Raw genomic sequence first — 57,671 nt, forward strand, 5'->3', positions numbered from 1 at the left:
TAAATTTAAATCTTTAGCAATACGACGTGAAAATTGGACTAAATCTGATAACAATATCCAAAATATCATGTCACTAATTCTATCAGCACCATACTTTTGTTCAAAAACTCCTGCTAGTTCAAAAATAATAGGATCTTTTATTCCTTTTTTCACTATATCTATAACAGTTGTTGATAAGTTTGTTGCTAGTTTAGGGCCAATCCCTTTACCTGAATTATGATTGATTGAATATCCTAATCCTGTAAGGGGTATTTCAGGAAATTTTAAATTTTCAATAATCTCAGCTTTTTTTAACGTTTTTTCTTCACAATCATCTTGATATTCTAAAAATTTCAAGATGTTTTTTAAGACATTATCAAAATAATTTAAAACTGTTTGATCTGTACCTTGTAATTCTTTAACAGATGTGTGTGGTAATAACCTTGGATCTACATACAACTCAGAGTCGATGTCAACGAATCCATTATAAACATTATACTCTCTTAATAATGTTGGAGAAATTTGAAATATATCACTAATTCTTTGAGGCATATTTTTAATAATAACTGTTTAAAAATTTTATGATTTTCCGATTAAAAACCTATAATAATTTATCTGTAATACACATCAACTATTTACTTAATAATTCTAAACTTTATCAGACGGGTCTAGTGTCAGATTTTCACTCACACCTGTGACGCAAAAAAGCTAGAGCGCTCCGACCTCTCCGACCGACACTGCCTGCCACCGCTCCGACCGTGCCACCTAGCCACCGCTCCGACTGTTGCGACCGTGCCACCGTGCCAGCCGTGCAGCCGTGCCATCGGTGCGAGTGCAAGTGCGAATGCAGCCGTGCCTATGCCAGCGCTGCGAGTGAAGCCGTGAGAGTCGATCGCCGTGCAGCCGTGAGAGTCGATCGCCGCGTTGCCTCGGAGTCATCCGATCGCACTGTTGAATCTGGCAATTTGAAGGGGTAACGACAGACTAAAAAAATTACCCCCTCAAAAAAACACCTATCCACTTCCGCAAATTTTATCCTTCAACCCGATTCAAATTCCAGTCATAGGGCAAAAAAACGATCGCCCATCCATCACCCACAGCCGCCTCCGGCCCCAAATAACCGCCCACATACTCAGCCACCGAACCCGCCGCCTTTACAAAATCCTCGCCGTACCACTTAAAAATCTTGCTCAAATAAAGCGTCTTTTTCTGGGCATCATATCGCACCTTATCAGGATTGTGAATAAAACGGCTCGCATCTGCTTCTAGTTGAGTCCGTACCGACTCCGGGAAATAAGCCCCGCGACGCAGCAGCGGGCACCCGACAGAAGCGCAAACTAATGCAAAATGGATGCGCGGTTCCGCAAATTCCGGCCGCAAAATTGCGTGTTCGATTTGATTGAGACTGTACTTTTTGCCGCCAACAATCACATTTGAACGGGTGAAAAAATCCAAAAAACTCAGCCAGTTGGGAATTCCCAAAACTTTGGGACGGATCGACGCGATCGGATATACTTCCAGAACTTGAGAAATTGCGATCGCATTGTACGCATTCAGCCACAACGCCAGCCGCGCATCCGCATCAGTACATTCCGCCAAATCCACATCCGCCAAACTTTCCAGCCACGCCCTCAAAACATCGGCCCCCTCAGCTTTCCAGCCCCGATAATTGACGCGGCCGAAATCGTCAACGTAGCGTTGCAGCAACTCCTCCCAAATCCTAAAGTCGATCGTAGCGATCATTTATTACTATCCATAATATAAGGCGGGCATTGCTTTAACTTCTGCTTCTATTTAATACTACCGTCAACCCAAATAACACCTGCAACGGTAGTATTTTTTAGATTAACCCCCTCAAACGGGCTCTGGATTAAATTAACTAGAGTCAAATTAGCGCCTTGTAAATTAGCTTGCCACAAACAAGCCCCGCTCAAATTTGCCCCCGATAAATTAGCTTCTCTAAAATTTGCTTCTCTCAAATCTGCCCCTTGCAAATCCGCATTTGCTAAACTCGCGTGCCCCAGGGGAATGTGGATCAAATCGCCGCCCGGACACTGGTTAGTTTAGCACAACTAATTGACTTGCTGAGGGTTAGGTGCAATCACTGGTTTAGCCAACCAGAAAATCATTCCCCATTAAACTGCTCCCAAAGTTACAGATTTCCTGCTCTTTACATTCTACAATCTTAAAAGATTCTTAATTTCAATTTCAACGGGGATCGGTTTCTTCCGGCACAACACCAATCCCACTTTGACCTGCAATTTTTTTAATTCCCCTTACCTTCTTAACACACTATGAGCGATCGAACCGACTTTTTCGATAAACTGTTAGCGGCTGTTGAAACTAATCAAAGTTTGCTGTATTTAGCCCTCGATCCAGACCCGGAAACCTTGCCCCCGCTGGTTTCGATGACTGGGGAGGAAACTCAAAGTTTTGTAACTGATTTGTTGGCAAAGCTAAAAAGTGCGATCGACCAAACAGCCGATTTAATCTGTGCCTGCAAAATCACCCTCGGTTTTTACCAATCTCTCGGTATTCCCGGTTGGGCATTGCTGCAAGAAATTTTAACAATTATTCCCCCTCACCTGCCAGTAATTTTAGATGCCAAACACTGCGATTTAAACAGCAGCACAGTGTTTGCCAAAATTGTATTTCAAGACTGGCGAGTTGACGCTATTACTTTAAGTCCCTATCCCGGATTCGACCAAGTAGCGCCTTTTTTGTTATACGCTGGAAAAACTGTTTTTGTCCTCTGTGCCACCGCCAACCCGTCAGCGGCGGATTTGCAAGAATACCCGACGCCAAACAACCCTTTTTATTTGCAATTAGTCCGACTCTCTCAAACTTGGGGAACTCCCGAAAAACTAGGTTTAGAAGTAGGAGTAATGCCGGATATGTTAGCTCGCATCCGCAAAGAGGCTCCTGAACGCCTAATTTTAGTCGAAGGAGACATCCCCGTAGAAAATGACCTCACAGAAGAAAACGACCTCGCACAACTGCTGGCGGCTGGTTTAAGCAAGAATGGTGAAGATTTATTGCTGCCAGTCCCCCCGAGTTTATTAGCGGGAAAAGAGCCGCGCCGAGAAATTGAGAAATTGCGGGATAGTATTAATCAACAGAGGCTAAAGGCGATCGAAGGTAGCCCCACTTGCGAATTGTGGCTGCCGGATGTTTGCTTTTTGCAACCGGAACCTCACCGCGATTTAATCTTGCAACTTTATGACATCGGCTGCGTAGTTTTTGGCGACCACGTACAAGCATCGGGCGCCGTATTTCCATATTACATCGACTTGCGGAAAATAATTTCTATTCCGCAGATTTTCCATCAAATTGTCAGCGCTTATGCAGACATTCTCAAGGATTTAAAATTCGATCGCATTGCCGGAATTCCCTACGGTTCTTTACCCACAGCAACGGGTTTAGCATTGCGGATGGAACGCCCGATGATTTTCCCGCGTAAGGAGGTGAAAACTTACGGGGCGGGCAAATTGATTGAGGGGCATTTTCAGGCAGGAGAAACGATTGTGGTAGTCGATGATATTTTGATTAGTGGCAAAAGCGTGATGGAAGGCGCGGGCAAGTTAAAATCGGCGGGGTTGAATGTGGAAGATATTGTAGTATTGATCGACCACGAACAGGGAGTTAAAGATAAATTGCAGGCTAATGGTTATCGCGCACATTCTGTGCTAGCGCTTTCGGAAATTGCTCAAACTTTGTATCAAGCAAATCGCATCGATACCGAGCAATTCAATCTTTTGACAGCGGAACATTAAACCCCAATTCCTGTAGGGGCGGGTTTTACCAACCATCAGGGCCAAAAATTAATAATTTTATAAACCCGCCCCCACTAAATGTACATTTTTTCCCTTGTCTCATTGGGCTTGTTTTAATGGAGGCAGAGCCTCCTGAAATGCGTTACCAGGCTCTGCCTGGGAACGAGTAAAGGTAAATAGATCAACCTTGCAAAACTTCAATTAAAGCATCGCCCATTGCCCGACAGCCGACGAGTTTCATGCCTTCCGACATGATATCGCCAGTGCGATAACCTCGATCCAAAACTTCGACAACGGCTTGCTCGAGTTTATTAGCAGCTTCCGGTTGATTTAAGGCGTAGCGCAGCATCATTGCCGCGCTTAAAACTTGGGCGATGGGATTAGCTTTATCTTGTCCGGCGATGTCTGGTGCGGAACCGTGCACGGGTTCAAAAACTCCCGGCCCACTGGCTCCCAAACTAGCAGAAGGCAGCATCCCAATGCTACCAGTTAGCATCGCCGCCGCATCGGAAAGAATGTCGCCGAATAAATTGCCGGTGACAATTGTATCGAACTGTTTCGGCCAGCGAATTAACTGCATGGCTGCATTGTCAACATAGAGGTGAGAAAGTTCGACATCAGGGTATTCTGAAGAAAGGGCAATAATACGATCGCGCCACAGTTGCGAAACATCCAAAACATTCGCTTTATCAACGGAACACAGCCTTTTCCCGCGCTTCCTGGCCGTCTCAAAAGCAACTCGCCCGATTCTGTCAATTTCCGACTCGGTGTAAGCCATCGTATTAACACCGCGTTTTTCGCCTGTTTCCGTCTCAAAAATACCTTTCGGTTTGCCAAAATAAATGCCGCCTGTGAGTTCGCGGATGACCATAATATCCACGCCTTCGACAACTTCCCGTTTCAAACTAGAAGCATCAACCAATTGCGGTAAAATAGTCGCAGGACGCAAATTTGCAAATAATCCCAATCCGGCGCGAAGTCCTAATAATCCCGTTTCCGGCCGCTGTTCGCGGGGCAAATTATCCCACTTGTAACCGCCAATTGCTGCCAACAATACTGCATCGCAGTTGCGGCATTTTTCCAGTGTTTCTTCTGGCAGCGGATTGCCTGTTGCATCAATAGCAGCGCCGCCCATTAAAGCTTCTTGAAATTCAAAGCCGATGTCCAATTGTTGACCGACAAGTTTCAGGACATCTACCGCCACAGCGATAATTTCAGGGCCGATGCCGTCTCCTGGTAAAAGAGTGATGCGGTAGTTTTGAGTCATATCTACTAAGTTGAGAAATTTTGGCGAGCTTATCATTGTATCAGGACAAGTCAGCTAAAAATTCATTCTCGATCTCTTAGTCTGCAGAGGCAGACTTCGTTTGACTCTAAAGCGGTTTCAACCGCCGATTGATCAAGACGATAAGTTAATCTATAACTAAGAATAGTTCGATCGCACGCACGTACAAAAAAATCGGCAAGGAGTCGCGCAGTGGCAGAGGGCGAAGGCATACCAACATCAGCACAGATTGATTCTCGGGACTATTCTTGGGCCTTTTGGCCGGTCGTCCCCCTCTATCCCTACAGCAAGCGGCGCACCATCCGCAAGGAAATAGTTAAAGATACAATCTGGACTTTTGACCAGCTACAAGGCATTTTCTACGTAGTCGTCCCGATTCGGATGACAGTAATTAAACTAGAACCCGAAGGCCTTCTCGTCTACGCCCCCGTTGCACCGACTCCTGAGTGCATCCGCTTGGTAAAGGAGTTAGTAGCAGAGCACGGCGAGGTGAAGTACATCCTGCTGACAACGGTTTCGGGGATCGAGCACAAAGTTTTTGTCGGCCCCTTTGCGAGGTGTTTTCCCGAAGCGCAGGTGTTGGTCGCCCCGCAGCAGTGGAGTTTCCCCATGAATTTGCCGCTGAGTTGGCTGGGTGTACCCGCCAAACGCACCTCTGTACTGCCCTTTGACAGCAGCAACACGCCCTTAGCCGATCAATTTGACTGGGCAATTCTCGGCCCCCTCGACCTCGGTTTGGGCAAATTTGCTGAAGTTGCCTTATTTCACAGGCGATCGCGCACGCTGATGCTAACAGATTCCATAGTTTCGATTCCCGAAAATCCGCCCGCGATCGTCCAACTCGACTCGTACCCGCTGCTATTTCACGCCAAAGACAGCGCCTTGGACACGGTGGCAGACACCCACGAAAATCGGCGCAAAGGGTGGCAGAGAATCGCCTTATTTGCCATGTATTTTACGCCTAGCGTGCTGGAAGTGCCGCGGTGGTCGGAGGTATTTGCCAGGGCGCGCCAAGCGCCAGAACGCTCTAGAAAAGCTTATTTCGGGTTGTATCCGTTCAAGTGGAAAACACATTGGGAGCGATCGTTTGAGGCTTTGCGGGGAGGAGGGCGGTTGTTTGTCGCGCCGATTTTGCAGACATTGATTCTCAACCGCGCGCCGAGGGAAACTCTCGATTGGGTGGATAAAGTGGCGAGTTGGGACTTTGAAAAAATTGTACCTTGTCACTTCGATGGTGCGATCGACTCCCGGCCGCGTGAATTTCGGCAAGCATTCTCGTTTCTCGAAAAACACTCGCCTGTTAATTCTTTACCAGAAGACGATTTTAAATTGCTCAGGCAGATTGATGCGGGTTTGAATAAAATTGGTGTTGTGCCACCGGCTAAAGACAAGGTTTAATCTTACATCTTGCACCATTTTCAAGAACAGGCAAGATGCCTGTTCCACAATAAAATTGAGTTTTGTGGAACGGGCATCTTGCCCGTTGCGAAACAGGTAATTGAGAATAGTGCAACATCTCAGTTTAATCTTACATCTTGCACCATTTTCAAGAACAGGCAAGATGCCTGTTCCACAAAGAATTAATTTCTTTCTTGTGGAACGGGCATCTTGCCCGTTGCGAAACAGGTAATTGAGAATAGTGCAACATCTCAGTTTAATCTTACATCTTGCACCATTTTCAAGAACAGGCAAGATGCCTGTTCCACAAAGAATGAATTTCTTTCTTGTGGAACGGGCATCTTGCCCGTTGCTAAACAGCTAATTGAGAATAGTGCAACATCTCAGTTGACTCAGATATCTGTAGGGACACGGAAAGGCCGTTTCCTTACCCGTCGCACTTAAACTCATCAAACTTCACCACTTCCGACTCCGGTTTCCGCGTATCAAAATAATAGCTACTCACAACACCACTACCCGTATCAAAAATAGTAAAAGCCGTAATATCGTTGCTATCAATATACGGCAGCGGCTGCCCGTCTTCTGCCAACAAAGGCGCAACAGTCGGCACCACAGCTTCCAATCCGTTCGGGTCTCCAATTGCGCTGTAATCTTCCCGATATGCCGGCGGCACAAATCGGCGCTTTTCCCCCGCAAAAGCACCGTAACTGTTGCCAACATTAGAAGTCTCCAAAAAGTGCATTCCGCTGGAACTTACAAACCGATTCCACAAGTGCGAATGTCCGTAAAATACCAACTGCACTCCCGCTGTTTCTAGCAGTGGCACTACATCCCGAATCAGATAATCTTGCTGTTTTGGATACTCGTAACGCACCATTTTAATCTCGCCATTCTCAGCGCGATCGACTATTTGCACTGGATCAGTATAAGCAGGTACAATATTGTCGCCCAGAGAATGCGGCGGGTGGTGAAACATCACAATTTTATATTTTGCCTGCTGGAATTCCGCACTCTTTAACTCTTGTTGCAGCCAATTATATTGAGCGCTGCCCTTGACAATCGGCTCAAAAATATGCTGTCCGTATCCCCATTTTTCGGGATTATTAAAATCTTCGTCCCGTTCGCGATACCTGCCTCTCGCACCCGGATCTAAATTCGGAGTTCGCCAGATATTCGTGGCATACAAAGTAACTAACCGCACGTCGCCAAAAGTCACAGCATAGTAATTTTTTCCGCCCGGTAAATTGAAAATTTCGTCATAGGTATCGCTATTAAAAGTATGGTTTTTCAGCCATATTTCCCGCACTGAAGAGTCATTATTGGGATTCAAAGATGCAGCACGTTGAGCGTATATTTTCTCGGCAGCAGCGCGGGGAAAAGAATCACTAAATTGGTCAGCGAGTGTGCTGTTGGTTGCAAACCTGCCCATGATTTCGTGATTGCCAATGGCGGGGAATAAAGGCGCGTGTTGGATCAGTTCGCCACCGCTGTAAACTGTTTTGATGCCGTTTTTGTCGAGTTCGGAAAATGCGCGACCTTGCAGCGCGGGAAAGAAGGCGCGGCCTCGGTAGTCGTCAAACCATTCAGAAGCGCGATCGGGTATATTAATTAAATCCCCAGCCATAAAAACCGCGTCAACTCTCCCAATTGTTTCGGCTACTTTCTGGAGATTTGCTGCTGTCATAGGCATCAATTGATGGTCGGAAGTGAGGAGAATTTTGAGCGCAATTCCTGCTGCTGGTGTCGGAGAAAGAGTGAAAAGTTTGCTGCTGACAGATGCGCCGTCTTTCCTTTGGCTGGTGACTCGATAAGGAATGCGAACACCGGGCATTAAATTGGGGACTTCTGCTTCGTGACGCCAGATGTCGCGGACAATTGGATTGCTGTCAATTATCCTTTGTTTGATTTCATCGGAAATGTGAGAGTCTTTGTCTTCGCGAGTGCGGCTTAGCTTGGTAGTATTTGCCGTCACAGTTTGATTCAAATTTTCGCCGTAAGCAACAGTGTTGCGAGTACCGGGAAACTCAGTGAACCAGACAACTCGCACCGAGTTTACTGTTGGGAGTTGCAAAAACGGATCGGTTAAAAGCTGAGGTTGATTAAGGTAAGATTGCATCATGAAACCTAGCAGTAGGACAATCAAAATCAAAACAGCAAAAAACCAGGGATTGCGGGGCAAATCTCTAGAATTTTTTAATTGATCGGGCAATGGTGTCAACATTAGTCATTAGTTATTAGTCATTAGTCTGAAGAAAAAACAGCCATCGATTTTAGATTCTCGACTGGGAATTTTAAACTACCAAGGTTATCAAAAAGTTAAGAAATTAGTAAAATATCTCACATCTAACAAACTTCAACCATTTTTTCACATCTTCTGATCTCTCTATTCTCTTTCTCTTTCTCTGCGCCCTCTGCGCCCTCTGCGGTTCATTAAAAAAAATCTTTCTCAAAAATGCTTGAGACTTGCGATATAACATTCTTAACACCCTTCCTTCAATCTAAAATCTAAAATCTAAAATCTAAAATCCCATGACTCGCCACCTTCTCAAGGCTAACTGCAACACCGTACACTTGGGCGGTTTTTCTCCGAATATCGAACCTGCTTTAAGGGTGGATTCGGGCGATCGCATCGACATCGAAACCTATTCAGGATATTATGTTGCTGACAAAGCCCCGCCGGAATTTCTCACCCCCGAATTTTTAGATATTTGTCAGAATTTGCCTCCCCACCGCAAAGTTGGCCTCGGGCCCCACTTGTTGACAGGCCCGATTTATGTTAACAATGCCGAACCGGGAGACGTTTTAGAAATTCACATTGAGGATGTTTACCCGACTTTACCAGTCGGATTTAATGCAATTCGCGCCGGGTGGGGAGCTTTACCGGAGTATTTCTCCGAACCTAAATTGCGGTTTATTCCGCTAGATTTACAGCAAAAAACTGCTGAATTTCCCCCAGGTAGCGGCATTCGGATTCCCCTGCATCCTTTTTTTGGAATTATCGGCGTCGCCAATGCCGAAATCAACCGTTCTTCTATTCCTCCAGAGCGCTACGGCGGCAATATGGACAATCAGGAACTCCAAGCAGGAACGCGGTTATTTTTACCTGTTTTTCTGCGAGGCGGTTTACTGTCCATCGGCGACGGACATTCGGCACAAGGAGACGGTGAAGTTGACGGTACTGCCATTGAAACTTCGATGAAGGGAACTATTCAAATCATCTTACGCAAGGATTTTATTCGGATATTTCCGTTTGCAGAAACGCCCACTCATATTGTGATTATGGGATTCGGTAGAACATTAGATGAAGCGTTTGAGATGGCGGTAAAACAGACGATTTATTGGCTCCAAACTTTTGCGGGTTTCAAAGAAGAAGATGCTTATGTTTTGTGTTCCATTGCCGTAAATTTTCGGATTACGCAGGCTGTCAACAATCCTCAGAAAGGAGTTCACGGAATGATGCCCAAGTGTATTTTGCCGGAGATAAAAATTATTGGTCACCGAGTTTGATGTGAAATGATAACACGCGATCGACAAAAAACTTAAGATCGCGATCGCACAAACGACACAAATTTGTCACTGCTGTGGTCGATCGGGATCGCGTTCCTGTTGACAATTAAGCTTAAAATGGGATAATAAGTTACCAGTTCTACCTAAATCGAACTCAACATGAAAAACCAGACTGACGATGTTGCCAAAAAAGATTTAGTCGATCGAGCTTTTGGGAGTGCAGAAATACCAGATCCGACAGCGTGGGTGCACGAACATTATTTTCTGGCTAATTTCGCTCATACTCTGGCCCATATCCAAGAACATATGTCTGAAGACAGTTGCGAAATCGGCGAGAATGGTGATTCGGGCGAGGAAATATTATCGATCGATGCCAAAATTAGAGATATGTTGAGAGCTACTTTTAGCGACGACGGCTGGCAGTATGTCGAAAGTTTATTGTGAGTTTGGTACAATCCCTAAGTATTTGTACCTTCATAATTTGAGCTCGTAAATGATACCAGTTTCACAAAAGAATGCAACTGTAGACGGGTGATCTAAACCCTTAGATCATTCGTTATCCCCAATTTTTTAATCTCAAATATTAAATCTCAAATAATCTCACTTCTCCCCCAAGACAGACTCGCAAATCAGAGTGGCTGCGTGCATTTCCACTACAATTTGACGTAAATTTGACGTATTGTGATGTAGGAGACTTTAGATGGGGGGGAAATTACTGTCGCTAGGAATTTCGATCGATCGCAAAAAGGCGGCACTTTCTTCGGGCAAAGCAGTATTGATAAACATCCCGCTGCCCAACTCAAACCCAGCTTGCTTCGTGACTCTGGGAATAATTGCGATATACCAGTGAAAGTATTTTGTTGACCGTTGGGCGATCGGCACCGATCGAATATTATAGTTGTAATCGGGATTGTTCAATCCGTAATAAAACTTAGCCAGTACAGTTTTTAAAGTATCAGCAAGATCCGTAATTTCCGCATCAGTAATTTCATCAAACGACGAGGAATGGCGGCGCGGAAAAATCCAAGTGTGAAACGGTGAAAGTGCAGCGTAAGGGATAAAAGCCACAAAATGTTCACTCTCACAAATCACTCTTTCCTTCGCCGCTAATTCGTCTTCCAAAGTCCGGCAAAACAGACATTCTCCCGTGTCATCAAAATATCTAATAGCTTCGTCGATGCGGCTGCGAAATTGGCTGGGTACAACGGGCGTCGCTGCTATCTGCGAGTGGGGGTGTTCGAGAGAAGTTCCGGCAGTTTCGCCGTGATTTTTGAAGATAATAATTGTTTCAATGTGGGGATTTTTTCTAATTTCTACATAGCGCTGGCGGTATACTAAAAGTATGTTTGCAACTTCTTCAACACTCAACAAAGCTGTCGTCAAATCGTGTCGCGGGTGTTCGACAATTACTTCGTGCACGCCGATTCCCGCCATCGTGCGGTGAATTCCTGATGATATCCTCATCCATTCTGCTGTCGGGGAGAGGGCGGGATATTTGTTGTGAATTGCCCTGACTTTCCAGCCAGCGCGATCGCCCAAACGGCAAGTTTCTAAGGTTCCGTCTTCCTCATTTCCCACGCAAAACGGGCAATCTGCACGGTGCGGTGGCACTACGGCAGCCCACTTTTTTTTGTTAGCGAATTGATCCGGTCTTGTCGCCCGTTCGGTGGCGATGATTACCCAATCTCTGGTAATTAGATTTTGTCTAAGTTCAGACATTTTCTTACCTTCAGTTTCCGGGTCAATTTGTCTCTTATTTTAGATACATGATTTATGATTTGTCATCGCTTTTTTGTAAAATCTTAATAAATCTTGACTTTTAAATATCCGGCTTGTAGTCTGCTAGATACCAGAATTATTCAATAATTCTGGTGTCTAAAGTGGGTAAAGCTAATAGCAGTTTGAACAAGTGAAAAAGAATCGTAAAATCGTTGCTAAATTCAAATCATCCGCGTGGATCAGCGGTTAAATTTTCTCACCAAGCCATTCCCTCCCCCTCGCCAACAACTCGTCCAAACTTTCGATCGGCCAAAACCGCACCTTTCCATCCAGCGAACCAGTTATCAAAAACTTCCCGTCCCGACTAAAACAAATACTATAAATCGGACTTGTTAACTCCACAAAATCTGCCTCACCTTTGAGTAAATTGCCCTTATAGCCGCTAAAGTTTGCCAGTAAACTCCCCTGCAAGTCCCACAATTTCGCGGTGCCGTCATATGAGGCAGTGGCGATCGCATCTCCTGTGGGGCTAAAACTGACACTCCATACCGAGTCATTATGTCCGGTGAATGTTACCTTGCAGTTGCCCTGCAAGTCCCACAATTTCGCGGTGTTGTCATGTGACGCAGTGGCGATCGTATCTCCTGTGGGACTAAAACAGACACTTCTTACCCAGTCATTATGTCCGCTGAATGTTACCTTGCAGTTGCCCTGCAAGTCCCACAATTTGGCAGTTTTGTCAGATGAGGCAGTAGCGATCGCCTCTCCATTCGGGCTAAAACTGACACTCCATACCGAGTTTTTATGTTCGGTGAATGTTACCTTGCAGTTGCCCTGCAAGTCCCACAATTTGGCAGTTTTGTCAGATGAGGCAGTAGCGATCGCCTCTCCATTCGGGCTAAAACTGACACTCCATACCGAGTTTTTATGTTCGGTGAATGTTACCTTGCAGTTACCTTGCAAGTCCCACAATTTGGCAGTTTTGTCAGATGAGGCAGTAGCGATCGCCTCTCCATTCGGGCTAAAACTGACACTTCTTACCCAGTCATTATGTCCGGTGAATGTTACCTTGCAGTTGCCCTGCAAGTCCCACAATTTGGCAGTTTTGTCAGATGAGGCAGTAGCGATCGCCTCTCCTGTGGGGCTAAAACTGACACTTGTTATCCATTTATTATGTCCGGTGAATGTTACCAAGCTGTTGCCTTGCAAGTCCCACAATTTGGCAGTTTTGTCTCTGGAGGCAGTAGCGATCGCATCTCCTGTGGGGCTAAAACTGACACTTGTTACCGAGTTATTATGTTCGGTGAATGTTACCAAGCAGTTGCCCTGCAAGTCCCACACTTTGGCGGTGCCGTCATATGAGGCAGTAGCGATCGCCTCTCCATTCGGGCTAAAACTGACACTTATTACCAAGTTATTATGTCCGGTGAATGTTACCAAGCAGTTACCCTGCAAGTCCCACAATTTGGCGGTGCCGTCATATGAGGCAGTAGCGATCGCATCCCCTGTGGGGCTAAAACTCACACTCCATACCCAGTCATCATGTCCGGTGAAAGTTACCAAGCAGTTGCCCTGCAAGTCCCATAATTTGGCGGTGCCGTCATATGAGGCAGTAGCGAGCGCATCTCCTGTGGGGCTAAAACTCACACTTTTTACCAAGTTATTATGTCCGGTGAAAGTTACCAAGCAGTTGGTCTGCAAGTCCCACAATTTGGCGGTGCCGTCATATGAGGCAGTAGCGATCGCATCTCCTGTCGGGCTAAAACTGACACTATTTACCCACTGATGATGTCCGGTGAATGTTACCAAGCAGTTACCCTGCAAGTCCCACAATTTCGCAGTTTTGTCTCTGGAGGCAGTAGCGATCGCATCCCCTGTGGGGCTAAAACTGACACTTGTTACCCAGTCATCATGTCCGGTGAAAGTTACCAAGCTGTTGCCCTGCAAGTCCCACAATTTGGCGGTGCCGTCATATGAGGCAGTAGCGATCGCCTCTCCATTCGGGCTAAAACTGACACTCCATACCGAGCCATTATGTCCGACAAACTGGCACCGTTGGCGGATTTTAGCAAGAATCTTCTGCAAAACTAACAGAGGATTGGTAACGGGATATTCCGAAAGCGGGGGATTATCTGGTATCCACTTCTTTAAATCTTCTCCTGCTTTGATACCTGCCCGCAAGGCTTCTATTTGCTTTTCCTTCGACTGAAAAAGATTTAACGTCATGCGTCCAGCTTCTTCGATTTTGAAAACTTCCCTGAATTGTTTACGGAATTCTCTTAATGATTCATTATTTTTTTTCAGTTCTTGCAGTTCATCAGCTCGACAGGCATCTAAAAAATCATTATCCTCATCGCTTAAACGTTTCCCCACTTTCCACTGCAACGCATCATGCAACGCTTTACCGTGCAACAGTGTGGAAGTATCTTGACGATTTGAGGCTATCCAAGCGGCGAATTTTTCCTGGTAGGGGCGGAGTTTTGCTAATTCTTGCTGTACCCAATCGAGGTTAAATATTTCTCGATAAATACGGTTGTAAACTTGCAGTTGACCGTGTTTTTTAACAACTAACCCCGATAACTGTAACTCCATTTGGTCGGGACTGTTATCAGCGGCGACCCCCCCCTGCCCCCCCTTGCTAAGGGGGGGAGTAAGATTGTCTTTTTCCTCCTCTGCTAAGGGAGGATTAGAGCTATCTTTCTCACCCCTTATTAAAGAAGAATTAGTGCTATCTTTCCCCCCCCTTAGCAAGGGGGGGTTAGGGGGGGTAATAATTTGCTGATAGATACCGAGGAGTTGGCTGGTACGCTGTTGGTTGCTGAGGATGCGATCGCGAATTGTTCCGAGGTGTTCGGGATTGTCGTTTTCTTCCCAATTATTAATGATGTAATGTTGTACCAGTTCGGCAATGTCAGGATTGCTGGTTTCTGCTCCTTCAAGGACAATTTTACAAAGTTTTTGAGTCAAAAAAGGCTGTCCGCCCGTCCAGTCTAAAATCTCATTTAAAACCTGAATCGGACGCTCGACTTTTCCTTCTAAGCCTTTCGCTAAAGGTGCAGCTTGTTCCTGAGTAAAACCTTTTAATTCAATGGCTTGACCGATATTAAAGGGGGTGCGTTTTTTATCTTGAATCAAATCTGAAGGTGTTGCCACGCCCAACAGACAAAATGTTAAGCGTTGATAAGCAGGATTTTCACCGCTTTGACCTTGATTGTGACAAGCACGAATATAAGCAAAAAAGTCATCAGTCGGAAAATTCAAACTAAGAACGCTATCAATTTCATCAATAAAAATTACAATGTTTTGAGAAATGCGTTTCAGGAGGATAGAATCGATAAACTCTGCCAAACGATCCTGCGGTGACAGCCAATCACACTCGCTCAACCAATGTTTTAGATTCACATCCAGCGATAATTTTCGATTGAGATTTAACAAAATACTGTTGTACCACTTTTCCGGGGTAGTTAACTGAGTTCCCTTTCCCGAAAAATCAATTTCAACACCAGCTATTCCCTCTTGTTTTAGGCGATTCATCACTTGTACGCGCAAGCTGGATTTACCTGTTTTGCGCGAATTGAAAACATAACAAAACTTACCTTTTTTCAGTTCTTCATACAGTTGTTCGTCAGCTTCTCGCTTGACATAAGTTTGGGTATCAACGCCCAAAGTAGCTTCACAAATATATTTGTAAGTCATTTGTTCCCTCCATTAATTGGGATTTAGGCGATCGGAAAAATATTGCCGATACAAATCGCACCGAGGCAAACAATCATTTAGATCGACCACCACCAATCCCATACCTTGCAATTTAAAAGTTGCGTTGGTGTCAAGTCGCACTGGCTGTGTTTCATTGACAACTTGATAGTAAGCAGTTTCTAGTTGAGGATTTTTACGGAGTTCTCCCAACAGTTGTCGTAAATGATTGATAAATGGACTTGCTTCTGTAGCAGCAATTTCCAAAAGTCTATCCAGGGAACATTGCTCTTTTTGGAGAAAAACAAAAGCTTCTTGGATCAGATAAGGATGTCCGCCAAAAATTTTCCTAAATTGCTTAAATATATCTGAATTCAACCCCTGAAGTTGATAGCAATTTGCTAAATAATCAACTTGATCGGGAGTGAAATCGAGTAAAGTTTTAGTTAAGCCCACACCGCTAAGAGGAGAACAGTTGATATCTAAGGAACCGTAAACATTGGTTGAGTGAACAATGATTAACCGCAATTTTTTCCAAAGTTCAGCAAATTGATTTCCCTCAAGGTGCAGTTGACTCCAACATCTCAATAATTCACAAAAATCAATTCGGAAAGATTCTTGCTCAAAAACCCGATCGACATTTTTAAAAGCCAGTACCAAAGGTTGAGTCTGATTTTTTAACAAATAGTCTTCAAAGTAGGTTTGAGTATTCGTGTGTTCGTCAAATTCATCGCTATCCCAATATTCAGCTAATTTGTTTTCTAAACCCAAATCTTTACCAACTTCTTTACACAGCCATTTTAGTAATTCCTCATAACTTGAGAAAACTCTACTACTTGGTTTGGTAAAATCCAAAGTAACGGCTTGATAATTATGACTTTTAGCACGACCTATAATTCGTTTCAATAGGGAAGTTTTGCCCGTATATTTAGGTGCTTTAATCCGAATAACGGCTCCAGGTTCCAAGATTTTCTCATAGCATTCAGATTCGATCGAATGACGCTCTACATAGTAAAAATTAACTTCTTCTCTATCATCACAGGAAAATTCCGAAGCTTTTATTAATTTATCGCTAACTAATTCACGTTTATACTTAGCAAATAGCGGGATTAATTGATCGCGCTGTCGGAAGCGTTCGCCCGGTTCATTTTTAAAACCAAATAACTCGCAGATATTTGAAATATGATGTCTGACACTTGATGAATTACTAACGCCACAGGATTTAGCGATCGCTTCCTCTGACTTCCCTTGCAAAAATAGCTTTAGCACCTGACCCTGTTTATCATTTAGCTTTTCGTACTTTTCCTCAAAGTCTTTTCGCTCCATCATCCGCATACCTGCCTTAGCGCTTTACCTACCACTCTTACTAATTTACCACAGTTGTCAGCTTCAGCCCCGATAGCCAGTTTAATTTCACAAATTGACAAACACCAGCTAATTTGTGAAGATTTTTTCACAAACCCTTCAACTCCCTTGTCAAAAAAATTGGTAATTCCCCGGCAATTGACAAATTTGTGGATTTTATTTATCAAGCAAATAATAGTAACAAAGTTAGTTTACTATCGAAATTGTAGATATTGGAATTAACTAAATGAAAAAATTAAATCGGCGGCCCCAGAACAAGACTACATCAGCTAAAAAGGTAAATCAAGTGAAAAAATCTGACAATTCAAACATCAAGTGGTCGATCAAGGAAGTTGTAGTACCGATCGCGATCGCCCTAATTCCGTTAGCAACAACGTACATCAGCACTCAAAATACCCAACAACCGCCCAATCCACCGATCGAGCACACGACTCCACAGTCACAATAACATCCAATAATGCGATCGCCCTTGTTAAGCTAACTGCAACTGCACATTCTGCAACTTGCAAATAGCTTTCAAGACTTGGGCCAACAAGAGCGATCGCTCTTTGTCCATCAAATTCAATTCCGGTAAAATCTGATAAGTGCAAGGATTTCCGCGCGTCACCCGCACAAACCGATAACTTTCACCATTCGTCGTCAATCCCCAAACAGACGATTGCTGCTGCAAACTTTTATAAGTATAAGTCAGGAGTTGCGGCAAACCAGTCAAAGGTGCGATCGCACTATTTTTCGCCTCGACTACCAAAATCCAAAACTGTGCAGCCGCGAGTTCTGCATCCGGCTGATTTACGGCTAAAACATCCAAGCGCCCTTTAATTAAAGTATCCCCATCCTCAACCTCGATCGGGATGCTATCCTCCATTGTCAGCACGATCGGAATATCAAAAAATCCTGCTAATCTCATTAACGGTGAAAGCACTAAAAATTTAACAAGTTCTTCGGAAACTTTTCCGGCGGATAAGTAGCGTCGAAAGTCAGTTCTAATTTTTAATATTTCCTGCTGTTCTAATTCTGACAGCGGTTCCAAAGAGAAAAAATCGGTGAAGGCGTCTCCTTCTCGCTCTTCCAATTTGAGAAGGCGGCGAACGTCGTTTAGAGAAAGTGGGCTTGCTTCTAAATTTTGGGTCATGGCTTTCCTTTAATTAAATTTAACTAACTTTCTAATTATAGCTAATATAATTTACAAAAAAGTACAATTCAAAAAGTTGTAGCACAATAATGTCCAAGAATAATTAAGCATTAAATAGGCTAAAAAATCCTCTTCATCTGCGTTAATCGGCATTGATCGGCGAGCAAAAAAAGAACAACCTCTCAACCTATTACAAAATTTTCCAAAGTCTTAAGGAAAATAAACATACTTCGGTCCCAACTTATGCAAACAATAGTTACAAAGACTAACCGAAGTTAAAGTTAAAAGCAATGTCACAAGATACCATCGAATCAATTCTGCAAGAAAAACGGCTATTTCAGCCGCCCGCTGAATTCTCCGAAAAAGCTCACATCAAAAGCCTAGAAGAGTACCAAGCCCTCTACGACAAAGCCAAAGCTGACCCCCAAGCATTCTGGGCAGAACTCGCCGCCCAAGAATTGCACTGGTTCCAAAACTGGGATACCGTGCTCGACTGGCAGCCGCCTTTTGCTAAATGGTTTGTCAACGGTAAAATTAATATTTCTTACAATTGTCTCGATCGCCACTTAACCACTTGGCGCAAAAATAAAGCCGCCCTGATTTGGGAAGGCGAACCCGGAGACTCTCGCACTCTCACCTACGCGCAACTCCACCGGGAAGTCTGCCAAATGGCGAACGTCATCAAAGAATTGGGAGTCCAAAAGGGCGATCGCGTCGGCATTTATATGCCCATGATTCCCGAAGCTGCGATCGCCATGCTAGCCTGCGCCAGAATCGGTGCAGTACACAGCGTTGTTTTTGGCGGATTTAGTGCAGAAGCTTTGCGCGATCGGCTTAACGACGGCCAAGCAAAACTCGTGATCACCGCTGACGGTGGCTTCCGCAAAGATACCGCCGTCGGTCTCAAAACACAAGTAGACAAAGCACTAGCAAATAATGCCGTACCCAGCGTTACCAACGTTCTGGTAGTTCAGCGCACCAAACAGCAAATTGACATGGAACCAGGGCGCGATCGCTGGTGGCATGAATTGCAAAAAGGTGCATCCGCTGACTGTCCGGCCGAACCGATGGATAGCGAAGATTTACTATTCATTCTTTACACTTCTGGAAGTACCGGAAAACCCAAAGGAGTCGTCCATACAACTGGTGGTTATAACCTTTATACCCACATGACAACCAAGTGGATCTTCGACCTCCAAGATACCGATGTCTACTGGTGTACTGCTGATGTCGGCTGGATTACCGGACACAGTTACATAGTCTACGGGCCGCTGTCCAACGGTGCGACAACTTTAATGTATGAAGGTGCTCCTCGCCCTTCTAATCCTGGCTGTTTTTGGGATGTAATTGAAAAATACGGCGTCACAGTTTTCTACACTGCACCCACCGCCATTCGCACCTTTATGAAAATGGGTGAAGAATTGCCAAATGCCAGAGATTTGTCATCTTTACGATTGTTAGGAACCGTCGGCGAACCGATTAATCCGGAAGCTTGGATGTGGTATCAACGAGTAATTGGCAACTCGAATTGTCCGATAGTCGATACTTGGTGGCAAACAGAAACCGGGGGAATTATGATTACCGCTTTGCCCGGTGCAATTCCTACAAAACCCGGTTCTGCAACCCTACCGTTCCCTGGAATCGTGGCTGATATTGTTGACCAAGATGGCGAACCAGTAACTAACGAAAGTGGGGGTTATTTAGTAGTGAAACATCCTTGGCCGGGAATGATGCGTACACTTTACAACGATCCCGATCGCTTCCGCCGCACTTATTGGGAATATTTGCACCCGAAAGATGGCGAATTCGTGTACTTTGCAGGGGACGGCGCGCACAAGGACAAAGACGGTTATTTCTGGGTAATGGGCCGCGTTGACGATGTAATTAATGTGGCCGGACACCGACTCGGCACAATGGAAGTCGAGTCAGCTTTGGTATCGCATCCAGCGGTGGCGGAAGCTGCAGTTGTTGGTAAACCCGACGAGATTAAAGGTGAGGACATTGTGGCTTTTGTCACGCTAGACAACTCGCAGCAACCTAGCGATGAATTGGCTAAGGAATTGAAGCAGCACGTTGTTAAGGAAATTGGGGCGATCGCCCGCCCCGGCGAAATTCGATTTACCGATGCCTTGCCGAAAACTCGCAGCGGCAAAATTATGCGGCGTTTGCTGCGTTCTTTGGCGGCGGGAGAAGAGGTTTCTGGAGATACTTCAACCTTGGAAGACCGGACGGTTTTGGATAAATTGCGCGGCGGTTCGTAGGGAGATTTTTTTCAGGGCAGGTTCTTAATAGCAGTAGGGTGCACGACTCGGCGCACCTTACTGTTTCTCCTTATGCTATGTTAGATATTTTTACTGTAGAAATGAATTATTTGGCTCATCTATTCTTATCTGAAGGCACGCCAGAATCTCTGATTGGCAACCTCTTAGGAGATTTTGTCAAAGGAACAGCCGTCAACCTTTATCCCGAGGAAATTAGAAAGGGCATTGATTTGCACCGCAAAGTAGATAGCTACACGGACTCTCACCCAATAGTGCGATCGAGTAAAAGCCTTGTTTCTTCCCACAGACGAAGGTTTGCTGGAGTTTTGATTGACGTGTTTTACGACCACTTCTTAGCTAAAAATTGGCTGGAATATTCAGAAATTCCGCTCCGGGATTTTTCTCAGGATGTCTACAAAATCCTGCAAGACAACCGCGATATATTACCTGACTCTCTCCAGCGGGTGCTGCCCACAATAATTGCCCGCGACTTGCTTTCATCTTATCAGGAAATTGCCGAAATCGGCATCACTCTTACAAGAATGTCGGCGCGACTCAAACGGACAAATAACTTGGCAAGCGGCATAGAAGATTTGACAGCTAACTATCAACGCTTAGAATCGGATTTTCGCGATTTTTTTCCAGACTTGATAAAATACGCGACTGTTGGCAAACTTTAATATAAAAAACCAAAATTCCAGTTGCTAGTGATAACGAACTCGTGTATAATCCAAGCGATACCTGCATGAAATCTCAAATGCAACAGGGTTCAAAATATGGCAACCAGAATTCCGAACCTGCAAATAACTAAAGTAGTTGATGGCGACAGCATCAAAATTTTTCTCAACGGAAAAACCGAGTCTCTGCGCTTGATTTGCGTCGATACAGAAGAAAGTCATTCGGGAGGCTCCAAACCTATAACTGCGGCGGGCAAAGCAGCTTCGGAAATGGCTAAAAAATACTTCGCCACAGCAGATGGTGGACTTGCTCAAATTGACAGAGAATTTGATACAGACGATTCGGTTGAAGTGGCTCTACAAAAACACCGCGACAACTACGGGCGTCTCCTCTGTTACGTACATAAAGACACAGAAAATTACAATCTTAAACTGATTGCAGAAGGCTGGAGTCCCTACTTTGTGAAATACGGGCGCTCCAGATTGTATCACCGACAAATGACTGAGGCAGAATCGGCAGCAAAAGCTTACAATCTGATGATTTGGAATCCGATTACCAATGCCAAAATCCCCTCCCGCAACTATGGTAATTTACTACCTTGGTGGTCGATGCGAGGCTCCATTGTTGAAGAGTTTCGGTTGTCGGAAGCAACGGCAGGAGCGATTTCTTTGAGGTTGCACTACCCTAAAATATTAGCGGCTTCTGAGAGAGCTAAATCTATTACTATTTTCTGCGATTTGCAGGCGGGAATTACTAAATGGATCGGGGGGAGCGCTCTAATTTATGCTGGTTCAGTGTATCATAAATTAGATTTGTGGATACCAGATGCTGAAACTGATGAAAGAGCTCCCTTGAAGCGGCTAATCGAGAAGCGTTATGCGGGTCTGGGACGCGGATATGTCTATGTCAGTGGGAAGGTAGAACAGTACAAAGGGAAGCCTCAAATAGTTTTGAAGGATATCAAACAACTTTCAGACTTTCCCCGATAATATTTAAACTACAGTTAATTTCATCAATCCTTTTTACTACATATAATTTGCTTACGAAGTAAGCTCGCGCAAATAGAGGGATCTCCTAAAAAAAGATCACCCTCTATTCAGCCATGATATTTTATTTATCCAGAGGTGAAGGAAAATTTATTGTTGCATTGAAGGAGTAGTGAAAAATCTACATCCTAAGGGATTTGTGCGTACAGATGGATTTTGAGGAGTTGTTATAGGAGGAATAGAGTTAGGAGATGTACTATTCAATTCTGAGACTGTAAAAGATTTAGAAAGGTTAGGATTTTTCCAGAGAAGGCTGGCAGAAGTGTTAGCAAGATTTGGTGACTCACTAATTGTAATCTGCTGTGTTGCATTTACGTTTATCTGCGATTTTACAGTGGTTTGTGCCTGACAGGGATAGGCAGTCATAGCAGAAATTACTGCAAAGCCCAGACACCCAAAATAGCCCGTTGATTTAATCATATTTATCTCAACCTAAACTTAAACAACTATTAGTAATGCTCCTGATAATAGATTAAGTTAGGAGAAATTATATTTCAAGCGTGTATATGCGTATTTTTTTAAACTTAAGAATTAGGTATTTGTATGTAGGAGAGAAAGATATAAACGGGGGAATTACTACTCAATGTAAAGCTTTAGTAAAGATAGCGGGTTTTTACTGAGAAAAAATCTTAGGACATCCCGCTGGGGTTGTAATTACTGTCTGCTTACCGAAGAACACCTTTTTCGCTTAACACGCAGGATTTCGGTTCCACAAAATTAAATTTTCTTGGGGTTCGTTCCTTCGGGGCGGGTTCGCCAAAATTGTTTGCAATTAGCGATCTACTAAACCGGGCCCCACAGGATTAAACTCTTAAAACGAGAATGAAGTTCTCAATACACCAACTGCGATCGGGTCGCTATCGGGAGTGTGACCGGGTTGAAAAATCAAGATCAATCCAGGGGTGACGCTGATATTATCATTCACCTGCCAACGGTAGAATACCTCTACATGAGTAGTCGTTCCGGGTTGCCCGCCCGATCGCCCTAAACCCGTATCTAAAAAATCAGGAACGTTATTACCTGTAGGTAAATCGCTGCTGACAATTTTAGGCGGTTGCCCGATATAAATGCCTCCTAAATTTCCTGCTTTAAACAAATCAGGGAAATTTACAAACACCATATAATTTGTAGTTGCTACCGTACCAGATTTACCGGGAATGCGAGAATTAGTATAACCAGCCCAACCTCCCAGAGAAACTCGCGATGAAATGCGCCAATTTAAACTTGCTCCAACTGCATTTGTTTGCACAGAATCGGACTTATTTTTGTTAGAATTGATAGCTGTTAATTGGCTATCGCCTGCCAAAGTAATCAGATTACCGTCAGGCGAATAATCGTTAACGTAATAGATAGTAAAATCAACGGGGTCGGCTGGTGTCAGAGTTAGTTGTACACCCAATGTATTGTGTCCTCTAGACCCGTTAGAACTGACAAAAAATCCAGAAATGTTAGTTGAATAAACTGCTTGCAAACTGGCTCGCTTCGCAAATTGCCAGTCAATGCCGATGCCGCCTAAACCCAAACCAGTGTTCAAAATAGGGTTTCTTTGGGCGAAGGCAGAAATGGGGCCCGAAGCTGCACTTTCTGCCCGATTCGGCCCTCGAAAAGCGGTTATCATGTTAACTCCTGCTGTTCCTGCAAACACTGCCAATTTGTCGCCGACAAGAAAGCGGTAGTTGAGGTCGCTGACAGTTAATCCAGAAGTTTCGGCTACATTATAAGCAACGTTTACGTCTTCGGTTAATTGTGGTGAATTGCTTCCGTTCTGGTTGTAAAAACCGATTAATAAGTTACTGCGAGGACTAAATTGAGTGGTTAAGTAGAATTGATTTAGGTTAATGGTGTTGACATTTGTACCGGGGTCTTTGGTATCTCTTTTGCCGTCTCTGGGAGTCCGATCTGCACGGTTGGGCGTGCGCCCTTGGATTCCAAAAATTGTGAATCCCGACAGCTTAGTTGTGGTCGAAAATTGATTGGCTTCTAGTTCGGTAGCTCGCGCTTCTAGCACATCCACTCTGCCTCGCATTGTGGCAATTTCGGCTGCAAATTCTTCTTGCAATTTTTGTAGTTTTATTAAGTCGTCTCGCTTAGCTAGACTTTCAGTAGATTTGGCGATGGACTCGCGGATTGTATCTAAACAAGCATTGACTCCGGCTGCAAATTCATAGCGCGTTATAGCGCGGTTTCCGCGATAGGTTCCGTCGGGGTATCCAGCTATGCAGCCGTATCTTTCTACTAAGGATTGCAGTGCTTGAAATGCCCAGTCTGTGGGCTGTACGTCGCTGAGTTGGGAAACTGATGTAACTTGTTCTAGTGAGTTGTCACCAGGGTAAACTAATGGGGGATTTTCTAATTTATTTTCTTCAACTAATGCGGGTATTGGGGCGGGCTGCGTTTCCCTGGCTTCGGATACGTGAGTTTCTATCTGACTCGCGATAGGTACGGGCGGCTCCGATGTGGGGTTTATCGGTGAATTTACATCTACATTGTGAGAATTTTCGAGGGATTGCCGATCGGGATTAGGATCGAAATTATCCGCTAGATTATTTGTCGGTGCGGGTAATTGATACCATTCATTAACTGCATCTTCCGAATTTGCACTATTTGCTGTTGTTTCAGGATCTGTCGTTTCTGCTAAGGCTGGAATGCTGAATAATGCCTGCAATCCGAATCCTAGTATTAAGCTGCTAAGGATTTTCCAAATTTGTCGATCGCACGTATGATTTTTCATAATTTTTATACTTTGTGAGTGTAAAGCCAAAAAAGTGAGAAAAAGGGCGATTACCTACGGGATAGCTACCCTTCACGCACTATTCGAGATGAAGGGCGGTCGTAAATTGCATTCCTTCTCCCAAAACCGAGGAACAAGTCAAACTGCCCTCCTCGGTTTCTTCCCCTATGTGACGCCTGATTGACTATCCGGTTCCCGTTTTTTTAAAAAATTTTGTAATGAATGAATAGTCAAAACTATGCGCTTTTTTTTCCTCATGTCTTCCTCTGTTATTGTCTTTAATTTTAATAAAAATATCTCGTTTCTACCAAAAAAAAAGTAGTAATAGTAATAATTCATAATTGCGTAAAATCGATAAAAAACATTTTATGTTTAGCCAAAAGATAAGTTTTTACTATAAAAAATTATAGGTACAGATAATATAGGTATTTTTTGAATGTGTGAGTAAATTAATATTTTTTATTTTTGGAATTTGCGGACGGTTATTATTTTGCTTCAAACGAGGTCACACAATAATCAAAATTATATCATTTTTTCCATAGCGCTAATAGTTTATACTCGCTGTATGCACGTAAAAAGTGAGAAGCGAGTGAGCGTGTAACATCGTTCCGACAGAAACACAATCGATTGTTTTAGCTAGCCAACTTTTTAACTTCCGTATCATTAAGGTTGACCAAGCCAAAATATTAAGTGTATTTAACCCGTTAATACTATAATATTATCACCGCAAATCGGTAGCTGCCAATAGCTGCGCGATCGATCCACACTCCAGAGACTTAAAAGCTATGTGCCAATTACTGGGAATGAACTGCAATGTTCCGACAGATATTTGCTTTTCTTTTGAGGGTTTTTCTGCAAGGGGGGGCAAAACGGACGTTCATCAAGACGGTTGGGGAATTGCTTTCTTTGAAGGTTTGGGATGTCGCCTTTTTATAGACTCTAAACCTGCGATTGCTTCTCCGGTTGCAGAAGTAGTGCGTCGCTATCCCATTCATTCAACTAACGTCATTGCTCACATCCGCAAAGCTACGCAAGGCGAAATTGCTTTGGAAAACTGCCACCCTTTTATTCGGGAACTTTGGGGACATTATTGGGTGTTTGCTCACAACGGAAATCTCGAAAACTTTGATCCCGAATGTGCCGGAGTTTACAAACCTGTTGGCAAAACTGACAGCGAAAAAGCATTCTGTTTGATATTAGAAAAGCTGCGCTCCACTTTTCCTCAAAGTAAGCCTGCTTTAGCCGAAATTTACCCGGTACTGGAGGAAATTACTAAAAGTTTGGCACAACACGGAATTTTTAATTATTTACTTTCCGATGGAGAACACTTGTTCAGCCACTGTTCTACTAATCTGCATTATATTGTGCGACAAGCACCTTTTGCTAGCGCTCACTCGATCGACGAAGATGTAACTGTCGATTTTCGGGAATTGACCAACGAGGACGATCGCGTGGCTGTTATTGCCACTTTTCCGCTGACAGATAACGAAGTTTGGACGCAAATTCAGCCGGGAGAATTGCTGGTATTTCAGGATGGTTGGCCGCTCAATTCTGGGCGGCTGGAGTTAAGTTAACCAGACTTAAACAAATTTAAAGCCTAAACAAAGCCCCAACCTGCTAAATGACTAGCTTTCCAGTTTGATTGAGGAAGCCAGATTTGCCATCGCGCTTGACAGCGGCTAAGCCTTCCGAAAAACTCCCCGCAGCCGAAAATTGGGGGGCACTTTTCCACTAGCCTGCTTGATTAATGTATCCCCACCCTTTTGGAGGGGTAACTGCTGCTAAACCTTGATTAAATGAGCGGGGGTTGCACAATTTGAGGATGATTCTTGTGGGGTGTCCCGCCTTCAGTGAAAAGACATCTTGCACCATTGTCAATAAGCTTTTTATGAACAGGCAAGATGCCTGTTCCACAAGAGATGAATTTTATTGTAGAACAGGCCTCTTGCCTGTTCTTGAGAATTGTGCAACATCTCAGGTGAAAAGACATTAGACTGGCTAGGATATCCCATCCCACCAAACAATCAAAATCATCCCGCAATTATGCAACGGTTTCTACTGTCCCGGAACTGACAACACAGGGATTAATTCGGTTGAACAGCCGCTAGAATTTGTCCGGCTGTCACCGTTTGCCCCTTTTCACAAAACAACTCGGCAACAGTGCCCGCAACATCAGCCGTAATAGCAATTTCCATTTTCATCGCTTCCAAAATTAACAGGCGATCGCCCTCTGCAACCGCATCTCCAACATTAACCAGCACCTGCCAAACATTGGCCGAAACGTGAGCGACAACTGCCTCACAGCCGATCGGCAAAGTAACCTCCGCCGCCGTTTCAGAACCCACATCCGCCGAGGATTCTGCGGCAGATTCAGCTTCAAATTCCCCGGATGCGGCCCAGCGATCGCGCTCTGCATTAAATGCGGCCTGCTGCTGCGCTTTAAACTCAGCAGCACTGCCCGCAATAGAATGCAAAAACTCATTGTATTCTCTCAAATTAAAAGTGATTTCCTCAACCTTTAATTTAAACTTCCCTTCAATAAATTCTTCCCGACAGCGGTGCAATTCCTCATGAGAAACCGGATAAAATCGAATTTGGTCAAAAAAGCGCAAAAGCCAAGGTTTACCAGACTGGAAATCCGCCGTTTGTTTGAACCGATTCCACATTTGTACCGTGCGGCCAACAAATTGATAACCTCCCGGCCCTTCCATCCCGTAAACGCACAAATACGCGCCGCCAATGCCAACTGCATTTTCAGGAGTCCAAGTGCGGGCGGGATTGTATTTAGTAGTAACCAAACGGTGGCGCGGATCGAGGGGAGTTGCGACGGGCGCGCCTAAATAAACGTCTCCCAAACCCATCACTAAATAGCTAGCATTAAATACAATTTCTCTGACTTGTTCGATGCTTTCAAGCCCGTTTATGCGGCGAATAAACTCAATATTGCTGGGACACCAAGGTGCATCCGATCGCACAGACTGCATATATTTTTCAATGGCCAACAGCGTCGATTCATCTTCCCAAGATAAAGGCAAGTGCACAATTCGCGCCGGCACTTCCAAATCCTCGATCGCCGGAAGTTTCGCCTCAGCCGCAATCAGCGCCTGCATTAGCTGCTGTTGCGAAATCTGGCGGCTGTCAAAATGAATTTGCAGCGATCGCATTCCCGGCACTAATTCGATAACACCAGGCAACGGATTTGCTTTCAACTGTTCCATCAATGCGTGCGCCCGAAAACGCAAATTTAAATCCAGCACCAATGGGCCGTATTCAACTAGAATATATTTATCCCCAGCTTGACGGTAAGTAACAGCAACCTGTCCCCGAGATTCGGGAATTTCGTACAAAATGGGAGAACTGGGAACCTGGGGCAATTTCTCCGCATTTTCCTCAAAAACAGGCAAGCAAAAATTAGCAATTTGCTTATCTTGTGCTAATTCCCGCTGCAAAGCTTCAGCAAAACTCAAACAGTGAAAGCGAATGCTGTCCCCGGGTTTCAGTTGCCCGATTTTCCACAATTCCGACTGCACAATAGTAGCAGGACAGACAAAGCCTCCCAAACTCGGGCCGTCAAGACCGAGAATGACAGGCATATCGCCCGTAAAATCGATCGTGCCGATCGCGTAAGCATTATCGTGAATGTTAGACGGGTGCAAACCCGCTTCTCCTCCGTCTTGACGCGCCCAGGTGGGCTTCGGGCCGATCAGCCGAATGCCCGTCCGCGTCGAGTTGTAATGCACCTGCCATTCTGTAGAGAAAAACATTTCGATGTCTGACTCAGTAAAGAAATCCGGCGCGCCGTGGGGCCCGTACAAAACGCCGATTTCCCAATTATTGCTGTAGGTGGGAATTAGTTCGGGAGGCAAAGATATTTCCGCTTCCAGAGTGGCAGTTTGAAGCAGTTTAAGCACATCTCCCGGACGCAGCGTGCGGCCCGCGTGTCCGCCAAATTTGCCCAGTACAAAAGTTGATTTGCTACCCAAATAATCGGGGACATTAAAGCCGTGCTTTACCGCTAAATAAGTGCGATAGCCGCCGCCTTGAATGCCTTTTAACTTAAGAATGCTGCCCGCTTTGACGGGAACTGCCGTCCAAAACGGCACCGGTTCGCCGTTTAGCGTTCCCTTCATAATTGCACCAGTCAAACTAATAACTGTATCGGTATTAAAGCGCAGAGTTGGGCCTGTCGCTGTGAATTCCAATCCTGCTGTCGATTCGGGATTTCCTACTAAACGATTTGCCGATCGAAATGCCAGATGATCCATCGGCCCAGAAGGCGGCACGCCAACATCCCAATAGCCAATCCGCCCCGGATAATCTTGAATGCTGCTGTAGGTTCCCCCATCCAATACATCGATCGTTAAAGGTGCGTATTCAAAAGAGTTTAAAAAGCGCGTGCTCAGTTCGCCTCGGCTGAATCTGGAATCGTCCAAAATCTGGCGGAGGTAATCTAAATTAGTTTCAATTCCCGCTATTTCACTGGCATCTAAAGCAGCTTTGAGTTGAGCGATCGCCTGGGTTCGATTATCCCCGCAAACGATTACTTTGGCTAGCAGCGGATCGTAAAAAGGAGTAACCTCCGTGCCGGTTTCTATCCAACTGTCGCAGCGGACGTTTTCGGGAAACGCAACTTGATTCAGTAACCCAGAACTCGGCTGAAAATTCTTGCCGGCATCTTCCGCATAAATTCGCACCTCAATTGAGTGTCCCTGCGGTCGATAGCGGTACTCTTCCAGGGGGAACAAATCTCCAGAAGCCTGTTTTACCATCCACTCAACGAGGTCGATATTGTTGACAGCTTCAGTAACGCCGTGTTCAACTTGCAAGCGCGTGTTGACTTCCAAAAAATAAAACTGTTTCGCATCGACATCAAAGACAAATTCAACAGTACCGGCTGACTGGTAATTTACCGCTTTTCCCAACCGCACGGCTGCATCGTACAACTGATTTCGCTGTTCGTCGCTAATAGCAGGGGCAGGGGTTTCTTCAATTACTTTTTGATTGCGCCGCTGCACCGAACAATCTCGCTCGCCCAAGGCTATGACATTTCCTTTGCCATCTCCAAAGATTTGGACTTCAATGTGCCTAGCTGTTTGAATGTATTTCTCTAAAAAAACGCCGCTTTGTTTAAAATTGCTTTGACTCAAACGCTGTACTTTTTCAAATGCTTCTGCCAAATCTCGATCGCCAAAACAAGCCTGCAAACCAATGCCGCCGCCGCCTGCGGTACTTTTGAGCATTACCGGATAGCCGATCGCCCCAGCCGCTTTTTGGGCATCCTCCAAACTTGCTAAAAGTTCGCTTCCGGGAGTTAGTGGCACTTCATTTGCAGCGGCTATTTCCCGCGCGGTGTGCTTCAATCCAAAGCAGCGCAACTGAGTCGGAGTCGGGCCGATAAATGCAATATTTTCGCTTGCACAAGCTTCGGCAAATTCAGCATTTTCGCTCAAAAAGCCGTAACCCGGATGAATAGCTTGAGCTTTAGTTTGGCGCGCAACTTCGAGAATGCGATCGAAGCGCAAATAACTCTCGGCTGCGGCGGCTGCACCGATACAAACGGCTTCGCTGGCGGCGAAAACGTGTTTGGCGTGGGCGTCGGCTTCCGAATATACTGCTACCGAAGCAATCCCGAGGCGATCGAGCGTGCGGATAATTCGGCAGGCAATTTCACCGCGATTTGCAATCAAAACTTTGTTAAACATTTAGGTAATTGCTACTTGATAATTGCTAATTGATAATTGCTAATGGGCAATAGATTCTTCAGTCCTCTTTAGAGGACTTTAGCTATTAGCCAGGGGTTTAAACCCCTGGCGGTTTCTGGCGGGTATGCAGCTACAACCTATACCGCATCCCAAACAATCAACTGAATCGGCGTAGGATTGTAAGCATTGCAAGGATTGTTCATTTGCGGGCAGTTAGAAATAGCAACTAGCGCGTTCATTTCGGCTCGCAAATCCACTGTACTTCCCGGATCGGAGATGCCGTCAACAATTTCAAGCGTGCCATCTTCGCTAACGGGAACATTCATAAAGAAGTTGATATTGCTGACTAAATCTCGCTTGCCCAAACCGTAGGGAAGAATTGCGGCGAGGAAATTTTCAACACAGGCGTGCTGGTATTTTTTATCTAGTCCAAACCGCACCGAATTGCTTTCGCAGCTACAGGCGCCGCCGGAGGTATCGTGCCGCCCGCAGGAGTCAGCAATTATGGTCATCATGGCTCGCCCTTCGTTGGAAATGAGTTGGCTGTTTGTAGTGACAAAGATATTGCCTTGATTGACGATGGTATCGGGGGCGCTGTAGCGTTCGGAAGGGTCATCGGCATTGTAAACTAAAAAATCTACTGCTTGATTTCCGCCTAAATCTACAATGCGGAGAATCTGTCCTTTTTTGATGACACGAGCCCAGGGATATGTGGCTGGTAAAACTTCGTTATAAATTGCAGTTTTTGGATCGAGAAGTTGTTGGGTAGTTGCAGTCATGGTTCACTTTTTGTGAGGAAATTGTAGAATATTTCACCGCAGATTGATGCGGACAAGATTGAGTTGTGTAATCGAGGGTTTATTGCACGAACAAAGCATCGGTGTTGATGAACCCGCGCACGGCTTCCGGGTTGGCGGTGCGGCACAAGTCGTCTGGTGCGGGTGCGGGGGATTTCACAATCTGAATTTGGATGGGTTTTGGATCGTAAATTGAACCAGGATGCAGGATGTGGGGGCAGTTAGAGATAATTGTCAATACGTTCATTTCGGCTCGCAAATCGATAAAACTCCCCGGTTTTTCGCAGCCTTCGCGAAACTCCATCGTGCCGTCGGGCTTGACGGCAATGCGAGTAAATAAGTTGAGGTTGGGCATAATATCTTTTTTGCTCAATCCCGACCGAGTTAGGGCTTTGAGGAAGTTGTCGCGGGAGTTTTTCCAGTCTCCTTCGCCGTATTTTTTGGCATTGCTAATGGCGTTGCTGCATCCTCCTAGCAAATCGTGACAGCCGGATGTGTCTTGGGTGATGGAAAATAGGATGCGTCCCATGTCTGTGTAGATCACCATGCCTTGTTTGAGAAAGGCATTGAATTGAATTTTGGCGGTGTCTGCTGCGTTGAAACGTTCGATCGCATTGTCGGCGTTGTAGCACAGCATGGAAACGCCGCGAGAGCCTTCTAAATCGGTGATTCGCAGGGTGTTTCCCCGCTTGATGACCCCCGACCAGTACGCGCCGCCCGGTACGGTTTCTTGCATTAATACGAGGTCAGAATCAATTTGTGAGTTTGTGTCGATCGATGATAGTTGCACCATAACTTCCTCTTGATGTATTTGGGGGGGTCAGCGAAACAAAACAATAGTATTTTGTAGTGGCAAAAGTCACCCTCTCCCAAAGTAATATTTATCTCCACTGATATCTTGCACCATTCTCAAGAACGGGCAAGATGCCCGTTCCACAATAATATTGAATTTTGTGGAACGGGCATCTTGCCCGTTCCTAAATAGGTAATTGACAATGGTGCAAGATGTTAAGTTTCCACTTACTTAGGTTGGCAGTTAAACTCTTGGCGCGGGTGCAAAAAGTGCAAATACAAACCTATTTCTATTTAAGCAGCTATTGCAACTGCTTCCTGTCCGTTTACATCTTGCACCATTCTCAAGAACGGGCAAGATGCCCGTCCCACAAAGAGTGAGTTTTCTTGTGGGGTGGGCATCCTGCCCGCCCAAAAAGTGCAAATACAAACCTATTTCTATTTAAGCAGCCATTGCAACTGCTTCTTGTCCGTGTTTCCGCATCAAATCCATGAGTTCGTCGCGGTAATCGTGGAATTTGGCGTGCCGTTTAATGCTGGGAGTGCGATCGGGCAAATTAATCGACATTTCCTTTCTCACTGTACCGGGACGAGCGCCCAAAGCATAAATCCGATTGGAAAGAAACACCGCTTCTTCGACATCGTGGGTAATCATAAAGATTGTAATCTGAGTGCGGCGCCACAAATCGAGCATGAATTCGTGCATTGATTCTTTAGTGTGGATATCCAATGCGCCGAAAGGTTCATCCATTAATAACACTTTAGGTTCAGAAGCGAGGGCGCGGGCGATCGCCACCCGCTGTTTCATCCCGCCCGACAATTCCTTCGGCAGCGACGAAGCAAACTGCGTCAATCCTACCACACTCAAATAATAGCTAGCTTGTTCGCGCCGCTTTTTCTTGGACACGCCTTGAAGTTTGAGGCCAAACTCGGCATTTTCCTGCACGTTCATCCAAGGATAAAGAGTGTAATGCTGAAATACCATACCTCGATCCGGCCCAGGCGAAACAACTTCCTTGCCGTCAATTTTCACTTCCCCTGTTGTCGGCTTGTCCAATCCCGCAATCTGCCTCAACAGAGTAGATTTGCCCGAACCGGATGCGCCTACCGCGCAGATAAATTCGCCTTGCTTGATGCTCATATTGATGTCCTTGAGGACAACTAATTTACCGTTTTTCGTTTCAAAGTTTTTGTGCAGGTTGTTGATTTGTAGAAACATGAGATTATCCTCTGTATTGTAAGTGAAAAATTGATTTTTTTATTCCCAAAATCTGTAAACTTTAGGACTAAAAACGATATCTAGCGTGGGTGTGAATTTTATTTTACACCACTGCCTTCTTCCCTCTTCCCTCTTCCCTCTTCCTTCTTCCTTCTTCCTTCTTCCTTCAAAATCTGCTTACTGTTTCTGAATTGACCATTTACAAGAAACCCGCAGCAGATATTGAAAAAGCAAGTCAAAAGTCAGTCCGATCGCCCCAATGACAATCAGCCCCACAAAAATTTCATCGGTTCGGAGAAATCGACCTGCGACGCTGATCCGGCGGCCTAAGCCTTCGGTTGCCGCAATCAACTCCGAAACGATTACCAATTGCCAAGCCGCAGCTAGGTTGATGCGGCTAGCATCAAGAATTCCCGGCAAAACGTGGGGAAAAATAACTTGAGTTAGGATTTCCCAGCGATTACCGCCCAACATATAAGTAGATTCGATCAAGTCTTTTGGAACAAACTTGACTGTATCCATCACCATCAGCGAATTGAAGAAAAAGACGCCGATAAATATCAGCATTATTTTGGGTTCTTCGCCGATGCCCAAGTAAAGAATTAGTAGGGGAATGAATGCTGGTGCGGGCATATATCGCATCAAGCCGAACATGGGTTCAAGCAAGGCACGAATACTGGAAAAACTGCCCATCAGGACGCCAATTGGTATGGAAAAAACCAAGGCGAACAGAAAGCCCACTCCCACCCGCCACAAACTCGCTACCGTGTCTTTCAAAAGTTCGCGAGTGTTCCACAGCCGACCAAATGCCTCTAAAACTTTGCCGGGGGAAGGCAAAAATTTGGGGTCTACGTTGGCGAAGGTTGTTACTAGCCACCACACCAGCACCGGCAGTGCGATCGATGTTACGGTTAACCCAATATTGAGGGGTTGTGGTATCTCTTCCGCAATCCGCCAGAAAACGGTGGGATTTAGGCTTTTTTGCTTGAGGTGGGATTGGATCGATCGCGGATCGGGATTTGGTGGCATGATTTAATTGCAGAACAGTTGAGCGAGTAATAGAAGTAGATTTGGGGGATTATAAAAAGTATTTTTTTTTAGGTTTTTTGTGTCCGCACAATCGTAAATTATGCCTTTTAGCTTTTACCTTCGGAATAAGCTTTTATAAAGCGATCGTCAAATAATGTGCTGATATCTGGTTGGGTTTTGGCTAAATTTACATCGACGAGGAATTTAGTCATTTCTGCCGCAGCAAACTGCAATGATGTCATGTCATTTCCCGGTTGAAAGGCTTTCAAGTTTTCCTCAATCGTAAATATTTTAGTGCCATTTTCATATTCTTTGTATTCCTCAACGCTAACTCCGGCGCGGTTGGCTAGAATTTCGTAAGATTTCTCTTTATTTGATTTCATGTATTCCAATGTTGCAAACCATGAATTGACAAGGGCTTGCACTCGATCTGGGTGTTCGCCGATAAACTTTCGCGTGAATACTAAATGGTCGGAAATCGCCCCCGGAAAATCTTTTGAACTAAACAGTTCCTTGCTATTTGAGCGTTTTAATGCCTGGGTGGTAAACGGCGCAAATACTGCCACTGCATCGACTTGCCCTCCCACGAAAGCCGCCGCAGCTTTGCCTGTTTCCAGCGGTACAAATTGAATGTCCTGCACTGATAAACCTGCTTTTCTCAGCCCTAACAACAATAGAAAGTGATCTACTGTACCTTCCTCTGCTGCCACTTTTTTTCCTTTCAAGTCGGCAACGGAATTGATGCCTTCGGCGACAATTACTTTGTCATTTCCCGTCGAGTTGTCGTTGACTAAAACAATTACTTGATCGGCGCCGCCTGATATAGAGTTTACTGTATCGCCGAGGGTTTGGCTGTTAGCATCTATCTGTCCTGCTGTCAGGGTGCTGATCGATTCTAAGTAGCCGTCAAACCATTTTAAGTCTACAGGAACATTGTTGACTTCAAATATCTTTTGTTCTTTGGCAACTTGCCAAGGAAACCAGCCGGGCCACGCGCTGAATCCGAGGCGAACTGCGTTAGCACTTACTGAAGAAGCTGCTTCGGTTTCAGTCGTGGTTTTGATATAAATTGCCGGGTTGACGCAGCCGACCGCGAAAAACAAGGTGATAAAAAATAGGGCGCAGTAGGATAAGGGCGATCGCGTTATTTTGGGGGAGCAATATCGGATATTCATAGCAGATTCTGGTTGCTGGTTAGAGGTGAATATGTCGATCGAGCTTTTGCACCTTCTTTGGCTTCCTTAGCTTCCGCAAATCCCCCTGATATACAAGGATAAAGCCCGAGAGCTAACGAACCGAGTCTTGATGACCGATCGCGTTTCTCCCGGGCTTTTATCCCGCCGTGTAACTGGTTAGTGTTTCCCTCAAATTAAAATCTTGGGAGAACCAGTCTGCTTCTCTCGGACCAGCACTTGAACTGTCTAAACTGAGTTAGAAACTGATTCAAATCGGAACCCTAGAAGCGGTTAAATTTTTTCGGTTTTTGTCTGTATAAGTCCTGTTTGCAACCCAAGGAGTTATTCGAGACTGTCAGTAACAGCAATGCACTTAGCTTTTTGAAAGGTAAGCATACTGTAATTTGCAATCTTACTAGATTGCTACGTTTCAAACGGTAACAGCAAACTTGATGCGAAAATGTGTAAAATGTTACAAAAAACGGTTTTTCTGGAATTTGTAAAATTAAAATTTTTGGAAGATTAAACCGGGCGATGAGACGGGGCGATGGGAAATCGCGAAGTTTGCCTGCACACAAAGACGAAACCCGCAAGGTTAGGGTTGAATATTTCTCAAGAAATAGTTCGAGTCCTAGACTGGATGCGAGTACGATCGCCAATGCGGTAAACTAACATCCTATTTGTAATAACTGAGATGTTCCACCATTCTCAATAAGCCTTTTATGGGCGGGCAGGATGCCCACCCCACAAGAAGAAAGAAATACACTCTTTGTGGAACAGGCATCTTGCCTGTTCTTGAGAATGGTACTCTTCGCTGAGTAATAACGATCGCCCAGCAAAGCCTGTAAACTCAATTGTTCAATCAAAAATCTAAAATCTAAAATCTAAAATCGACTGACGGTGCATTATGGAAAAATTTAACTACAGCAACAGTCTCGACATTCATTCGCTGCTCGATCGCTACCGCACCGGCTCGATCGCGCCTGCAGATGTAATCGCGAGCGTGTACGATCGGATCGAACGCTATGCAGATCCGGCAGTATGGATTTATTTAGCACCGCTGGCGGAAACCCTCGAACGCGCCAAAGCCTTAGAAAACCTAGACCCGCAACAATTGCCGCTCTACGGGATACCTTTTGCGATCAAAGATAATCTCGATTGGGCGGGCGTTCCGACTACGGCGGGATGTCCTCCGTTTGCTAGCACTCCAGCGCGATCGTCCGCAGTGGTAGAGCGCCTGTGCGCGGCAGGTGCGATCGCGATCGGCAAAACTAACATGGATCAATTTGCCACAGGATTAGTGGGAACCCGCACGCCTTATGGAGTTTGCCGCAATCCGTTCGATTCGCGCTACATCCCGGGCGGATCGAGTTCCGGTTCCGCCACAGCAGTCTCTGCCGGATTGGTGAGTTTTGCTCTGGGTACCGATACCGCAGGATCGGGGCGGGTTCCCGCTGCTTTTACCAACATTGTCGGGCTGAAGCCAAGTTGCGGCTCGATCGGCACTCGCGGCCTGCTGCCAGCGGTGCGATCGCTCGATTGCGTTTCTGTGTTCGCTCTCACCTGTGCGGATGCAGCCTCTGTGCTGCAAGTAGCCAGCGGTTTTGACGCTGAGGATGCGTTTTCTCGTCACCCTGAAACGAAAGTTTTGCCGGATTTATCTCGCTTGCGGGTGGGAGTTCCCGGAGACGGCGAACTCGAATTTTTTGGGAATGCAGAAGCCGAACAGCGCTACCGGGAGGCGATCGCGCGCTTGCAATCTTTGGGCTGCACGATCGCACCTATTGACTTCAAACCCTTTGCGGATGCTGCCGAACTGCTCTACGGCGGCCCTTGGGTAGCAGAAAGGTTGGCCGCGATCGGCGATTTCCTCGACGCGCATCCAGAGGATATCGATCCGATCGTCTACGAAATTATCAGCGGCGGCAAACGCTACGATGCCGTCTCTGCCTACCGCGCGTCGTACCGGTTGGCCGAGCTCCGCCAACAGGCAGAAATTCAGTGGGAGTCAATGGATGTGTTGGCGGTTCCCACGACAGGCACGATTTATACTGTCGCAGAAGTTGCAGCGGAGCCGATCGCCCTCAACACCAATCTCGGGCGCTACACGAACTTTGCGAATTTGCTCGATTTGTGTGCGATCGCAGTTCCCAGCGGGTTTCAAAGCAGCGGATTGCCCGCAGGATTGACACTGATGGCTCCTGCGTGGCACGATTTATCGCTCTGCAGCCTGGGAGCTGCTTTCCACGCTAGCTTGGGGGGAACTTTGGGCGCAACCAACCTACCGCTGCCAACCCTCCCGGAACCCGCCATCGCAGCCAAATCTTCCTCAGAAGAACGAGTCAAAATAGCCGTGGTTGGCGCTCATTTGAGCGGTGAGCCGCTGAATTATCAACTAATCGAGGGGGGAGGCGTTTTGGTTCGCGCCTGCCGTACCAGCCCGATTTACAAGCTATATGCTTTGACGGGTACTGCTCTGGGCAAGCCGGGATTGGTGCGTCAGATAGAGGGCGGTAGCGCGATCGAGGTGGAAGTTTGGGAGTTGTCGATCTCCGCTTTCGGCGGATTTGTCGCTAAAATTCCCCCGCCGCTGGGAATTGGTACGCTGGTGTTGGAGGACGGCTCGACGGTGCAGGGCTTTTTGTGCGAACCTTATGCTGTGGCGGATGCGATCGATATTTCTCATCTCGGCGGTTGGCGAGCTTATAGCTTCCGCTTTTAAGCTAAGTTAGAATTGCAAATTTCTAGCCATCTTCAGAATCATGCCATCAGCAGTGCCAATTCGACCAATTCCCGTCACAACCCCAACCCCCGCCAACGGTACCAGGCCCGGAGGGGCACCTGGCGGCACTCGGGGCACCACCGGCCCTGACTCCCTCAGAGGTACTGCGGGTGCTAACTTGATATTCGGTTTGGGTGGGCCTGACAGCATTTTGGGCTTAGGCGCAGACGATAGCCTCTACGGCGGCGACGGCGATGACTCAATGCTGGGCGACATTGGTAATGACATACTGTTCGGCGGTGCGGGCCGTGACAGCGTTTTGGGCGGCGTCGGCGACGATACTTTCTACGGCGGCAATGGTTCTGACTCAATGCTAGGCGAGGACGGCAATGATTTGCTGTTTGGCCAGCGAGACACCGATACTTTGTTGGGCGGCGCGGGTAATGACACGTTTTTTGGGGGTGCCGGCGATGACTCGCTGTTTGGTGGCATCGGCGATGACTGTTTATCGGGCGATCGCGGGCGAGATACTTTAACTGGTGGCGTCGGAAACGATACTTTTGCGATCGGGCGTTTGGCAGATGGTGATGTGATTACAGATTTTACTGATGGTACGGATCAAATTCGCTTGACTGCCGGCCTCACCTTTGGCGAACTCACCATTTCCGCTGGGGGCGGAACTTCGCCGAGTACAATTATTCAGCTTACAAGCACCAAGGAAACTCTGGCTACTTTATTCGGAGTTGCCCGCACTTCTATCAGTCAGGCGGACTTTATTCTTTAATGGGTAATTGGGAATTGGGAATTGATAATTGGGCGGGCGGGTACTTTGTAGTTTTAAGTTTTCAATGTTGAACTTTTTAACTCAAAACCGCTTTCGCGTTGCGAATAACGTTAGCTTTCGCGATGCGAAGGAAAGCAATCTCAAAACTTTTCATCTTCCTTTTTCCTGCTTCCTTCTCTCCGTTAAATCCCGTACACTGCTTCGTTCCCCTCCTCCCTCTTCCTTCTTCCTTCTGCCCTCTTCCTTCTTCCTTCTTCCCTCTTCCCTCTTCCTTCTTCCCTCCGACTAATGACTACTGACGGTTTTCTCAATCTCAACAAACCTGCCGGCATGACATCTCACGACTGCGTGGGGCGAGTGCGCCGGCTATTGAAACTCAAGCGAGTCGGACACGGAGGAACCCTCGATCCTGCTGTGACTGGCGTTTTACCGATCGCCCTGGGCAAAGCAACCAGACTGCTGCAATATCTCCAACACAATAAAGCTTACCGAGGCACGATTCGGTTTGGCTTAACTACCGCTACTGACGATTTAGAAGGAGAAATTATCCATTCTCGACCGGTGCCAGAGTTGAGTTTGGAAAAAGTGCAAGCTGCACTGCCAAAATTCCTAGGAAAAATCGAGCAATTTCCGCCAAGTTTTAGTGCGGTGCAGGTGGGAGGAAAACGCCTTTATGAGTTAGCTAGAAAAGGGGAAACTGTGGAAGTTGCTGCTAGGAAGGTGGAGGTTTTCCGGCTAGAAATCTTGGATTGGCGATCGGGGGATTTTCCTGAATTGGATTTGTCGATCGCCTGCGGGGCAGGTACTTACATTCGGGCGATCGCGCGGGATTTGGGCGCGGTGTTGAATGCAGGCGGTACTTTGGCTTGTTTGACTCGTACCGAAAGTAGCGGTTTTTCGATCGAGGAAAGTCTCAGTTTTGAACAATTGGAACTGCAATTGCAGGAGAATAAATTCTGCCCGATTTTGCCATCAGCGGTTTTGGGACATTTAGGGGCGATCGTCCTTTCACCTGAATATACCAAACGCTGGTTTCAAGGACAGCGCCTCCCAATTCCCGAAACGCCGATCGGGGGAGAGGAAGAAAGTAGCAACAATCCCTTTTACAACCCAATACCCCAACATCCCTATCCGTTACAGGTTTACGATCGAGACGGTAATTTTTTAGGTATCGGTCAAGTAGCGAACTCAGAGACAAGTACCATATTATCTCCTCAAATTGTGCTTTAACTATCTAAAATAAAAATGAAAATAGGTATAATTAGGACGGGAAAAGTTTGCGTAATTATAAATGCTGAGAGTGCCTTCGATTCACCTAGCTGACAGCAGTAGGGGACGAGATTTGGCTATTAATCTAATCAATCGCTGAGGTATAAATTGTGAAAATATTGCTAATTGGATTAATCCGAGGCTACAAAATGGGGATTTCTCCTTACCTGCCTAACGCCTGTAGATTTCAGCCAAGTTGTTCGCAATACGCGATCGAAGCAATAGAAAGATTTGGGCCAACCCGCGGCAGCTCAATGGCAGTTAAGAGAATTTTACGCTGTCATCCTTTTCATCCAGGGGGTTACGATCCAGTACCTCCCAAAGATAGCGAGGGCAATTAGTTATTAGTTAGAAACCGGATTTTAGTGATTAGTTAATAGTGCAAATAGGCGTTGCATCCTCATGGCTAAAACAACTGAGGGGAATCACTCCCTAAGAGGGTTAAATTCGCACAATTAGTGGTGTTTTTTAACCCAAATTCAGTAATATTACTGTTATCTTTCAAAACTCAGCAGCTATATAATGGTACAAACAGAGTACAGGGGATGCGAGTTGATATGTCTGCTACCGCAATAGGATACAAAATGTTGTCCCATACTCTGGCTGTACTCAGCCAGAAACAAGCAACGGGGAAACTGCTGTTAGAGCAAGGGGAACAACAGTGGCAACTTTACTTTTTTCAGGGTAGTTTGGTGTATGCCACGGGAGGATCGCACAGATCGAGGCGCTGGTACAGGGCGATCGGGCAACACTGTCGAAACTTTCATGTGGATCTCAGAGACCTCGATGCTGGAGAACTGTGGGAATATCAACTGCTTCAGCGAGGGGTAGCAGCCAGCGAAATGAGTCTGGAACAAGCTAGGGCGATCGTCCACACCAGCCTTTCCGAAGTGTTATTTGCTCTGATCGGTCAATCGGGTTTGCGCCGGGAGTGGCGTCCGTCCCAGAAATATTTTTCTACAATTACTTCTTCTTTGCTGCTGTCTTTAACAGAAGTAGAGAAAGTTCTGTGTTGTACAGAAGAAATTTGGCAGAAGTGGAAAGGAATGGGTTTGTGGTTGGTAGATCCAGAACAAGCACCGCTTTTAAAACCGTCGGCCCAGTTGCAGCAAAATCGATTTAGCTCTAATTCTTTGATCGCTTTGGGTAACGTATTCAACGGCGAGAATACTCTTTGGGATATTGCATTTAAGAAAAAGCAGTGCGTGACAGTGGCAACTCGCGGTTTAGTTAATTACATCAAGCAGGGTTTAGTAAATTTCCGAACAGTACCAGATTTGCCGTCGCCTATAGAACAGTGGCGCCTTGCCGCGGCGATCGCTGGGCCAGGTCGCCCTTTGATTGCTTGTATCGATGACAGCCCGACAGTATGCGAATTTTTAGAGCAAATTTTATTGCCGGAGGGGTATCGAGTCCTAAAAATTCAAGACCCCATGCAGGGAGTGGGCATCCTCGCCAAACAAAAGCCTGCCTTAATTTTTATGGACGTGGTAATGCCGAAGACAAGCGGCTTTGCTTTGTGCAATTTTTTGCGGAAGACACCGGCTTTTCGGGAAACTCCGATCGTGTTTTTGACCGGTCAAGACGGTATAATCGACCGCACGCGAGCGAAATTGACAGGTGCTTCCGATTTTTTGAGCAAGCCAGCCAATCCCGAACAGGTTTTGCAAATAGTTGACAAGTATTTGAAGGTAAAAGGCGATCGCTACCCTTTGGCAATTCGCCCCCATGATTTACTGAACTCGCACCAACTTACCTTGGCAAATTCTTGACCACAAATTAATGAACACAAGAAGCCCTTACTGGGTGCGTCAGTTCCTGACGCACCCTACGCTCATTGTAAAATAAAGACGCAATCGAATTTAAGATAATTAATTATGAGTAATGTTACGATCGATCGCACTCCGCAGGTGAGCGTAGTAATTCCGGCTTACAACTGCGCTGCTTACGTCGCCCAAGCCGTAGATAGCGTTCTGCACCAAACCTATACTAACTGGGAAATTATTGTAGTAGACGACGGCTCCCGAGACGATACCAAGTTAGTTTTAGAGAAATATGGCGATCGAATTCGCTACATTTACCAACAAAATCAAGGAGTTTCAATTGCCAGAAATCACGGCATCCAGTTAGCGCGAGGAGAATTTATCGCCTTTCTCGATGCAGATGACTACTTTTTTGCCGACAAATTAGCAGCACAAATGGCTGTATTTGCAGCGCGACCAAATCTAGGAATCGTCCACAGCGGCTGGCGTCTAGTTAATAGTATAGGCGAAGCGCTAAAAGATGTCAAACCCTGGCAAAATGTCCCTAAATTAGACTTAGAAATGTGGCTGCGGTGGAAACCAGTATTACCTAGCGCGATGGTATTTCGCCGTCAGTGGTTAGAGCGCGCCGGCGGATTTGATCCTCGATTTCCCCCGGCGGAAGATACAGATTTAGTGCTGCGTTTAGCCTTAATGGGATGCGAAGCAGAGTGGTTGCAGCAAGTAACTGTTTGCTACCGCCAGCACGAACAAAGCGCCATGTACAAAGGTTTACCGCAGGCTAAATCCCTCGCCGCTGTGATGGACAATTTTTTTGCCCGCCCCGAGTTGCCGGATAAAATACGTTTGTTGGAAAAGCAAATCAAGTACAGTACCTTAGTTTGGATTGCTTGGTATTTGTACCGCACCGGTCACTCTGTTGAGATGGTAGAGTTTTTGCAGCGTTCTTGGAATTATACGCCTTATTTGCCTGTGGAAACAGTAATTAATTGGGCGGAAGCTTTCGCCGAGTTTTCGCAGGATGCGGGAAATGAATTGGATGCAGATTTATTAGCTCAATCTCCCGAGTGGCAGCAGTTAATGCAGTGGACTATTCTCGGTACACCAGCTTGATTGTCTTGATAGTCGATCGAGCTTTTATGTCATTTCTGGTTGATTCGTGATAATAGTATAATTTGCGCTCGTAAAGGCGGGTTTTACCAACAATCTATAGCGCTTTTCAGGGAGGAAGTGATATCAAATCCGGTAGCATCGGAATTAATATTACCCACAGCTTTCGAGACGGCACGGCGCCGTCTCCCTACAATTAATCTGGGAGGGAAACGGCATGATGCCGTTTCCGACCTATCATGTATGAGTTCTCATATCGTTTCCGGTTGCATCGGAATAATAAAATCGAGTCAAAAGTTAACACTCAACCATTCAGTTTTTTGAATCCGAGTGAACAGTCAACAGTCAACAGTCATGAAGAGTGCAACTGGAATTGATATTAATCATCCGTTTAAGCATTCCGATGCAACCGGATGTGATGTTACAGAGTCAGTATTGGGAGTTCTGAGTTCGATATTGCCGTCAATTCCTAATGCTGAACAGGCGTCGATATTGGTAGTCTTGATCGGCTTATTTGAAGGTTTTTTGGACTTTTTCTAAGTCTTTGAGTGTCATCCTATTGATTATTCCTTAGCCGAAAAGGAGTTGCCGCAGCTACAGCTTTGGGCGGCATTGGGATTGTGAAATCGGAAACCTCCGCCCATCAAGTCTTCTGAATAATCCAAGGTGAGCTCATTGAGATATTTTAAGTGCTGGGGGTCGATCGCAACTTCAATTCCCTCCGACTCGCATACAGCGTCTTCTGGGGCTGGCGCATCGTCAAATGCCATTGTATAAGACAAACCGGAGCAGCCACTCGATTCCACGCCCAGACGAAATAAAGCATTGGGGTTCGGATGCTTCGACTTGAGGCGCGTTACTTCTGTTGCTGCTGTTTTGCTCAGATGAATCATTATGAGTAATTGGTAATTGGTAATTGGTAATTGGGAAGTAATGTTGAGTTTTGAAAATGTAGAATGTGCCTAGGCGTGTACCTTACCCGGAGAATGTAAAGTGCGCCGGGCCGCGCACCTTACCCCTATATTTTTAGCAACTTGAGTTACTTAGCCTTTTCAGTACGAGCATAATCGTCTTGAAAACGTACAATATCATCTTCTCCCAGGTATTCGCCATTCTGCACCTCAATTAAAACCAGGGGGATAACTCCTGGATTTTCCAGACGGTGATTGATGCACTGAGGAACATAGGTAGACTGATTTGTAAACAGAACTTGTTCAGTTTCGCCACAAGTAACTTTTGCAGTACCAGAAACCACAATCCAGTGTTCGCTGCGGTGGTGGTGCATTTGCAGGCTGAGGCGGTGTCCCGACTTAACTTCTATCCGCTTAATTTTATATCCTGGGCCTTCTTCTAGAGTCGTAAAGGAGCCCCAAGGCCGCAATTCTGTAGCGGCTATTCCGTTGGGTGCTGCAGGTGCGTGCAGGGTAGATACTTGAGAAATTTCTTGAATCTGAACCATGATTTTTACTCCTTGAGGATTGCTTGCGGAATCCTTTGGTAAACGACGTTGTTTTTTGAGATTAACTAATCTATAGTTAAAATCGAAGCCCACCTGCGGGGACTGGTTAGCCGACTGTAGAGTTTTGCAAGAGTTGTGCTCAGCCCGATCGACTTGCCTTAACAACCATAGCAAAACCAACATAGCTGTTGTCACCTGTTATTAGATCGATCGCCCCAATCTACATCAAATCTTCATAGAAAGGGCGCTGGTTCTTGAATTTTGATTAAAGGGGAATCGTAATCCAGCTCTTGAGACTGCTGCTGCAAAACTGCTAGCATCTGGTTAGAGACCCTCTGGGATGAAACCTGGTTGAATAGTTACACTTGAATAAGTTTGGCTAAGTTCTGTGAAGCACTGATAAGTAAACCGAACGTCATAGAGTTTTTTCCATTCTGCAACCCGGGTGGGAGAAAGTGGCCGAAAGCTATCTAACCACGCCTTGAGTCAATCAACTTTTTGCAATTTTTCAGAAATACTCATTACTGCTGAGAAGGCAAAATGCTGCTGGAGAATGTCACCCAGACGCTGAGGATACAGTCGCATTAACAATGCTATAAACTCATTTCTCAAGAACAGGCTTTCCGGCCTGTTCCACAGAGAGTAGATTTTGTGGGCTTGGCCGGAAAGCCCGCCCTTGAAAAGCTTATTAACAAGGGTGCAAGATGTGAGCTAGTATCGGAATTACTCATCTCTCTTCTCTTCTTCTGCACTCTCTGCGGCCTCTGCGGTTTAATAATTCACATAATTGAAGAGTCTTTAAGCATAAATCTTTAACCTCCGGGTTCCATAGTTAAGTTATCGGCTTTAACTATTTTTTTACTCGGATCGAATAAGCTTTGATTTTTGGGTACATCTACCCAACTGAGTAGATCCACATATAATACATGATACTAGAGCGATCGGCATCCCACCCTCTACTCTAGATCAACATCTTTTCACCACTTTGAGAGACACATCAAAATGAACAGCAACGGACTGCCACAAAAACAAGGCTTGTACGATCCGCAGTTCGAGCACGACGCTTGCGGAGTCGGATTCATCGTACACATGAAGGGTAACAAATCCCACGAAATTGTCGAGCAGGCACTGACAATCCTCTTGAACCTCGACCACCGGGGCGCGTGCGGCTGCGAACCCAACACCGGAGACGGGGCGGGGATTTTGATGCAGGTGCCCCACAAGTTTCTCAAGAAAGTAACTGCGACCCTAAACATCGAACTTCCCGAAGCCGGCGAGTACGGCGTTGGCGCGATTTACTCGTCGCCAAATCAAACTGAACGCGAAAACGGCAAACGCATTTTTGAGGAAATCGCCGCCGAAGAAGGCCAGGAAGTGCTGGGCTGGCGCGATGTTCCCACCAACAACTCGTCCCTCGGCGACACCGCCAAATCTAGCGAACCCTTCATGCAGCAAGTGTTCCTCCGGCGCGCCGCAGGTATCGATGAGGCGGCTTTCGAGCGGAAACTGTACGTCATCCGCAAACGGGCTCACAATGCCATCCGCAGGACTAACACAGACCCCTACTGGTATAATTCCACACTCTCCTGCCGGACGATCGTCTACAAGGGTATGTTAATGCCGGTGCAAGTGGGAGATTATTATCCCGAACTGCACGACCCCGACATGGAAAGCGCTCTAGCCTTGGTTCACTCGCGCTTCAGCACGAATACTTTTCCGAGCTGGGAACGATCGCACCCTTACCGCTACATCGCCCACAACGGCGAAATTAACACGATGCGCGGCAACATTAACTGGATGCACGCGCGGCAATCGCTGTTCGAGTCGGAACTATTCGGCGATGACTTAAAGAAAATCCCCAATTTAATCAATATCGAAGGCAGCGACTCGACGATTTTTGACAATGCTTTGGAATTGCTGACTTTGGCTGGGCGTTCTTTGCCTCACGCCGTAATGATGATGATTCCCGAACCTTGGACAGCCCACGAGTCCATGAGTGACGAGAAAAAGGCTTTCTATGAATACCATTCTTGTTTGATGGAACCTTGGGACGGCCCAGCTTCGATCGCCTTTACCGATGGTACATCGATCGGGGCAGTGCTCGATCGCAACGGTTTGCGCCCTTCCCGCTACTGCGTTACCAAAGACGACTTGGTAATTATGGCATCGGAAGCTGGAGTTTTGCCGATCGCCCCAGAACGAATTGTATCAAAAGGTCGCTTGCAACCGGGGCGGATGTTCCTGGTAAATACCGAGGAAGGCCGCATCGTCTCTGACGAAGAAATTAAGACGAAAATCGCCACAGAACACCCGTACCGCGAGTGGATAGATCAGCACATGGTCGAAATCGCCAAACTGAAAGATGCGCCGACATTGCCAGAATCCGACCCCGAAACATTGATCCAGCGGCAAATGGCTTTCGGCTACACCTTTGAAGAACTGCGGTTGCTGTTAGCGCCGATGGCGAAAGATGGCGTGGAAGCTGTCGGCGCGATGGGTGCGGATACGCCGCTGGCGGTGCTTTCCAACCGCCCAAAACTGCTTTACGAATACTTCCAGCAGTTGTTTGCTCAAGTTACCAATCCGCCAATTGATTCTATCCGCGAAGAAATTGTAACTTCTGCCGAAACTACGATCGGCGCTGAACGCAATTTGCTCAAACCAGAACCCGAAAGCTGTCATTTGATTGAACTGAAAACGCCCATTCTCAGCAATGAAGAATTAGCTAAGCTCAAACACGTAAATGAGGGCAATTTCCGGTCGATTACACTACCGATTTTGTTTGACCCCAAAAGCGGTGTGAAAGGTCTTGAACAGGCTTTAGAAGAGGTTTTTGCAGCAGCAGACAGCGCGATAGCCTCCGGGGTGAATATCATCATTTTGAGCGATCGGGGTATCGGTCCAGACAAAGCCCCAATTCCGGCGCTGCTGGCAGTTGCGGGCCTGCACCACCACTTGATCCGTAATGGTACGCGGACGCGGGCGGGACTCGTGCTCGAATCCGGCGAACCGAGGGAAGTGCATCACTTTGCGACACTTATTGGATACGGTTGCGGCGCGATTAATCCGTATTTGGCCTTTGAGACGATCGCCGATTCGATCCGCGAAGGATTGCTGCTAAATGTCGAGTACAAAACAGCTTGCAAAAACTACGTCAAAGCCGCAACTAAAGGTGTGACGAAAGTTGCCTCGAAAATTGGGATTTCGACAATTCAAAGTTATCGCGGCGCGCAGATTTTTGAGGCGATCGGCTTAAACAAATCCGTAGTGGATAAATACTTTGCTTGGACAGCCTCGCGGATTGAAGGCGTAGACCTCGAAGTCCTCGCCCAAGAAGCAATTTTGCGCCATACTCACGCTTTCCCCGATCGCCCATCCAGCGGACATACTCTCGATGTTGGCGGCGAATATCAGTGGCGGAAAGAAGGCGAAGCGCATTTGTTTAGTCCGCAGACAATTCACGCGCTGCAAAAGTCGGTGCGCGAGGGCAGTTATACGCTTTTCAAACAGTATTCGGGGCTGGTTAACGAACAAAACCAGCAGCATTTTACCCTGCGCGGTTTGTTGCAATTCAAGCAGCGGGAATCGATACCGATTGAGGAAGTTGAACCGATCGAATCTATTCTCAAACGCTTTAAAACTGGGGCGATGAGTTACGGTTCGATTTCTAAAGAAGCCCACGAATCTCTGGCGATCGCGATGAACCGCATTGGTGGCAAATCGAACACCGGTGAAGGCGGGGAAGACACGGAACGCTACACTTGGACGAACGATCGCGGCGACTCGAAAAACAGCGCGATCAAACAAGTTGCTTCCGGCCGTTTCGGCGTTACCAGCTTGTACCTTTCCCAAGCGCGGGAACTGCAAATCAAGATGGCGCAAGGCGCAAAACCCGGAGAAGGCGGACAGTTGCCCGGTAAAAAAGTATACCCGTGGATTGCGAAGGTGCGGAACTCGACTCCGGGTGTGGGTTTGATTTCGCCTCCTCCTCACCACGACATTTATTCGATCGAAGATTTGGCCGAATTGATTCACGACTTGAAAAATTCCAACCGGGAAGCGCGGATTAGCGTCAAACTCGTGTCGGAAGTTGGAGTCGGGACGATCGCGGCCGGGGTTGCTAAAGCCCACGCCGATGTCGTGTTGATTTCCGGCTACGACGGCGGAACCGGCGCTTCGCCGCAAACTTCGATCAAACACGCGGGATTACCTTGGGAATTGGGACTGGCGGAAACTCACCAAACTTTGGTACTCAATAATCTCCGCAGCCGGATTGTCGTAGAAACTGACGGTCAAATGAAAACCGGCCGCGATGTAGTAATTGCTGCCTTGCTTGGTGCTGAGGAATTCGGTTTTGCCACCGCGCCGCTGGTGACATTGGGCTGCATTATGATGCGCGTTTGTCACCTGAACACTTGCCCGGTGGGCGTGGCGACGCAAGACCCGCTGCTGCGGAAAAACTTTACCGGCGACCCCGAGCACACGGTAAACTTTATGACCTTCGTGGCGCAGGAAGTCCGGGAAATTATGGCGCAGTTGGGCTTCCGCACGCTGAATGAAATGGTGGGGCGGACTGATGTTTTGGAACCTCAGCAAGCTGTGGAACACTGGAAGGCTAAGGGTTTGGATTTCTCGAAAATCCTTTATCAGCCGGAGGTTGGGGCGGATGTCGGGCGCTATTGTCAGATGGCGCAGGATCACGGTTTGTCCAAGTCTCTCGACATGAGTGTGTTGTTGGATTTGTGCAAAGGTGCGATCGAAAACGGTGAAAAGGTACAGGCCAAACTGCCGATTACCAATGTCAACCGGGTTGTCGGCACAATTCTCGGCAACGAAATCACCAAACGCAACTGGGAAGGTTTGCCGGATGACACGGTGCACCTGCACTTCCAAGGCAGCGCCGGGCAAAGCTTTGGGGCGTTTGTACCCAAGGGAGTCACCCTGGAGCTCGAAGGCGAAGCTAACGACTATTTGGGCAAAGGGCTCAGCGGCGGCAAAATCATCTTGTATCCGTCGCCAGCTTCTACCTTTGTCGCGGAAGAAAACGTGATTGTCGGTAACGTAGTGCTTTACGGCGCGACATCCGGCGAGGTTTTCATCCGAGGGATGGCGGGCGAACGTTTTGGGGTGCGTAACTCCGGCGTTAATGCAGTAGTTGAGGGTGTGGGCGATCACGGTTGCGAGTACATGACTGGCGGCAAAGTTGTGGTTTTGGGCCAAACCGGGCGCAATTTTGCAGCGGGTATGAGTGGCGGTGTTGCTTACATTTTGGATGAGGCGGGTGATTTTGCTACTCGCTGCAATATGTCGATGGTGGATTTGGAAAAACTCGAGGATGTTGAGGAGATTAGCGATTTGCGGCAGATGCTTCAAACTCACGTTGATCTGACTGGAAGTGCGAAAGCATCTAAGGTTCTGGCTGCGTGGGATGAGATGGTGCCGGTGTTTGTGAAGGTGATGCCGAGGGATTACAAGCGGGTGTTGCAAGCTATTGAAAGGGCGATCGCATCGGGTTTAAGCGGTGATGATGCGCTGACGGCTGCGTTTGAAGAAAATGCTCGCGATGTCGCTCGGATTGGCGGCAGCTAGGGTTTAACATGAGGAATGGGTAATGGCTGTTACTCAGCAGTAATTGCCTATTCCTCTATTAATCAATATAAGAAGCAAACACACCATCACAGACTTAGGAGACTGACTTTTGAATAGGCTACAAAGATTAACCCTCAATGGATTTAAGTCTATTAAGGCAATGGATCTTGAGTTGCATCCCCTAAATATTCTGATTGGAGCAAATGGGGCAGGCAAGAGCAATCTTATCTCGTTTTTCAAGATGCTCAATGAGATGATGGCTGGACGCTTTCAACAATACATTGGCACGTCAGGGCGTACCCAATCTCTCTTGCACTTTGGACCTAAGATAACGCCCCAGATAGAAGCAAAGCTGGAATTCGAGGTTGACAATGGGGTAGATGCCTATCACATACGGCTATTTCATGCCGCTGGTGATACGCTGATTTTTGCCGAAGAAACCTTAAGTTTTCTGCAAAGAGGTTGGGTAGCCCCTAGAACTGACGAACTCGGTGCAGGACATCAGGAAACACAAATCATCAAAGCCGCAGAGGAAGGTAAGCAAACGGCTAAGACGCTTAGATACTTACTCAATCGTTGCCGTGTCTATCACTTTCACGACACATCGCCTAGAGCAGATGTGCGTCAATCTTCTTATGTTGGCAACGATCGATGGTTAATGCCGGATGCTGGAAATCTACCTGCATTACTTCTGAGATTTCGTAAAGAGAATGGAGGTGCAGCTTATCAGCGCATTATCGGAACAATCCGTCTTATTGCACCTTTTTTCGATGATTTTGTTCTTGAACCAGATGTATCTAATCGCGTCATTCTCAACTGGCGACACAAGGAGTCCGATCAGGTATTTGGACCGCATCAATTTTCAGATGGTACTTTGCGTGCCATAGGCCTTGCTACGCTGCTCTTACAGCCAGAAGATGAACTGCCAGAACTCATTGTTGTTGATGAGCCGGAATTAGGGCTTCACCCCTATGCCTTAAATGTGGTTGCTGCTTTGTTTAGTAAGGCTGCACTGCATACCCAAATTCTCATTAGCACCCAATCCAGTTCTTTCTTGGATAATTTCGATCCTGAAGATGTAATTGTGGTGAACCTAGAAGGTAAGGAATCCCAATTTAAGAGGTTAAATCCTACAGAATTAGAAGCATGGCTCGACGAGTATAGCTTGGGAGAAGCTTGGGAGAAAAATATTTTCGGGGGAGGTCCCCATTAATGGTGCGCCTTTACCTATTTGCCGAAGGACAAACCGAGCAAACATTCGCTGACATTTCGATCAAACCCCATTTAGCCCAATATGAAGTGTTTATGCACAATCCCATACTCATTGCTCATGCAAGAAAGAAGGGTAAGGTGCATCGAGGTGGCGGTCGTAAGTATGTGCCGATGAAGGAGGACATCATGCGATTTCTTAAGCAAGAGAAAGCGCCCGATGTATTCTTCACAACTATGATTGATTTATATGCTATTCATCCTGATTTTCCGGGATTAGCTCAGTCTGAGAGTATAAGCCAAGATCCACTACAGCGAGTTGAATTTTTAGAGGAACGCTTTGCAGAGGATATTGGCGATCGTCGATTCATTCCTTACATTCAGTTACATGAATATGAGGCATATCTCTTTTCCGATCCAACGTGTTTTGAGTACCTTGATGCTGGACGGACAAAAGAGATTGAAGCTCTTCAAGCTATTGCTAGTCAATATCAAACACCTGAGTTAATCAACGATGGGCAGCAAACAGCACCTAGCAAGCGTATCATCGCGCAGTTTCCCGATTACGGAAAAGCAAAATCTGTTTTTGGACCACATTTAGCTGAACAAATTGGATTGCAAGTAATTCGGAGTAAATGCTCTCACTTCGACAAATGGCTGTCAAGGCTTGAATCTTTAAATGGGGAAGGGATTATATAAAAGCGATTGAAACTACTGGAAAGATTGACGATCGAGGGCAGCTTTTTATTGATCGGATGATAAAACTCCTGAAGCTGATGCAATTGATTTTTACCTACTGCGGCAACTCACCAATTCCCAACGGTGGCAAATGGGGGCAAAATTAAATCGTTGGGCAAAAACTGTTAGCTTGCGCGGGATAAAAAAAGCTTGCCGCTCAACCCACAAAGAGCGATTTGCTCGATCGATATTAGGTAGCAAGTGGTTGCCAATTTTAACCCCCACCAGTGAGTCCTCTATGTGGACACAAGACCCCAGCGAAATTGCTAGACTGTTGCACCCAATTTTTGAAACATTAGGTATCTCTGATTATATTACAGGATGCGTTGCCGCTTCGGTCTATGGCGACCCTAGAACAACACGCGATTTAGATTTAGTAATTGAATTGCTCCGGGACAATATTTTTAAATTAGTTGAAGCACTAGAAACGGCTGGTTTTTACTGCCCTCCGGGTTCGGTAAAAGATATTCAAGAGGGTAGAGGGATGGTGTTGAGCGTCACTCACATGACTTTAGTATTGAACGCTGATATTGTGCTGAATTCTAATACTGAATTCGATCGCTCAAAAATGGCAAGACGACGATTAGAAGCGCTTGACGAAGCTGGTGTAGAACAATTTTGGGTTGCTTCTCCTGAAGATATTGTGTTGGCAAAACTGCTCTGGCGGCAACAGTCTAAGTCTCAAAAACAATGGAATGATGTTTTGGGAATTCTGAAAGTCCAATCTGAGAATTGGGATCGGGGTTACTTAACAGAGTGGGCCCAACAATTGGGGTGGATTGATGATTTGAACCTAGCTTTTACTGAATCAGGCATTTGATGCGATCGCAATTCGCGCAGTGCGATGGGAAAAAAGGTCGATCGATAGTAGAGAAAATAGTGCAAGGGATAAACTAACTGAGTATCCCAAACTAATTAAGCGTATTTTGACCGAGTATATAGAATTGTGCGATCGGCATTCTCAACAAGACATCGAGACATTCTTGATTACCGACGAACAAAACGGTCATTATAGTTATTTCAAATAAAAATGAGACACTAAGTTGCACAATAAGCGCGAATAATCTCATCAAGAGATGTGGCAGAATGCGAATACATTATAGCTCTCTTTAATGCACTAAAATCATGCTCAATATCATTTAAGTCAGGAGAGTATTTTGGTAAAAAAAGTATCTGATGGCCTGCTTCCTCCACCAGCAGTCTAATTGCTGTCTTACGATGAATCGGTGCATTATCCATGATTAATATTGATGGTATTGTTAAAGATGGCAATAAATATAAAGCTAACCACCCTTCAAAACTTTCTGCATTCAAGCTCCCTGTAAAGACCATAGGTGCAATCAAGTCCTTGTTTCCTTTTCTTCTTCCTGCTACTAAATTTTCTCTTTTTCCGCGTTTTCCTTGTCTATCCCCATATACTTTTTTTCCTTTTTTTGACCACGCATAAACACAAGCATGAAACTCTTCAAACCCTGACTCATCAATAAATACAAGGCTTTTACTCCCATGAGCTTTAATTAAATTTCTCAGTGTTTGGTAGTATTGTATTCTTTCTTCTCTATTCCTTTCTCTATAACGATATTCTTTTTTTTTCTCGTAATTTTCATTTTCTTTAAGGCATAGCATATGGCACTCGCTCTCACCCCGAATTTCCTTGCTCTTTCTATTAATCTTGCTTCGGGATTTTCTTCTACATCTTTTCTGAGCGCTTCCCAGTCTATCTTTCGCTCACGGTGTTCTACCTTAGTGGCTCGAAGGTCTTCCCTCCCTAGCCATCTGTATATTGTTGCTCTTCCTACTTTAAACAGGGCGGCGGCTTTAGTTATACCCCCTCCATTTTCCACATAATCCACTACTCTTTTTCTTAAATCTAGACTGTATGCCATTTTTCGGCTCCGAGTTAACAATTTTTCTTGATTTTACATCATCTTGCATTTGTCTCAGATTTATTTGAAATGACTATACATCTGGATGAACCTGGGCTGGCAAAAGGGCGATCGCATTACCGGTATCACTGTTTACGTTCGGATTCGCGATCGCAACTTCTGGATTGAGGAAGACTGGACAGAAGATGGGATTGCAACGGATTTGGTGCGCGCTGGAGTTCCCAAGGAAGATATTGTTTTGGCATTTCACGAGCCTGGGATGCGGCAGTACACAGATTTTGCAGTAGCTTCGTAGCACTTCAGGGATGGAAAAATTAAAAAGCTCGATCGCACAGCTCTTAATGGTTATTTATTGAACAAAATTTTTTTGAAAAATTAGTGTACTTACTACCATATTCTCCTCTACCTAAACAAGATTGAGCCAAAAAGAGTCTTGGTTAAAGAGTCGAACCCGCCAACAACTGGAACAGTTTGATTTTTTACGTTCTGGCAATTGAGGATGTCTTAGGTCAAGGGTCCTAACTGCCTTAGCGACTGCTATACTTCCAATCCCCGCAGTAAAAATATTTTTACCCAAACAAAAAGCGCCCCTATTTCTAGGAGCGCTTTTTGTCAATCAAAGACTAAAACTTAGCCATTGATAGAAGGAGCAACCATTGCTACGGGAGTGGTAACACCTGCAGCCAAGTCAAGCGGGAAGTTGTGAGCATTGCGCTCGTGCATTACTTCCATACCCAAGTTAGCGCGGTTGATGACATCAGCCCAAGTATTGATAACACGACCTTGAGAGTCGATAATCGATTGGTTGAAGTTGAAACCGTTCAAGTTGAAAGCCATTGTCGATATACCCAAAGCGGTAAACCAGATACCGACAACTGGCCATGCACCTAACAAGAAGTGCAAAGAACGGCTGTTGTTGAATGAAGCGTATTGGAAAATCAAACGACCGAAGTAGCCGTGGGCTGCAACGATGTTGTAGGTTTCTTCTTCTTGACCGAATTTGTAACCGTAGTTTTGCGATTCGGTTTCGGTTGTTTCACGAACCAAAGAAGAGGTAACTAAAGAACCGTGCATTGCGGAGAACAAAGAACCACCGAAGACACCAGCAACTCCCAACATGTGGAACGGGTGCATCAGGATGTTGTGCTCTGCTTGGAACACGATCATGAAGTTGAATGTGCCGGAGATACCCAAAGGCATACCGTCAGAGAAAGAACCTTGTCCAATTGGGTAGATCAAGAATACTGCGGTGGCTGCTGCAACTGGTGCAGAGTAAGCGACGCAGATCCAAGGACGCATACCTAAGCGGTAGGACAATTCCCATTCACGACCCATGTAGCAAAATACACCGATCAGGAAGTGGAAAATTACCAATTGGTAAGGGCCGCCGTTGTACAACCACTCATCGAGGGAAGCTGCTTCCCAGATTGGGTAGAAGTGTAAGCCGATGGCGTTGGATGAAGGAACAACTGCACCTGTGATGATGTTGTTACCGTACATCAAGGAACCTGCTACTGGTTCACGGATGCCGTCGATGTCCACTGGAGGGGCAGCGATGAAGGCGATGATGTAGCAGATGGTTGCGCTCAGGAGGGTGGGAATCATCAAGACGCCGAACCAACCTACATAAATGCGGTTGTCGGTTGATGTTACCCACTCACAAAAGCGTTCCCAGACGTTGGCGCTTTCGCGTTGCTGTAAGGTTGTTGTCATTTGTTTATGATTGCTTTATTTGGTTTTCAATGTTCGGATGATGTTTATATTATTAACGGTGTTGTTAAGGTTTGTAAAGGGGTTGAGCGACAGTTAAACTGATGACTGCGATTAGGAAAGCTGATGAAAGGAGAGACAGGGGCGATCGCCCGATCGCGAAAAGATATGCCAGCGTGCTCTTCGGCGCACCTCAACCCTAACGAACGGGAGCTATGGGAGGTGGAGAAGGTAGAGAAACAGGAGCGAGGACAGGTGGAGAGGCCGGGATGCGAGGAGGTGGAGAAAACCTGAACTGCTGGAGTTGTTGCGGGGTGAGCGATCGCAAAATTCTCAGTCCGAGAGTGTCTCGGGAGATGCTTAAAGCGTAGGATGGCTCCAAATACGGGCGGAAATTTGATTTGTTGTTCAAATAGCTTTCCATGAAAGCTAGGCTGAGTCCGCTGAGGTAGCGGCGGGCTAAAGCAGGTTCGGGTCCGATCGCCTCTGCTGGCGGGAGAAATAGGCTTTGAGGGGATTCCTCGATCGTTGAGAAGTGAGTCCCGTTGTTCATTAGTACGAGATATTTGTTGGGCGATGTCAGCCAGGTGAACGGTTGAATTTGTTCGAGCAAAGCGGGGGCGACGGTATCGGCGCTGCCTGCTATTACCATGACTGGGATTTGGATTTTGCTGAGGTTTGTTTCTCCGAGAATGCTGCTGACGATGGGGTTGATGGCGATCGCAGCTTTGATGCGCGGGTCGGCGAAATTGTACTGGTTGCGCTCTAGGCCGCGGGCGCGGCACTGCAAAAGCAGGGAGAGGTTCCAAGTTTCGTTTTCGACCTGGCAGTCTTTGTCTAGCTGTGCAAAATTAATCCCCGCCCCGGCTAATGCTAAAGCCGTATAGCCACCGAAAGACTGGCCGATGACGCCGACTCGCTGCAAGTCGAGCTGCCCTTGGTAGGCCGGATTGGTTGTAGAAAGTTTGGTTAAATAATCGAGCAGGTCTTTGATGTCGAGGGGGCGGTTAACAAATTCTGCTGGTTCTGCTACTTCGCTGGCTCTGCCTGTTACTAAGTTTTGGATTTGTTGGGCGTTGCTGCCGGAATGTTCGGGGACGGCGACGGCAAAGCCGTAGGAGGCTAGGTGTTTTGCTAAATATTGAAAGGAAATGCGATCGGAACCTAAACCGTGGGAAATTACTACTACTGGGGCCGGTTGGGGGCTGCCCTGTGGCAAGTAAATGTCCATATCAAACGTGCGAAGGCGATTTGGACTCGTCAGAATTACCGATGATTTTTTCCAAGTATAGGGGCCCGGTAGCTGGGGCTGCAGCATTGCCGCAGCCGGTATGGCGGGTTCAGAGGCTGCTTGTGCTTCCGACAACTGGGCGACTCCGGCGATCGTCTGATTGGAACGGTTGATCAGCGATGTCAGCTCGTCGGCGATACCCAAGGCGCGAGCGATGTCAATTCTGATGCCATAAGTGGGGAATTTCCGCAGCACGTTGAGTATTGTCAGGCCTTCTGGATCTGAGGCTGCTAAAATCAAGGCGGCTCGGATGGCATAAAATCCGGGCTGCCGAGCTTTGGTTTGAATTACTCGACCCAAGCGTTTCAGCAGCACTTCTCCTTGAGGCGTGTAGAGAAATTGGGCGATCGTCACCTGGCTGATTTCAGCTTTCGCTTGCAGGGCGCTGCGAATCTCCGCTAGCTGAGATTCTTTGATATATTGAGCGAAGCCGTCCAAGTTCGAGTCTATTTTGCCTTCTTTGGCGAAGAGTGCCAGGGATGCGATGGGAACTGATTCTTCTAGCGGCCCGTAAGTTACGTAAATTCGCTCGGCACCCATTGCCGGTGCGGCGGTGCAAACAGCCGTGAATGCAAACAATCCTAGGTATTTTTGGGTGATCGACCGCCGAGCGCGAAGGGCAGCAGTGGAGAGGCTCGAAAACAGACAGTTCATAACTTTCACACCTAGGACTTCTAATAATTAGTCGGTGAAACGATGTAAATTGTTTCGTCAACATTTAATGCCAAAAAATCGATCGGTTGGTTCGGATGCTTCGGAAATTAGGTTATCGTGGGAAGCATAGCCTAAAAGTAATTTTCTGATTTGACAAGGCTAGCTGAAATTTAAAATTCCACGCCGAGGGGTCAAACCTACTGGAA

39 protein-coding genes and 6 pseudogenes (1 of these 45 only partly in view) are annotated in these 57,671 nt (G+C 46.2%); 21 read left to right on the forward strand and 24 right to left on the reverse strand.

Features of this window, described 5'->3' with window-relative positions:
- The 3 genes from D0A34_15820 to D0A34_15830 form a co-directional block, all read right to left on the reverse strand.
- On the reverse strand, positions 1–531 hold the 5' portion of the coding sequence (locus D0A34_15820) for a hypothetical protein (GenBank protein ID UNU20149.1). The gene continues 915 nt to the left of window position 1, outside the view; the window shows 531 of its 1,446 coding nt (coding positions 1–531); its start codon is at positions 529–531; its stop codon lies beyond the left edge, outside the window.
- Positions 532–1,011: 480 nt separating this feature from the next.
- Positions 1,012–1,722 carry a DUF547 domain-containing protein gene (locus D0A34_15825; GenBank protein UNU20150.1) on the reverse strand — a complete coding sequence of 237 codons (711 nt, stop codon included), beginning with the start codon at positions 1,720–1,722 and terminating at the stop codon, positions 1,012–1,014.
- A gap of 47 nt (positions 1,723–1,769) precedes the next feature.
- A complete protein-coding gene (locus tag D0A34_15830; protein ID UNU20151.1) occupies positions 1,770–2,018 on the reverse strand; it encodes a pentapeptide repeat-containing protein in 249 nt (82 codons plus the stop codon).
- Between the two features lie 255 nt (positions 2,019–2,273).
- On the opposite strand from D0A34_15830, the gene D0A34_15835 reads away from it, so the two are divergent.
- Positions 2,274–3,752 (forward strand): bifunctional orotidine-5'-phosphate decarboxylase/orotate phosphoribosyltransferase, encoded by a 1,479-nt coding sequence (locus tag D0A34_15835; protein ID UNU20152.1) that lies wholly within the window; start codon positions 2,274–2,276, stop codon positions 3,750–3,752.
- A 181-nt stretch (positions 3,753–3,933) separates the two neighbouring features.
- On the opposite strand, the gene leuB is transcribed toward D0A34_15835, so the two are convergent.
- The gene (gene leuB / locus D0A34_15840) at positions 3,934–5,019 is read right to left on the reverse strand and encodes a 3-isopropylmalate dehydrogenase (GenBank protein UNU20153.1); all 1,086 of its coding nucleotides are present in this window, start codon (positions 5,017–5,019) and stop codon (positions 3,934–3,936) included.
- Positions 5,020–5,229: 210 nt separating this feature from the next.
- Between leuB and D0A34_15845 the strand changes: the two genes are divergently transcribed.
- Positions 5,230–6,435 carry a DUF4336 domain-containing protein gene (locus D0A34_15845; GenBank protein UNU20154.1) on the forward strand — a complete coding sequence of 402 codons (1,206 nt, stop codon included), beginning with the start codon at positions 5,230–5,232 and terminating at the stop codon, positions 6,433–6,435.
- A 427-nt stretch (positions 6,436–6,862) separates the two neighbouring features.
- Here D0A34_15845 and D0A34_15850 read toward each other — a convergent pair whose 3' ends face one another.
- On the reverse strand, positions 6,863–8,656 hold the full coding sequence (locus D0A34_15850) for a metallophosphoesterase (protein UNU20155.1): 1,794 nt from the start codon (positions 8,654–8,656) through the stop codon (positions 6,863–6,865).
- Between the two features lie 308 nt (positions 8,657–8,964).
- Here D0A34_15850 and D0A34_15855 point away from each other — a divergent pair, with 308 nt between their 5' ends.
- Complete coding sequence (locus tag D0A34_15855) at positions 8,965–9,942, forward strand: acetamidase (protein UNU20156.1); 978 nt, start codon at positions 8,965–8,967, stop codon at positions 9,940–9,942.
- Between the two features lie 159 nt (positions 9,943–10,101).
- A complete protein-coding gene (locus tag D0A34_15860) occupies positions 10,102–10,386 on the forward strand; it encodes a hypothetical protein (protein UNU20157.1) in 285 nt (94 codons plus the stop codon).
- A 252-nt stretch (positions 10,387–10,638) separates the two neighbouring features.
- Here the strand turns inward: D0A34_15860 and galT are convergent, their stop codons facing one another.
- From galT to D0A34_15880, 4 genes are all read right to left on the reverse strand, one after another.
- Positions 10,639–11,661: a galactose-1-phosphate uridylyltransferase gene (gene galT, locus D0A34_15865; protein ID UNU20158.1), complete on the reverse strand. Its 1,023-nt coding sequence runs from the start codon at positions 11,659–11,661 to the stop codon at positions 10,639–10,641.
- 246 nt (positions 11,662–11,907) lie between these two features.
- A complete protein-coding gene (locus D0A34_15870; GenBank protein ID UNU20159.1) occupies positions 11,908–15,357 on the reverse strand; it encodes a hypothetical protein in 3,450 nt (1,149 codons plus the stop codon).
- Positions 15,358–15,369: 12 nt separating this feature from the next.
- A complete protein-coding gene (locus tag D0A34_15875; protein ID UNU20160.1) occupies positions 15,370–16,689 on the reverse strand; it encodes a hypothetical protein in 1,320 nt (439 codons plus the stop codon).
- A complete protein-coding gene (locus D0A34_15880; protein ID UNU20161.1) occupies positions 16,680–16,886 on the reverse strand; it encodes a hypothetical protein in 207 nt (68 codons plus the stop codon). Before D0A34_15880 ends, D0A34_15875 begins: the two co-directional genes overlap by 10 nt.
- 59 nt (positions 16,887–16,945) lie before the next feature.
- On the opposite strand from D0A34_15880, the gene D0A34_15885 reads away from it, so the two are divergent.
- A complete protein-coding gene (locus D0A34_15885) occupies positions 16,946–17,167 on the forward strand; it encodes a hypothetical protein (GenBank protein UNU20162.1) in 222 nt (73 codons plus the stop codon).
- 24 nt (positions 17,168–17,191) lie between these two features.
- Here D0A34_15885 and D0A34_15890 read toward each other — a convergent pair whose 3' ends face one another.
- On the reverse strand, positions 17,192–17,851 hold the full coding sequence (locus D0A34_15890) for a restriction endonuclease subunit R (protein ID UNU20163.1): 660 nt from the start codon (positions 17,849–17,851) through the stop codon (positions 17,192–17,194).
- A gap of 290 nt (positions 17,852–18,141) precedes the next feature.
- Between D0A34_15890 and acs the strand changes: the two genes are divergently transcribed.
- The 3 genes from acs (at position 18,142) to D0A34_15905 (ending at position 21,779) form a co-directional block, all read left to right on the forward strand.
- Positions 18,142–20,112 (forward strand): acetate--CoA ligase, encoded by a 1,971-nt coding sequence (gene acs / locus D0A34_15895; GenBank protein UNU20164.1) that lies wholly within the window; start codon positions 18,142–18,144, stop codon positions 20,110–20,112.
- A gap of 101 nt (positions 20,113–20,213) precedes the next feature.
- Positions 20,214–20,792 carry a DUF479 domain-containing protein gene (locus D0A34_15900; protein ID UNU22323.1) on the forward strand — a complete coding sequence of 193 codons (579 nt, stop codon included), beginning with the start codon at positions 20,214–20,216 and terminating at the stop codon, positions 20,790–20,792.
- Between the two features lie 96 nt (positions 20,793–20,888).
- The gene (locus D0A34_15905) at positions 20,889–21,779 is read left to right on the forward strand and encodes a thermonuclease family protein (GenBank protein ID UNU20165.1); all 891 of its coding nucleotides are present in this window, start codon (positions 20,889–20,891) and stop codon (positions 21,777–21,779) included.
- Between the two features lie 868 nt (positions 21,780–22,647).
- On the opposite strand, the gene D0A34_15910 is transcribed toward D0A34_15905, so the two are convergent.
- Positions 22,648–24,567 carry an S-layer protein gene (locus tag D0A34_15910; GenBank protein UNU20166.1) on the reverse strand — a complete coding sequence of 640 codons (1,920 nt, stop codon included), beginning with the start codon at positions 24,565–24,567 and terminating at the stop codon, positions 22,648–22,650.
- Positions 24,568–25,352: 785 nt separating this feature from the next.
- On the opposite strand from D0A34_15910, the gene D0A34_15915 reads away from it, so the two are divergent.
- A complete protein-coding gene (locus D0A34_15915) occupies positions 25,353–26,141 on the forward strand; it encodes a class II glutamine amidotransferase (GenBank protein UNU20167.1) in 789 nt (262 codons plus the stop codon).
- 43 nt (positions 26,142–26,184) lie between these two features.
- On the opposite strand, the pseudogene D0A34_15920 reads toward D0A34_15915, so the two are convergent.
- The 7 genes and pseudogenes from D0A34_15920 to D0A34_15950 all read right to left on the reverse strand — a co-directional run bounded on the left by D0A34_15920 (position 26,185) and on the right by D0A34_15950 (position 35,281).
- A pseudogene (locus D0A34_15920) lies at positions 26,185–26,286 on the reverse strand (WG repeat-containing protein).
- A 365-nt stretch (positions 26,287–26,651) separates the two neighbouring features.
- A complete protein-coding gene (gene uca, locus D0A34_15925; protein UNU20168.1) occupies positions 26,652–30,269 on the reverse strand; it encodes an urea carboxylase in 3,618 nt (1,205 codons plus the stop codon).
- A gap of 137 nt (positions 30,270–30,406) precedes the next feature.
- Positions 30,407–31,048 (reverse strand): urea carboxylase-associated family protein, encoded by a 642-nt coding sequence (locus tag D0A34_15930; GenBank protein ID UNU20169.1) that lies wholly within the window; start codon positions 31,046–31,048, stop codon positions 30,407–30,409.
- A gap of 79 nt (positions 31,049–31,127) precedes the next feature.
- Complete coding sequence (locus D0A34_15935) at positions 31,128–31,859, reverse strand: urea carboxylase-associated family protein (GenBank protein UNU20170.1); 732 nt, start codon at positions 31,857–31,859, stop codon at positions 31,128–31,130.
- 441 nt (positions 31,860–32,300) lie between these two features.
- Positions 32,301–33,077 carry an ABC transporter ATP-binding protein gene (locus tag D0A34_15940; GenBank protein ID UNU20171.1) on the reverse strand — a complete coding sequence of 259 codons (777 nt, stop codon included), beginning with the start codon at positions 33,075–33,077 and terminating at the stop codon, positions 32,301–32,303.
- 177 nt (positions 33,078–33,254) lie between these two features.
- Positions 33,255–34,106: an ABC transporter permease gene (locus D0A34_15945; protein ID UNU20172.1), complete on the reverse strand. Its 852-nt coding sequence runs from the start codon at positions 34,104–34,106 to the stop codon at positions 33,255–33,257.
- 107 nt (positions 34,107–34,213) lie between these two features.
- A complete protein-coding gene (locus D0A34_15950; GenBank protein UNU20173.1) occupies positions 34,214–35,281 on the reverse strand; it encodes an aliphatic sulfonate ABC transporter substrate-binding protein in 1,068 nt (355 codons plus the stop codon).
- 907 nt (positions 35,282–36,188) lie between these two features.
- On the opposite strand from D0A34_15950, the gene atzF reads away from it, so the two are divergent.
- From atzF to D0A34_15980, 6 genes are all read left to right on the forward strand, one after another.
- Complete coding sequence (atzF, locus tag D0A34_15955; GenBank protein UNU20174.1) at positions 36,189–38,003, forward strand: allophanate hydrolase; 1,815 nt, start codon at positions 36,189–36,191, stop codon at positions 38,001–38,003.
- A 40-nt stretch (positions 38,004–38,043) separates the two neighbouring features.
- Positions 38,044–38,787: a calcium-binding protein gene (locus D0A34_15960; protein UNU20175.1), complete on the forward strand. Its 744-nt coding sequence runs from the start codon at positions 38,044–38,046 to the stop codon at positions 38,785–38,787.
- A 288-nt stretch (positions 38,788–39,075) separates the two neighbouring features.
- On the forward strand, positions 39,076–40,017 hold the full coding sequence (truB, locus tag D0A34_15965) for a tRNA pseudouridine(55) synthase TruB (protein ID UNU20176.1): 942 nt from the start codon (positions 39,076–39,078) through the stop codon (positions 40,015–40,017).
- A 149-nt stretch (positions 40,018–40,166) separates the two neighbouring features.
- Positions 40,167–40,397, forward strand: a complete 231-nt coding sequence (gene yidD, locus D0A34_15970) for a membrane protein insertion efficiency factor YidD (GenBank protein ID UNU20177.1) — start codon at positions 40,167–40,169, stop codon at positions 40,395–40,397.
- Positions 40,398–40,601: 204 nt separating this feature from the next.
- Entirely contained in the window at positions 40,602–41,828 is a 1,227-nt protein-coding gene (locus tag D0A34_15975; protein UNU22324.1) for a response regulator, read from the forward strand.
- A 105-nt stretch (positions 41,829–41,933) separates the two neighbouring features.
- Positions 41,934–42,932: a glycosyltransferase gene (locus D0A34_15980; protein ID UNU20178.1), complete on the forward strand. Its 999-nt coding sequence runs from the start codon at positions 41,934–41,936 to the stop codon at positions 42,930–42,932.
- 560 nt (positions 42,933–43,492) lie between these two features.
- Here the strand turns inward: D0A34_15980 and D0A34_15985 are convergent.
- The 3 genes and pseudogenes from D0A34_15985 to D0A34_15995 form a co-directional block, all read right to left on the reverse strand.
- A complete protein-coding gene (locus tag D0A34_15985; protein ID UNU20179.1) occupies positions 43,493–43,822 on the reverse strand; it encodes an iron-sulfur cluster assembly accessory protein in 330 nt (109 codons plus the stop codon).
- 146 nt (positions 43,823–43,968) lie between these two features.
- Positions 43,969–44,388 carry a cupin domain-containing protein gene (locus D0A34_15990; protein ID UNU22325.1) on the reverse strand — a complete coding sequence of 140 codons (420 nt, stop codon included), beginning with the start codon at positions 44,386–44,388 and terminating at the stop codon, positions 43,969–43,971.
- A gap of 399 nt (positions 44,389–44,787) precedes the next feature.
- Positions 44,788–44,910: pseudogene (locus tag D0A34_15995) on the reverse strand (Fic family protein).
- Between the two features lie 480 nt (positions 44,911–45,390).
- Between D0A34_15995 and D0A34_16000 the strand changes: the two are divergent.
- From D0A34_16000 to D0A34_16020, 5 genes and pseudogenes are all read left to right on the forward strand, one after another.
- On the forward strand, positions 45,391–49,977 hold the full coding sequence (locus D0A34_16000) for a glutamate synthase large subunit (GenBank protein ID UNU20180.1): 4,587 nt from the start codon (positions 45,391–45,393) through the stop codon (positions 49,975–49,977).
- A 109-nt stretch (positions 49,978–50,086) separates the two neighbouring features.
- The gene (locus D0A34_16005; GenBank protein UNU20181.1) at positions 50,087–51,190 is read left to right on the forward strand and encodes a DUF2813 domain-containing protein; all 1,104 of its coding nucleotides are present in this window, start codon (positions 50,087–50,089) and stop codon (positions 51,188–51,190) included.
- Positions 51,190–51,885, forward strand: coding sequence for a DUF4276 family protein (locus tag D0A34_16010; protein UNU20182.1), 696 nt, complete (start codon positions 51,190–51,192; stop codon positions 51,883–51,885). Before D0A34_16005 ends, D0A34_16010 begins: the two co-directional genes overlap by 1 nt.
- A gap of 52 nt (positions 51,886–51,937) precedes the next feature.
- Positions 51,938–52,744: pseudogene (locus D0A34_16015) on the forward strand (hypothetical protein).
- Positions 52,745–52,784: 40 nt separating this feature from the next.
- Positions 52,785–52,937: pseudogene (locus tag D0A34_16020) on the forward strand (hypothetical protein).
- A gap of 25 nt (positions 52,938–52,962) precedes the next feature.
- On the opposite strand, the pseudogene D0A34_16025 reads toward D0A34_16020, so the two are convergent.
- Positions 52,963–53,810 (reverse strand): annotated as a pseudogene (locus tag D0A34_16025) (IS630 family transposase).
- 76 nt (positions 53,811–53,886) lie between these two features.
- On the opposite strand from D0A34_16025, the pseudogene D0A34_16030 reads away from it, so the two are divergent.
- Positions 53,887–54,105 (forward strand): annotated as a pseudogene (locus tag D0A34_16030) (XisI protein).
- A 335-nt stretch (positions 54,106–54,440) separates the two neighbouring features.
- On the opposite strand, the gene psbA reads toward D0A34_16030, so the two are convergent.
- Both psbA and D0A34_16040 read right to left on the reverse strand, forming a co-directional pair.
- Positions 54,441–55,523 (reverse strand): photosystem II q(b) protein, encoded by a 1,083-nt coding sequence (gene psbA / locus D0A34_16035; protein UNU20183.1) that lies wholly within the window; start codon positions 55,521–55,523, stop codon positions 54,441–54,443.
- A 196-nt stretch (positions 55,524–55,719) separates the two neighbouring features.
- Positions 55,720–57,465 carry an alpha/beta hydrolase gene (locus D0A34_16040; GenBank protein ID UNU20184.1) on the reverse strand — a complete coding sequence of 582 codons (1,746 nt, stop codon included), beginning with the start codon at positions 57,463–57,465 and terminating at the stop codon, positions 55,720–55,722.
- Positions 57,466–57,671: the final 206 nt, after the last annotated feature.

Origin of the sequence: Microcoleus vaginatus PCC 9802 (assembly GCA_022701275.1) — a bacterium.
GTDB lineage: Bacteria > Cyanobacteriota > Cyanobacteriia > Cyanobacteriales > Microcoleaceae > Microcoleus > Microcoleus vaginatus_A.

Bases quoted from the DNA above. Each gene is read 5' to 3' on its own strand.
- D0A34_15825 (UNU20150.1), bottom strand. From the start codon at position 1,722: ATGATCGCTACGATCGACTTTAGGATTTGGGAGGAGTTGCTGCAACGC.
- D0A34_15835 (UNU20152.1), top strand. From the start codon at position 2,274: ATGAGCGATCGAACCGACTTTTTCGATAAACTGTTAGCGGCTGTTGAA.
- leuB (UNU20153.1), bottom strand. From the start codon at position 5,019: ATGACTCAAAACTACCGCATCACTCTTTTACCAGGAGACGGCATCGGC.
- D0A34_15850 (UNU20155.1), bottom strand. From the start codon at position 8,656: ATGTTGACACCATTGCCCGATCAATTAAAAAATTCTAGAGATTTGCCC.
- D0A34_15855 (UNU20156.1), top strand. From the start codon at position 8,965: ATGACTCGCCACCTTCTCAAGGCTAACTGCAACACCGTACACTTGGGC.
- D0A34_15860 (UNU20157.1), top strand. From the start codon at position 10,102: ATGAAAAACCAGACTGACGATGTTGCCAAAAAAGATTTAGTCGATCGA.
- galT (UNU20158.1), bottom strand. From the start codon at position 11,661: ATGTCTGAACTTAGACAAAATCTAATTACCAGAGATTGGGTAATCATC.
- D0A34_15870 (UNU20159.1), bottom strand. From the start codon at position 15,357: ATGACTTACAAATATATTTGTGAAGCTACTTTGGGCGTTGATACCCAA.
- D0A34_15875 (UNU20160.1), bottom strand. From the start codon at position 16,689: ATGCGGATGATGGAGCGAAAAGACTTTGAGGAAAAGTACGAAAAGCTA.
- D0A34_15885 (UNU20162.1), top strand. From the start codon at position 16,946: ATGAAAAAATTAAATCGGCGGCCCCAGAACAAGACTACATCAGCTAAA.
- D0A34_15890 (UNU20163.1), bottom strand. From the start codon at position 17,851: ATGACCCAAAATTTAGAAGCAAGCCCACTTTCTCTAAACGACGTTCGC.
- acs (UNU20164.1), top strand. From the start codon at position 18,142: ATGTCACAAGATACCATCGAATCAATTCTGCAAGAAAAACGGCTATTT.
- D0A34_15900 (UNU22323.1), top strand. From the start codon at position 20,214: ATGAATTATTTGGCTCATCTATTCTTATCTGAAGGCACGCCAGAATCT.
- D0A34_15905 (UNU20165.1), top strand. From the start codon at position 20,889: ATGGCAACCAGAATTCCGAACCTGCAAATAACTAAAGTAGTTGATGGC.
- D0A34_15910 (UNU20166.1), bottom strand. From the start codon at position 24,567: ATGAAAAATCATACGTGCGATCGACAAATTTGGAAAATCCTTAGCAGC.
- D0A34_15915 (UNU20167.1), top strand. From the start codon at position 25,353: ATGTGCCAATTACTGGGAATGAACTGCAATGTTCCGACAGATATTTGC.
- uca (UNU20168.1), bottom strand. From the start codon at position 30,269: ATGTTTAACAAAGTTTTGATTGCAAATCGCGGTGAAATTGCCTGCCGA.
- D0A34_15930 (UNU20169.1), bottom strand. From the start codon at position 31,048: ATGACTGCAACTACCCAACAACTTCTCGATCCAAAAACTGCAATTTAT.
- D0A34_15935 (UNU20170.1), bottom strand. From the start codon at position 31,859: ATGGTGCAACTATCATCGATCGACACAAACTCACAAATTGATTCTGAC.
- D0A34_15940 (UNU20171.1), bottom strand. From the start codon at position 33,077: ATGTTTCTACAAATCAACAACCTGCACAAAAACTTTGAAACGAAAAAC.
- D0A34_15945 (UNU20172.1), bottom strand. From the start codon at position 34,106: ATGCCACCAAATCCCGATCCGCGATCGATCCAATCCCACCTCAAGCAA.
- D0A34_15950 (UNU20173.1), bottom strand. From the start codon at position 35,281: ATGAATATCCGATATTGCTCCCCCAAAATAACGCGATCGCCCTTATCC.
- atzF (UNU20174.1), top strand. From the start codon at position 36,189: ATGGAAAAATTTAACTACAGCAACAGTCTCGACATTCATTCGCTGCTC.
- D0A34_15960 (UNU20175.1), top strand. From the start codon at position 38,044: ATGCCATCAGCAGTGCCAATTCGACCAATTCCCGTCACAACCCCAACC.
- truB (UNU20176.1), top strand. From the start codon at position 39,076: ATGACTACTGACGGTTTTCTCAATCTCAACAAACCTGCCGGCATGACA.
- D0A34_15975 (UNU22324.1), top strand. From the start codon at position 40,602: ATGCGAGTTGATATGTCTGCTACCGCAATAGGATACAAAATGTTGTCC.
- D0A34_15980 (UNU20178.1), top strand. From the start codon at position 41,934: ATGAGTAATGTTACGATCGATCGCACTCCGCAGGTGAGCGTAGTAATT.
- D0A34_15985 (UNU20179.1), bottom strand. From the start codon at position 43,822: ATGATTCATCTGAGCAAAACAGCAGCAACAGAAGTAACGCGCCTCAAG.
- D0A34_15990 (UNU22325.1), bottom strand. From the start codon at position 44,388: ATGGTTCAGATTCAAGAAATTTCTCAAGTATCTACCCTGCACGCACCT.
- D0A34_16000 (UNU20180.1), top strand. From the start codon at position 45,391: ATGAACAGCAACGGACTGCCACAAAAACAAGGCTTGTACGATCCGCAG.
- D0A34_16010 (UNU20182.1), top strand. From the start codon at position 51,190: ATGGTGCGCCTTTACCTATTTGCCGAAGGACAAACCGAGCAAACATTC.
- psbA (UNU20183.1), bottom strand. From the start codon at position 55,523: ATGACAACAACCTTACAGCAACGCGAAAGCGCCAACGTCTGGGAACGC.
- D0A34_16040 (UNU20184.1), bottom strand. From the start codon at position 57,465: ATGAACTGTCTGTTTTCGAGCCTCTCCACTGCTGCCCTTCGCGCTCGG.